This is a genomic window from uncultured Clostridium sp. (genome assembly GCF_900547735.1).
Lineage (GTDB): Bacteria > Bacillota > Clostridia > Lachnospirales > Lachnospiraceae > Otoolea.
In genome coordinates, this window is sequence record NZ_URHZ01000039.1 from 1 (window position 1) to 50297 (window position 50297).

Below are 50297 nucleotides of genomic sequence, written 5' to 3' on the forward strand. Positions count from 1 at the left end.
CCATCCCGAACCCCGACCGTCCCGGCGGCGTTCTCATTCCTCAATTAAATCCCTTATTTTCCAGGAATACAGGTTGATCAATCCGGAAAAATGGTGTATAAATAATATCAGGACAATGGAGTCTGCCCCGAATTCAGGAAAATCAGTTTCCGGAACCGGTTCAGGCTCTTTTTACGTATCAGCGGAAACGTACATGCAGGCAGAAAAATATATTTTGACAGATACAAGGGAGGATACCGCAATGGAAAAGAAACCATTTGTCACACTGGAGCAGCTTCAGGAGATTATAAAGACATATCCCACTCCGTTCCATCTCTATGATGAGAAAGGAATTAGGGAGAATTCAGAGCGTTTGAACAAGGCATTTGCATGGAATAAGGGATTCAGGGAGTATTTTGCGGTGAAAGCAACCCCGAACCCGTTTATCATCGATATTCTTAAAAAGACGGGAAGCGGAGTGGACTGTTCTTCCCTGACCGAACTTATGATGGCTCAGGCCATGAATTTTGAAGGGGAGAAAATCATGTTCTCTTCCAACGACACTCCTCCGGAAGAATTTAAACTGGCCAGTGAGCTGGGGGCCGTCATTAACCTGGATGATTTTACCCATATCGATTTTCTGGAGAAGACCATCGGAGCGATTCCGGAGGCCATAAGCTGCCGTTATAATCCGGGCGGCCTGTTCAAGATCAGCAATGATATTATGGATAACCCGGGAGACTCCAAATACGGTATGACCACGGAACAGCTTTTTGAGGCGTTTAAGGTATTAAAGGCAAAAGGGGCAAAGCATTTTGGAATCCATGCATTCCTCGCCAGCAACACGGTGACCAATGAATACTATCCTATGCTTGCAAAAATCCTGTTTGAGGTAGCGGTAAAGCTGAAAGAGGAGACGGGAGCCGATATCCGTTTCATCAACCTGTCGGGAGGCGTGGGAATTCCTTACCGTCCCGGCCAGGAGGCGAATGATATTTTTGCCATCGGCGAAGGTGTGAGAAAGGTGTACGAGGAAGTTCTCGTACCGGCCGGGATGGGCGATGTGGCCCTTTATACGGAGCTGGGACGTTTCATGCTGGCGCCTTACGGCTGCCTTGTGACAACTGCCATCCATGAAAAACATACACACAAAGAATATATCGGAGTAGACGCCTGTGCCGTGAACCTGATGCGTCCGGCCATGTACGGCGCTTATCATCATATTACCGTGATGGGAAAAGAAGATCAACCGTGTGATCACAAATACGATGTGGTTGGTTCCCTCTGCGAAAATAACGATAAGTTTGCGATTGACAGAATGCTCCCTGAAATCCAGCCGGGAGATATGCTGGTCATCCACGATACGGGAGCCCATGGATTCTCCATGGGATACAATTACAATGGAAAGCTGAGATCGGCAGAGCTGCTGCTCAAAGAGGACGGCTCCGTGCAGATGATCAGACGGGAAGAAACACCGGAAGATTATTTTGCAACCTTCGATTTCTGCGATATGTTTAAAAAGGGTTGAGCCTGAAAATGAATTTATTTTCTGCTATAATGCAGAAAAAGGCATTTTTATTGCAGTCGAAAGTGCAATATTAAGAAAGTCTTCATAATTTATTCAAAGAGAATACAAACATTTTCCTGAGAAGGGTGCTATACTATAAACATAATAAATGCACGATACAAACGAATTAAATCCTTTAACCTTTTTGAAATCCGAATTCCTAATTGATTTAGCCCTGTGCCAAACGGCACAGGGCTTTTTCATATCATAGGAAAGCGTTCCTATGATATAAAAAGCCCTCCGGGCAGGACACTTACTTGTTCTACCGGGTCAGGAGTTCAAATAGCTGCCTGTAATCGATCGGTTTTGCCACATGGTCGTTCATTCCCGCGGTCAGGGCCTTGGTGATATCTTCGGCAAAGGCGTTGGCCGTCAGTGCGATAATGAGAATATCGGCGGCCTGTGGGTGTGAGCTGGCTCTGATTTTGCGGGTGGCCGTATAACCGTCCATGACGGGCATCTGAAGATCCATAAGGATTGCATCGTAGGTGCCGGGTTCGGAGTCCAGGAATTGCCGGAGCGCTTCCTCACCGTTGAATGCGCCGTCTACCTTGAAACCGGCGTCCGTAAGGATGGTCTGGGCAATCTCCATGTTTAACGGATTATCCTCCGCCAGCAGCAGGTGTTTTCCGGCGGCGATTTTCCTGATTTCCGATAAATCGGAAGAGGAGGAAAGAGCGGGGGTAAATTCGGGACCGGCCTGCTTTACGGAGAGCGGTTCGGCAATCTTTAAGTTGAGCGTGACAATAAAACGGCTCCCTTTTCCCGGCATGCTTTCCACCTGGATATTGCCCTGCATGGCGGTAACAATCCCGAGGGCAATGGGCATTCCAAGTCCGGTGCCCTGGATATGGCAGGATTTGGCCTCCTCCGCCCTGGAAAAGGGAACGAATATGTAATTTAAAAAGTCTTTTGACATGCCGATTCCATTGTCTTCCACGGTGAAAACAAAAGAGCCGTATCCAGGAAGACGCGGGGACACCTCCTGTGCGGTGACAATAATCGTCCCATCCTCCGGCGTGTATTTGACCGAATTTGTGAGAAGATTGATCAGAACCTGCCTGATTCGGCCGGCATCCCCCAGCAGATGATCGTGGGCCAGCTCCGCCGTATGGAAAATAATCCCCTGGTTTTTAGCGGAGGCCTGGGAAGAGAGGATGGAGTTCACGTTCTCCATCAGTTCCCGCAGGGAGAACGGTTCTTCCGAGAGTTCCAGCTTTCCTTTTTCTATTTTAGACATATCCAGCACGTCGTTAATCAGTTCCAGCAGATGGTAGCTGGAAAGGGAAATTTTCTGCAGGCAGTCTTTTGTTTTTTCCGGGTTTCCGGCCTGGGACATGGCGATGGACGTCATTCCCGTGATGGCATTTAACGGTGTCCTGATATCGTGGGACATCTGGGCAAGGAAATTGCTTTTGGCTTCGTTGGCCTGTTTGGCCGTCTCATAGGCGGCAATCAGGGCTTTGCGGTTCTGCTCTTCCAGCTCCTTTTCCTCATCCACGCTGTGGGAGGCCAGAACTGCTTTGATCGGCATGCCTGCGCGGCTTTCGGCCAGGATGACATGCATGCGCATCCAGCCGCAGGAATCACCGTATTTTCTGCGGTATTCAAAGGAATAAATCGTCTCGCCGCCCGATATTCTTCTGCGGATCTCATCGAGCGAAAACTTTTTGGCAAAAAGTTCCCGGTCCTCTTCGTGGACAAAGTCGCATAAAACGGCTTTCAGGCTGTCAAAACCGGTATCGCCGTTAAGCCGGGACGCTATGTCGTCCATGATATTGAAATGCTGGAAGGTTTCCTCGGACAGATCGACGTAAAACACGGACTGGTAGAATGCGGAAAGTCCCTGGATAATATTCTGCAGTTCAAAATACAGCTTTTTCTGCTGTTCCTCCTCCAGTTCCTTGAGCTTCTGATCCTGTATCTGCATATTCGCAAAAATCACCTTGCTCACCCGTCCGTCCGTCATCTCCGCAATACTGAAACGGGAGCGGACCCAGAAGAGGCCTTCCGGGTAAATACGCCTGAAGTCCACATCGTAGACAGGCTGCTGCGGGGACAGAGTCTTCCTGAGAAATTCAGGGCTGCCGGCGCGGAACATTTTTTCCTGATCCTCTTCACATACAAAGTTCCGGACAAATTTATCATAATAGACGCTGAGACTTCCCTTTGGAAAATCATTGCTTTCACGGATGAAATCTTCCTGCCAGATGGCCTCTTCGATGTTGTTGTCGAGATCGAACAGATAAATGGAATAGTAGCATTGGCAGAGCGTGGAAAGTACGTCCTCCCGCATCTGGGCCTCCTGTTTATCGTCCTGTTCATCGAAGGCGGCGATCACCCAGGGATGCTGTTCGGAAAAATCCGTTACAGGAAGTATCTTAATGCGTCTCCATCCTCCGGCCACATTCCTGAAAAGCAGTTCAAACTGTTTTTCACCGTGGGAGAGCCTGCGGGCAATATACTCTGGATTAGCCAAATCGGTAATCAGCGGCCGGTATGGAATGGCGACGTCTTCCATGGCGTACAGGCGGAACAGCTTTCCGAAATTTGCAGCGTCCCGTGCCATTTCTTTCAGGCGGTCTGAGATTTTAATTGTTTTAAAAGTCTGATCATTTAAATTACACAGGAAAATGCCGGTGTAACTTTCGCCGAGAGTCTGGACGATGATGTCGTATTCTTTTTTCATCATAACCGTGTTGGTGATGTTCTGATGATAGCCGCGCAGACAGACGCCGTCCGTATAGCTCCAGTCCCGCATGCCGCCGCATCTTATAAAAATCTCGCCCCATTCCGGGTGCTTCCAGGGATACTGTACCTCGGCCCGCTCATCAAAAATCATTTTTTCCACGGCGGCCTGGACATAGTCATAATAATCGCTGTCAATGCGTTCATACCAGGCGCGGTAACATTCCTCGGGGGACGGTGTCTCATGAAAGCCCAGCAGGTAAAGCATTGCATTGTCGGCGTACATTCTGGGCGCCCTGCCCTCATCCAGTTCGATAGCCCAGAGTCCGGTCTGGGCCGCGTGCAGGAGTTCCTGTATTTTCTGTATATCTTTAAAATGCTCCAACATAAAGTTGCATCCTTTCTTTTGCAGGAGTGGTTCGTGACAGTTGATGTAACATGTTTTACCAATAATAGATAGATTTTACCATATTAGTTCTATTCTATGGTATAAGTACTTTCTATGCAACAATAAAATAGCAATAAAATGGCCGCTGCCTATATAAAATAGAGGCAGCGGCCGGAACAGACAGTTCCATTTCTGAATACGCGGGTAAGTTGTTATTTTTTAGCTGAGAATTTGTATCCGAGGCCCCATACCGTTTTCAGATATCTGGGATTTTTTGGATCTTCCTCAATCTTGTTCCGAAGATGGCTTATGTAGACCATAATGGTATTTTTATCTACGACAGAACTGTTCCAGACCTGTTCATAGAGCTGTTCTTTTGTAAAAACGCGGCCTGCATTGCAGAGGAACAGTTTCATCAGGACATTTTCCCTGGAGGAGAGCGGGATACGGCGGTCCTCCTTAAACAGTTCCATTGACATGCTGTTATACCGGAATGGTCCGGCGGTGATGAAGTCCGGAACGGAGCGGGAGGCTTTCTGATCCCTCCTGATAAGGGCCTTCATCTTCGCACCCAGCACGACAGGGTTAAAGGGCTTGCCGATATAATCGTCGGCGCCGATATCCAGGCCGTACAGCGTATCGAAGTCTTCTGTGCGTCCGCTCAGGACGATAATGGGAATCTCGTTGCCGGCAGCCCTCAGGCGGCGGATTACCTCAAACCCCTCATCATTTCCATTCATCATAATATCCAGAAGGATCAGGTTTACTTTGCTGTCGCGGCTCATGATGATCGCCTCATGGCCGTTTGATGCGGTGACAGCGTCATAGCCGCAGTTTGAAGCCACTCTCGAAAGCAGCTTGCGTATCGCAGGTTCGTCGTCTACTATCAATACGGTTCCGTCCGACATAAATTTCCACCTTTCCTTTCATTTACTTATTCTTATTATAAGAAAAATAGCAGAAACGTCCCGTTAATTTTCCGCTAAGAGTGGCCAATCCGACTAAAATGTGAATGTTTATTAAGACTTTTTCACGAGATATTAAGAAGCGCGGAATAGAATGGCAGTAAAGGAACAAAAGAAGCAAATGAATAAAAGGAGGAGTATGTTATGTCTTTAGCTTTTCTGGGGTTAGCCATGATCGTTGTCTTTATGGCGTTAATTATGGCCAAAAAATTGAGTCCGTTCACGTCTTTAATACTGGTGCCGATTGTCTTCGGCCTGCTGGCGGGGTATGGATGGGATACGCTTAAGTATGCCATGGACGGAATCAAGAGCGTTGCGTCTACATTTGCAATGATGACATTTGCTATTCTGTATTTTGGGGTTATGCTCACCGCCGGTATGTTTGATCCAATGGTTGACCGGGTGGTCGCCTGGTGTAAGGGAGACCCGCTTAAGGTTCTCGTCGGAACGGCCGTTCTCGCCGCTTTTGTATCTCTTGACGGCGACGGAACGACAACGGTAATGATTTGCTGTACCGCGATGATACCGATTTACAACAGGCTGAAAATCAAAAAGATTTATCTTGCCAACCTGATTATTCTTCAGAACTGTATCATGAACCTGATTCCGTGGGGAGGCCCGACCGCCCGCGTGATGTCGGTTATGAACCTGGATGCCGGAGAGATTCTTGCTCCGCTTGTGCCGGGTATGGCTCTGTCGGCAATCTATGTAATCGGAGTTTCATATTATCTGGGATTAAAAGAACGCAAAAGACTGGGCATTGCAAATGTCACCAACTCGGTAAATACGGTTGAGATTTCCGGTGAAGAGCGTGAATGGAAACGTCCGAAACTGATTCTGTTTAACGTAATCCTGACGGCAGCCATTATCGCATCCCTGATTATGGGGCTCGCGTCTTCGGCCATTCTCTTCGGTGTGGGCACCGCGATTGCGCTGGTGGTAAACTATCCGGTCCAGAAAACGCAGAGAAAGGTCATCAGTTCTCTGGCGCCCGATATGATCAGCGTTGTTATGATGGTTCTGGGAGCAGGCGTACTGATGGGAGTTTTAAACGGACCGGAAGACGCAGGCATGTCCAATGCCATTGCGCAGCTCCTTGTATCGGTAATTCCGGAATCACTGGGACGTTATTTTGCAGTTATCATTGCCGTAGTCAGCGCACCCGGTACATATCTTCTTAACAATGACGCATTTTATTACGGCGTATTACCGCCTCTGGCCGCTACCGCACAGGCATACGGCTTCACCGATCTCCAGATTGGCTTTGCAGCCCTGATGGGGCAGGCGTTCCATTTCCTGAGTCCGCTGGTGCCGTTTATTTATCTGCTGATGGATATGACGGAAATCTCACTGGCCGAGTACCAGGGATATATTTTCAAATGGTGTATCGGTATCTTTGTGATATTCATGGGTGCAGGTCTTCTGCTGGGATATCTGCCGATTTTATAAACGGCTACATATCGTTTAATGTAAATGCCATATTGCAGACTGGCGGCAGAACTGCAATATGGCATATTTTATTGTTTGTCAATGAAAAGTCCGCAGAACATGCTTTTCATTGTTTCATAGCGGTGGTGAAAGGACTTTTTGTCTGCTTTCTATATTAACAGGGTAAAATGTGTGGCGTACGTCTTACCCGCTCAGTGTCTGGTAATAAAAAATTTCGGAGAGTGTTTTACATATTGATTACGGTGAGCTGTGCGCGAAGCGTGCAGGTTATAGCCCGGGATTACTGCGCATCTGCGTAACACAGATTTCCAAGTCTTATGACGGTAAGCGCAGAATCGGAGAAAGTAAATCCGGCGTTATCAACAATAACTTCCAGGTAGGCAATCGGATTGTTAACCGGGAATGCTACGTCGAAAGATATGGTGGCAACTTCGTTTGTAGAAGTAATGGTGCGCCGTGCTGAGGCACCGGGTATCGGATAACCGTTGAGATAGAGCCGTACCAGGGCAGAAGCAGGAATTGGAGTGCAGGAATCAACCGAGATCGTGCTGTGGAAGAAGGCCTGATAGATGCCGGATTCCGTGATTTCCACTACAGAGCTGCCCGGCTGATGGTAGATTCCGCTGCCCGAAACAATAGGCGTATCGGTAAATACAAGGGCGCCCTGATCTGCCGGTGACTGAGAGTCGGTATCAACCGCAGCCAGCATACTCGGGCAACAGCAGCAGCATCCCGTCGCGCCGCGTGGGATTACAAAGTTAAAGATGGCATTCTGGTCCGTGCCGGAGTTGGTAACCTGCGCGTCTGTACCAGGTTCGCCTGTGGTTACGGTTCCGATGGTGATGGTAGCAGCGGCACCGGTAGCACCCGTAGCGCCTGTGGCACCGGTTGCGCCTGTGGCACCCGTAGGTCCTGTAGGTCCGGTAGCACCGTTTAAGCCGTTTGCGCCTGTTGCGCCTGTAGCACCTATGGCACCGGTAGCACCCGTAGCGCCTGTAGCACCTCTGGCACCTGTGGCACCCGTAGCGCCTGCAGCGCCGTTGGCACCTGTAGCACCGGTAGGCCCTGTCGGTCCAACAGCACCATTGGCACCATTAGCACCGGTAGCGCCCGTAGCACCTGTAGGTCCTGCAGCGCCGTTTGCGCCGTTGGCACCCGTGGCACCGGTAGGTCCTGTAGGCCCGGTAGCGCCGTTCGCGCCGGTAGGTCCTGTTGGTCCTGTAACACCGTTAGCACCGGTTGGTCCCGTGGCGCCCATAGCGCCGTTGGCACCCGTGGCACCGGTAGGTCCTGTTGGCCCTGCAGCACCGTTGGCACCGGTAGCACCCGTGGCACCGGTAGCGCCCGTAGCACCGTTAGCACCATTGGCACCGGCAGCGCCCGTAGCACCTGTAGCACCTGTAGCGCCTGTAGCACCGTTGGCACCGGCAGCGCCTGTAGCACCGGTAGGTCCTGCGGGGCCCTGAGCGCCGTTGGCACCATTTGCGCCCGTAGCGCCGGTAGGTCCTGCGGGGCCCTGAGCACCGGTAGCGCCCGTAGCACCATTAGCACCATTGGCACCGGCAGCGCCCGTAGCACCGGCAGCGCCCGTAGCACCGGTAGCGCCCGTGGCACCCGTAGCACCTGTAGCACCCGTACGTCCTGCAGGTCCCTGAGCGCCGGTAGCGCCGGTAGCGCCATTAGCACCATTGGCGCCGGCAGCGCCTGTAGCACCGGTTGGTCCGGTCGGTCCCATAGCGCCGTTCATACCGGCAGCACCAGTCGGTCCGGTCGGTCCCATAGCGCCGTTCATACCGTTAGCACCCGTAGCGCCGGTAGCGCCAGTGGCTCCCGTTACTCCGGTCGGTCCCATAGGTCCCCGTGGTCCGGTCGGTCCGACATAGCCCTGAGGTCCCATGGCGCCTGTCGGTCCTACCATACCCTGAGGTCCCTGGAATCCTCTTGGTCCCTGAGGTCCCTGCGGCCCTCTCGGCCCCTGAGGTCCCTGCGGTCCTCTTGGTCCCTGAGGTCCCTGTGGTCCTGGGCACCCACGCGGTCCCCTTGGTCCGGTCGGTCCACGGCCGCAACAATTGCATCCGCAGCCGCCACAGCCGCATCTATAGTCAGCCGTGTCCGGTTCCGGACAGCGGCGTCCTTCAAATGAATCTCCGTCCGAATTATAATCGGAGTAGTTGGAATGATTCATTCCGTTTGAATTATTTAAATACATAGTGTTATCTCCTTACTTTAAATTTTAGTCAGGAATAAGAAGCTCTCACTTGGATGGCTTTTTTTCTGTTCAATATACTATATGAAAATTGAACAAGTTTTGTGAGTGGCTGAATAAAAATGTCCGCCGGTTTAAAGATAGGGGTTGACAGGCATCGATAAGACGGATAAAATTAAACTATCAGTTTAATTAATGGAGGCTTTGATGGGACGGAGAAAAAAAGAACCGGGAAGTGTTCACCGCGAGGCAATTGCTTCCGCAGCCGGAGCGCTGTTTGCCGGAAAGGGCATTGAGGCGACGTCAATGGATGAAATTGCAGAAAAATCGGGATACAGTAAGGCAACACTGTATGTGTATTTCAAAAATAAGGAAGAGATTGCAGGCATACTTGCCCTTGAGAGTATGCAAAAACTGCACGGCTGTATAAATTCTGCCCTCAGGAAAGAGAAAAGCACACGGCGCAGATACGATTTAATCTGCCGGGCGCTGCAGCAGTACCAGGAAGAATTTCCATTCTATTTTAAGATGGCTTTAGATACGATCAATATTGATTTTGACGGCCGGGATTTTTTGCCGGAAGAACTGGAGACGTACCGCGTCGGAGAACTGCTGAATGAAGAACTGAAAGAATTTATAAATGATGGAATCCGGGAGGGGGAGCTGAGGGAGGAAATAGAGGTCATGGCAACTATATTTTCTTTCTGGGGGATGCTCTCCGGCCTGATACAGACGGCTGCGAATAAAGAAGCTTACATCAGCCGAAACCTTCAGCTTTCCAAACAGGAATTTTTAGATTACGGTTATGATACGCTTTACCGGTCCATTTTGAAAACAGGCTGATGAGCAGGGAGGAGAGCGGATGAACGACAGGAGAGTGCTGGCCATTGCAGGGAGTCCACGCAGAAACGGGATAACGTCGAAGATGCTGGAGTGCGCGGTAAATGCCGCAGAACGCAATGGCTGGAAAGTGGATAAGATAAATCTGTACGAGAAACATATTGAATTTTGCAGCGGCTGCCGTTCCTGTCTTACCTCAGGAATGTGTGTCCGGAACGATGATATTCGGGAGATAGCAGCCCTTCTGCAGGAGTGTGACACGGTTATTCTTGCGGCTCCCGTTTACTGGGCGAATGTCCCTGCCGCGGTAAAAAATATGTTTGACCGCCTTCTGGGCGTTGCGATGGAAGAGACCTGCACCTTTCCGAAGCCGCGGCTGTCGGGAGAACAGAAGTATATCCTCATGACGGCCTGCAACACCCCGTTTCCTTTCTCCGTGTTATGCGGCCAAAGCAGCGGGGCACTGCGGGCGATGAAGGAATTTTTCAAAACATCAGGAATGAAATGCGGCGGAAAATTTGTCTGTACGAATACTTCGGTGAGAAAAGAGCCGCCGGACAGGATTCTTAGGAAAATTGAGAAGTATTGGGAGCGTTGATATGATGCTCCGGCTGCCTTATGCGATAGGAATCCAGTATTGGATTTCATTTTCCCCGCGTTCGTCGGTTTCCTCTCCGTACCGGACAAAATCATAGGGGTTATTTTCACTAAACCGGCAGGTTGAATGGGGAAACCATTCCTGATAGACATACTCCGCAACCGGCTGCAGACTATCTTCATTTTTGCCTCTCCAGTGGAATACGGCATATCTGCCGGTTGGCAGCCGAAAGACTTCCATTCCTCTGGGAAGGTATTCGGTGGAGGATACCTGCGCTCCCGCAATATATCTGAAGGCCGGATTTTCGTCCCCGTTTTCAAATTCCGAGTAATCGTTGACACCGATTAAAAAGGAAAAGTCCGCTCTGTTTTTTATCCTGAACTTGTTTTTGTGAAGCTTGTGCCAGCATCTTCCAATGGCCTGAAATCCCTTTCCGGTGACGGTGCTGTAGCCAATGAGAGTCAGCGCATCCAATTCTGCGATTTTAATTTCCCGTATCATATCACCTTTGATTTTCTTTCGGCTGGTAATATCATATTTCAGTTGAAGGGGGAGAAAATCGCCGTGTTTTCTATAATATTGAGGACTGCATTGATACATGGCTCGGAAGCTTCTGGAAAAAGAGCGTTGTGCATCATAGCCGGCGCACAGTGCAATTTCCTGGATGGATAAATCGGTAGACAAAAGCATTCGTGCGCACTCCGTCATTCTGCGTCTTTTAATGTAATTATGGAGTGTGAGGCCGACGACAGAGGAAAACATTCTGTGTAAATGATACTTCGAATAGCCGATTTCCCTTGCAACAGATTCTAAATCCAGAGTTTCTTCCAGTAAATGCGTTTCAATATATTCTATCACCCGTGCTGTTTCCAGTAAATTGTTATCCATATCTGAATTCCTCCTGATTTCAGAATAGCAGATTATGGAGGAAAATACTTCACATATCTTGCTGAAAAGGAGGAAATGAATCGAGCAGCGGAAGGCTGGTCTGTGAATTTGCCGCTGCCGCCAATTTTCCATGGCATGAATAAAGTCCGCCCCGGCCCGTAACCGGAGCGGACTTTATTCATTGTCTGTAATAGACAGTGAAAGAAAGCGCGGGGGAGCAGAGAAGTTTACTGCTTTCTAACTTTCTAAATAAGAGCGCTCACTGCGTTTGCACCCGAAGCAGCCCGGTTGAGCTTGAGAATGGCTATCGTTGCGGTGCCCTCACTGCTGGAGACGTTACTGTTATAGGTCAGTGTAAAGAACGTTTCCTGCAAAACTTCAATGATGATTGAGTTGGAGCCATAGGCGCTTGTATAGTCGGTGCCTGTCTTAAAATAGATTCCGTATTCAATGTGCGGACTTCCGTTATAGGCAGGCGTAATCTGCATATATCCGGGAGTTGCAAGAATCGCGGAAACGTGGTACGAAATCAGATAATATCCCGGTGCAAGTGCAATCCTGGTAAGATCCGTTAATACAATCTGGCCGCTCGGATCCGCAATTGAAGTTCCCATCTGGATTTGGGTGGCATTTACAAATTGCAGAGCAAAAGTTGCAAAAGATGCGAAAACATCTTCGGGAGCTGCGCCGGTAGCGCCAGTCGGTCCGGTAGCGCCGTTGCTTCCGGCTGCACCTGTAGCACCAGTCGGCCCAGTAGCGCCGTTGCTTCCGGCCGCCCCGGTAGCCCCGGTGCTGCCCCTTGGAATTTCAAAATTGAGAACTGCATTACAGGGAGTACCTGAATTGGTGACTCTGGCGTTTGTTCCGGGGGCGCCGGTCAGAGTCGTGCCAACGGTGACGGTGGAACAGCACTTTTGGCACGGCGGACAAAGGGGCCGGTCGGAACAGGCGGGCCGTTTCGAACATTGAGATAAAACCTCTTGATTTTCATAATCTTTATTGTAATAGTCATTAATATGCATAGAAGATACCTGGTATAAATTAAAGTCTTATTGTAGAATATGAAAATATGGACAAAAAGTACCCCGAGCCCGGCGTTTCGGGAAAAATCCATATTAAACCATAAAAAAATTGAAACTTTTCTGCAGTTTTGGCCGTCTAACGGTCAAGAAAGGAGAATAGAGAAGTGAGAAAAGAGACAATGCGGGATAAACTTGAAGAAGTAATTCTGGCTTCCTACGAATCCATGTACCGCATGGCATTTGTATATATGAAAAATGAAGCGGATGCACTGGATGTGGTACAGGACAGCGTAGTTAAAGCTATCAAAAATTCCGGACAGCTTAATGAAGAATCATACATGAAAACGTGGCTGTTCAGGATCGTAATCAATACGGCTATCGATGAGCTTGAGAAGAGGAAAAAAGTACTTCCCTTGTTCTCGGAAAACGAAGACGCAAAAGAAGATAAATACTGTGATTTTGATACGATAAATTCTCTGGCACAACTGGAGCAGACAGAAAAAACAATTATTTTACTCCGATACTGTGAGGAGTGGAAGTTAGAGGAGATAGCCGCGTATATGGAGCTCAACCTGAACACCGTTAAGAGCATCCTGTACAGGAGCCTGAAGAAATTGAAAACAGAGTTGATGAAAGGAGAGGCAGTTTCATGAAAAAAACGGGGAAAAACCAAAGAGAAATCACGGAAAATGAAAACCAGGAACTGGAATCCCTGATGGCGGATCCACAATTAAATAACAGAATGGAGCAGATGGAACGCGAATATAAAGAAATCAAAGTCCCAACGGAACTGAAAGGCAGAGTGCTCCAGGCAATGCAGGAAGGAAAAGACGCCCTGGGCGCGGAACAGGAGAAGGAGACAGAGCGAGTGACAGAAAAGAAAGAAGTTTCAAAACAGGTTCAGGATAACGGGAAACAGGGCAGAAAGAAAACCGCCTCCCATTATTTCCTCAGAACCGCACAGACTGCGGCCGCAGCCCTTCTGGTGGTTACGGTTCTGGCAAATACCAGCGCCGAAACGGCATATGCAATGAGCCGTATCCCGGTGCTCGGCGCCATCACAAAAGTAGTTACATTCCGTACCTATGAGCAGCAGAATGAGAATTCGGAAGCCAAGGTTGAGGTCCCGAAGATTGAGGCCGGTGAAGGCTCCGGTATTACCGGTGCTGCCGAGCAGGTAAATAAGTCGGTGGAAGACTACACCAACCAGATCATCGCCCAGTTTGAAGAAGATGTAAAGAGGGACGGAGAAGAGGCCCACATAGGACTTTATACCGAATATAAGGTGCTGGCGGACAACAACCGGTTCTTCACCCTGAAAATCCAGACCGACGAGGTTATGGCCAGCGGATACCAGAGCGCAATCATATACAATATAGACAAGAAAACAGACACAATACTGGAACTGAAAGATATGTTCCCGGCGGGGACGGACTACGTAACCCTGCTGTCCGACGCGGCTAAGAAGGTAATGCAAAAGAACATGCAGGAAGATGAAAACAAATCCTACTTCCTGGACGACGGTATGGGCAGTGATTTTGAAAAAATCAACGAGAACCAGACTTTCTATATCAACGATGCGGGACGCATGGTGCTTGTTTTTAACGAATACGACGTGGCTCCCGGTTATATGGGACTTGTAGAAATTGAACTTCCCGATTCGGTATTTCACGCGGACGGCTTATAAACAAATGGGAAATAAAGAAGAATAATCAGAACAGGAAGAAAGAAAGTCTGCCGCGCAGAAACGGCTGGCTTTCTTTTCTATCATAGGAGATTCTTTCTAAATAAGTTCTTCCTGAATAAGATAAAATCCCACCGGATAGGGCGGAATTTTAAGAATATCGGCGGATATCTGTCAATAAATATTCATATTCTCATGTTTTTAATATGGTATAATAAAACAAATAAAAAATAACCCAGACGTTAAACTACATCTGCGGGATTACAGAACAGGAACCAGGGAGGTTTTTAACATGAGAGAGGCCGTAATCAGCATAATTACTTTTTCCGTATTTTACTTTTCCAACTTTGTCATTTTATCGGGACTGGGAGCTTTGATGAAACCGGAAGGAGATTCGTTTATTAATTCCTACCTAAATCCTGTTTACAGCGGCATGGCAGCCCTGGCAGCCATTATTATCGTTTGTACCTGCATTATTGTGAAGAAATTGGATGAGGTGCTGAAAGAACTCAAAAATGAGAATAAGACAGATGAGATTAAAACAGATGAGATTAAAACAGATGGAATTAAAACAGTTGGGAGTAAGACAGATAAGATTAAAACAGACGAAAAACAGATTAATAAGCCCTGACGGTGCAGTACCGGCAGGGCCTTGTAAATTCTACAGTTTCAGTTTTAAATAGCTACTGGTTTAGCCTCTTACAGGCTGTCGGCCATCTCATAAAGAAGACGCTCGGAATCATCCCAGCCCAGACATGGATCAGTGATGGATTTGCCGTAGCAGTGCTCGCCGACCTTCTGGCAGCCCGGTTCGATGTAGCTCTCAATCATGACGCCTTTGACGAAATTGCGGATATCATCCGAATGGCGGCGGCTGTGGAGCACCTCTTTTACAATACGGATCTGCTCCTGATAGAGCTTATTGGAGTTGGAGTGGTTGGCATCCACAATGCAGGCCGGGTACTGTAAATCGCGTTCCATGTAAAGCTCAAGAAGCAGTTTTAAGTCCTCATAATGATAGTTCGGCTGGCACTGGCCGTGTTTGTTGACGGAGCCTCTGAGGATGGTATGAGTCAGAGGATTGCCCTGTGTCATGACTTCCCAGCTTCGGTAGATAAATTCATGGCCGTGCTGTGCGGCGTGAACCGCGTTGAGCATGACGGACAGTCCGCCGCTGGTTGGGTTCTTCATGCCGACAGGTACGTCGATGCCGCTGGATACGAGGCGGTGCTGCTGGTTTTCAACAGAACGGGCGCCGACGGCTATGTAGGACATTACATCATTTAAATAAGTAAGGTTTTCCGGGTAGAGCATCTCATCCGCCGTTGAGAATCCCGTTTCCCTGATAACGCGCATATGAAGCTTCCTGATGGCCAGCAGGCCCTCAAAAAGATCCGGTTTCTTCTCCGGGTTCGGCTGATGGAGCAGACCCTTGTAACCGTCGCCGGTGGTTCTCGGCTTGTTGGTGTAAATACGGGGAACCAGTATCAGTTTGTCTCCTACTTTATCCTGTACCTTGGCAAGGCGGTTTACGTAATCACATACGGAATCCTCCCTGTCGGCCGAGCAGGGACCGATAATAACTAGAAATTTATCGCTCTTCCCTGTAAAAACATCACGGATCTCCGCGTCCTTTACAGCCTTGACTGCGGCCAGTTCGGGCGCCAGCGGAAACTGTTCCTTAATCTCATCCGGTGTCGGCAGTTTGCTGACATATTCAAATCCCATGGGTATCGTCCTCCTGTAAATCGTAAACTATTCGTAACTAAAATTCAATTGATATTTCTATGTGCGTCCATTATAATATAGAAATTCCGATTCGGCAATAGCCCGGAGGCCATTAACAGGCCCGGAATGCATAAAAATGCTGTAGTCCGGCCAGGATAGCCCTCAGGGCGTGTTATCCTACATAGAGTGGGCGGCAGCATAAAAAACTAGACAAGGGAGACTTATTATGAAAAAAAGAACGATGATTTTTGCAGCGGCGGCGCTGGCGGCAGGCCTTACAGCCTGTGCACCGAAAACGGAGGCAACAGCACCGGAAACTACGATAGAGGAAACGCAGGAAACTGCACAGGAGACTGTTACGGCGGAGAGCGAAGAGAATGATGAGACGGCAGGAGAAACCGGGACAGAGGCAAACGCAGAGATTTCAGATGAACTTCTGGGCAAAGTCTATGCGGCGGTAAAAGAAGCATACGGCGAAAAGTACGTACCCAGTATGATGTTTGACGAGACAATGATGGAAGGCACTTTCGGCATCACGAAGGACCAGTATGATTCCTACGTGGCGGAAGGCCCGATGATTTCCGCACATGTGGAGATGTTTGTCGGCGTTAAAGCCAAAGAAGGAAAGGCAGCCGATGTGGCAAAGGCGCTTGAGGACTACAGGAAGAGCCAGCTTGACGGAGCGCTTCAGTATCCGATGAATATGCCTAAGATCGAAGCGTCTGAAGTAGTTACACACGGCGACTATGTATTCTTCATTATGCTTGGTTCACCTGAAATGGAAGCGGAAGAGCAGGGCGAGGAAGCGGCGCTTGAGTCTGCAAAGGAGAATAACCGTATCGCGGTTGACACGATTGCCGGATTTTTTGAATCATAGACAGTAAAATAAATGTAAGGAGAGCTGGAAATGGTATTTTCAAGTCTTTTGTTTCTGTTCCGTTTCCTTCCTGTGGCGCTGCTTGCCTACTATGCAGCGCCCCGCAGGTACAGGAACGGGATACTGTTTGTAGCAAGCCTGATTTTTTATGGATGGGGGGAGCCGGTTTATATTCTGCTCCTCCTTTTTTCCACGGTTGTTGACTTTATTCACGGGAAACTTGTTTACCGGTTAAAAGGCGAGGGGAATACTAGAGGCGCGAAGCTTGCCGTAGCATCCTCGGTACTGATTAATCTTTCGCTTCTCTGTATCTTCAAATATACGGATTTTCTGATTGGCGCATGGAACGCCGCGACGGGGGCGGGAGTACCGCTTCTTAACCTGGCGCTTCCCATCGGCATTTCTTTTTACACGTTCCAGACCATGTCCTACACGATAGACGTATACAGGGGAAAGGCCGGAGTCCAGACGAGTATTGTGGCCTTCGGCGCCTATGTGGCGATGTTTCCGCAGTTAATTGCCGGCCCGATCGTGCGCTACAGCACAATCGCCAAGGAACTGACGGAGAGGAAGGAGACGCTTGCCTGCTTTCCGGAGGGCATTGTCCTGTTTGCCGCGGGACTGGGGAAGAAAGTACTGTTTGCAAACCAGCTTGGGCAGATTTGGGATGAGATTATTCATATTGCTCCCGATGAGAGAAGCGTCCTGATGGCGTGGATTGGCGTCTTTGCATTCGGAATGCAGATTTACTTTGATTTTTCCGGTTACTCCGATATGGCCATGGGGCTGGGCCGGATGTTCGGGTTCCATTTTCCGGAGAATTTCCACTATCCGTATGAATCGAAGAGCATTACGGAGTTCTGGCGCCGCTGGCATATTTCGCTGGGAACCTGGTTTAAGGAGTACGTCTATTTTCCGCTCGGCGGAAGCCGGTGCGGCCGGGCGCTTCAGTTTCGGAATATCCTGATTGTCTGGCTGCTCACGGGAATCTGGCATGGAGCCGGGTGGAACTTTCTGCTGTGGGGGCTTTATTTTGCCGTTCTTTTGTTGGCGGAGAAATTTTTCCTGCACAGCCTGCTGGAAAAATGCCCGTCCTTTATCAGGTGGTTTTACGCGATGTTTGCCGTCTACATGGGCTGGGTGCTCTTTGCCTTCGATGATATGGGGCAGGGGATTTTATACTTCAGGCAGCTTTTTGGAGCGGCCGGAATAAGCGCGGTCAATACGAGGACCTTTTATCTCTTTTTTACAAACCTGCTTCTGATGGCTGCTGCGGCAGTCGGAGCCACCTCCCTGCCCGCGTCCTTCTGCAGGGAACATGTGCAGGAGAAAACGCTTTTTATCCTGGAGCCGCTCTTTGTCTGCACCGTGCTTCTGCTGTCGACGGCTTACCTGGTGAACGCAGGATATAACCCGTTTCTGTATTTCAGATTTTAGAAACAGCGGAAAGCAGAACAGTAAAAAGCAGAACAGTAAAAAGAATATCAGTAACATCGGTAAAGAGGACACAGACGGGAGGCGGTGAGGCGTTTTGAAAAGAAAAGTAATTACAACAGCGGCATTTTTAATTCCGCTCACATGTTTGTCGGTTCTGAGCGCGGCGCTGCCCGCAAAAACCTTTTCGGAGGAGGAGAACCGGTATCTGGCGGGAAAACCGTCATTTACGCCCGAATCTTTTATGGACGGAAGTTTTGGAAAAAAATATGAGACATGGCTGTCCGACCAGTTTCCGTTCAGGGGAACTTTTGTGGCGGCTAAAACCAACGCGGACCGGCTGATTCTAAGGGAAGACGTGAACGGAGTTTATTTTGGAAAAGATCACTATTATATAGAAAAAACGGATACCGAGGATTTAATGACGGAGCAGCTGTCACAGAATCTGGATTATCTGGCAGCTGCTGCGGCCGGGTTTACCGCCATGGCCGGGAAAGAGCATGTGAAAATCATGCTGGTTCCATCCGCATCCCAGGTTCTGACCGGGAAACTTCCGCCCTTTGCGGCTCCCGCCGATCAGGCCGCGGTGACAAAGCTGGCCCGGGAAAAGATCAGGGAAACGACGGGAGTGGATGACATTCTCCTGGATGTTGAAGGAACACTCAAAAAAGCAGCGGACGAACCGGTTTATTACAGAACGGATCATCACTGGACGACACTCGGCGCCTATTATGCCTACCGGCTGTACGGGCAGGCAGCCGGGTTTAAACCGTGGGAGCCGGAAGATTTTGTGGAAACGGTGGTGTCCTCTGGTTTCCTGGGGACCATCCAGTCAAAACTGGGCATTCATCTGGTTCCGGACGAGATTGCACTGTTCCTCCCGGCAGCCCCTGTGAAATATAAAGTATTCTATGACGGACTTCCGGAGGCGCATGATTCGCTTTATAATGAAAAGGCGCTGGAGAAAAAAGATCAGTATTCCGTTTTTCTGGACGGAAACCACGGATGGACAAAAATTGTAAATGAAAAAGCAGGGGAGGAGGCAAAGGGAAAAAAGCTTTTGATTATAAAAGATTCCTATGCCCACTCATTTGCTCCCTTTGTCATCAATCATTTTGAGGAAGTTCATATGATAGATCTCAGATATTTTAATATGAAACCGTCTGATTTTGCGAAGAGTCAGGCAATTACCGACATTCTTGTGCTTTATCAGATACCAGGATTTGCAAAAGACGGGAATCTCTTCAAGATAGTGCGCTAAAACTTGACGGATCGCCATTTTCATACTAAAATAGACTATATCAAAAAAAAATAATTTTTTTTGGTATACGTGCAATAAAATGCGCATGTGGTGCATTAACTTATTGAACGGATGAAAATCATTTCTGTTCGGGAGACCAAAACGGATGAAGAACAAACCAAATATCAAGTTACTCGAAATTCCTTGATGCATTACACTCCGTTACGATTCCGCGAAGGCAGTACCCTACAGAAAATCATTTCAGCAGCAGGTTGACGACAACCAGGGCCTGCAGCTGAGTAAAAAAGAACCGGACTGAAAATTTCAGTACCGGTCTTTTTTATATCATACGAAGTGCCCATATAAAAACCTCTTGACTTTCCCACTAAAACACGGTATAAACGAGTGGCGCCCATAGAGTGCGGAATTTGGAAAGCACACTTTGCGGAGTTTTTATTGCCAATCAATGAGGGAGAATTAAGAGAAGTATGAAGATAGAAAATGACCTTGGAAAAGACGACATAAAGAAACTTGTAATCAGAATTGCGATTCCGTCCATGCTGGCCCAGTTTGTAAATGTGCTTTACAGCGTGGTGGACAGAATGTATATAGGAAATATTGCGGGGATTGGAGAGGTTGCGCTCGCCGGAGTGGGCATCTGCGGACCGATCGTGACGATGATATCGGCGTTTGCCTCCCTGGTAGGAATCGGCGGTTCGCCGCTTATGAGTATCAGAATGGGCGAGGGCAATGAGAAAGAGGCAAAAAAGATACTGGCCAACAGTTTTCTGATGCTGGCCGTTATCTCGGTCATCACAACGGCAGCGGCGCTGCTTTTGAAAAACAGGCTGCTGATGTGGTTTGGCGCGAGTGAAACGATTTTTCCCTATGCCAACGAATACATAACGATTTACCTGATGGGAACCATCTTTGCCCTGATGGCGGTGGGAATGAACCAGTTTATCATTTGTCAGGGATTTGCCAAAGTGGGAATGAAATCGGTGACTCTGGGAGCCGTTATCAATATTATCCTGGATCCTATTTTTATTTTTGGACTTCACATGGGGGTTGCGGGAGCCGCCCTGGCAACGGTTCTGTCGCAGATGGCATCCTGTATTTTTGTGCTTTTGTTCCTGTTTGGGAAGAAGGTGCCGATTCGGATTGGTTTTGGCGGCTACGAATGGAGAATTATCAGAAAGATTACCGTGCTGGGAATGACGCCGTTTTTGATTATTGCTTTTGACAATGTGCTGATTATTGCCCTTAATGCGGCCCTGCAGCATTACGGTGGGGCGGAAGGAGACAAACTCTTAACCTGCGCTACAATTGTCCAGAGTTTTATGCTGATGGTGACGATGCCCCTCGGAGGCATCACAGGCGGCACGGAGCCGATCCTCGGATATAATTTCGGAGCAAGACGTTCCGACAGGGTGTTAAGCGCGCAGAAATACATTGTAAGCCTGGCACTTGTTTTTACAACGGTTATGTTTGTGGTTTCACAGACTCTGCCCTATTATTTTGCCAGGATTTTTACACAGAACGAAGAATACATTTCCCTGACCGTGTGGGCTATCCGAATCTATACGCTGGGAATCATCCCTCTGGCTCTGCAGTATACGGTGGTCGACGGCTTTACAGGAATGGGAGTCGCCTCCGTGGCCATCTTCCTGTCCATGTTCCGAAAGGTGCTGTATCTGGGCGGAGTGTTCGGACTTCCCATCCTTTTCGGAGTAACCTCCATCTTCTATACGGAGATGATTTCCGATTTCGGAGGAACGGTGGTGAGCGTTGCCGTCTATCTGCTTGTGATACGAAAGGTTTTGAAAAGGCGCGAGGAAGGCACATTTTAATAATAAGATAAATGAGACAGAAGCATTACCGGTTATAGTCTGCGGCGGCGCCCTGAGAGGGGTCCCCGCAGACTATATTTAGGTTACTTCTGTTTTGTCTTAAAGGAATGATACGGTTTGCCGTTTTCAGCGCATATCTTCCACAAGGAGGATTTGGATTGTGTCCGGAGACGGGTTCCAGTTCAGGACATATAAGGTGTATACCCTGTTTGGATTGAGGTTGATGAAGGTAGAGAGCAGGTTTACTGCCGGACGTGCGGATCTTGCCACGGAGACAGGATAACTTCCCGGGCGGAGCCTGCTGAAGCTTCCGGCTGTGCCTGGGCGGGTGTTGGTAAAGCTCATTAATCCGTTAGACAGTATTACGTTGACGGCGCCGCTTGCATAAGCCAGGTTGCAGACACGGAAGCAGGAGTTGCTGAAGCTGGCGCTGCATCCGCCGTCCGTAATAGTGGTCAGGTTCATTCTGTTATTGGAGCTTACAATTGCGATCGTAGAATTATTGCCGATGAAAACATTCTGCTGCAGGAAGACAAATCCGTTGGCAGCCATAACCGTTACCCTGTGGAATCCTCTGGAATACCTTCTGTAGCGGCTGACTTCCGCAAAGTCCATGCCGGTCAGGATAACCCGGTTGTCAACTTCCACCGTGAGGCCGGAGAATTCCGGGGAAGCGTTGATAAATCTGGCGTTGACGTTCTGTGTCGGGAACGGGAAGCAGTTCGGGCAGGGGATGACGGGACCGGGGCCGATTGGGAACCAGTTCGGATTGACGGAGAAATCGGGATCGATGACGTCGTAATCAGGCATAACGGAGAAATCAGGATCAATTACGTCGTAATCAGGCATAACGGAAAAATCAGGATCGATGACATCGTCCTCCGGCATTACGGAAAAGTCGGGATCAATCATGCGGTTATCCTGCATAGCGGAAAGTCCGGAGTCAAAGTTTCCGTTATCAGCCGGGGTGGCAATACCGGAAACATTAGAGTCATTCATTTCAAAAATATCTGAGTCCGGCGATAGATTCATTTCATGTAACATACCATACCTCGTTTTATAAGTGTTTATATTAAAAGTGTATTCATATAACGATAAAATGAGCATGGACGGCCAAAAACAAAAAGTGACAAAATGCAATAAAATTCAGTCTGTTTTACCTGTAAATTACATAAATTTTACATATTTTACAAAAAGCTTGAAATAGCTATTTTCCCTGTGATATGATAGAAAAGATCGGCTTTTACCCGGCAGTGCTCCTGCCAAAAAAGCGGACACAGGAGGAGAATTTTTATGTCGATAAATGACGTAAGCAATCTGTTTACATTTGCCGGAGGCCTTGGCATGTTCCTATATGGTATGCGCATTATGGGTGACGGCATGCAGAAGACGGCCGGAAGCAAGATGAACCACTTTCTCGGCATGGTAACAAATAACAGGCTTTTGGGGGTAGTCCTGGGAGCATTAATAACGGCAATTCTTCACAGCAGTGCGGCGACGACGGTTATGGTGGTCGGTTTCGTCAATGCTGGAATTCTGAATCTGACACAGGCGGTGGGTGTTATCATGGGTGCCAATATCGGTACGACAATCACGGCCTGGATGGTATCTTTAAATCAGTTAGGAGACGCGTTTACCGTACTTCAGCCGGCCTTTTTCGCGCCGCTGTGCATCGGCATCGGTACGTTCCTGATCGTATTTTCCAAAAAGCAGAGGAATAACCTGATCGGTGAGATCGTAATAGGCGTCGGCCTTCTCTTTGTGGGCCTCGAATTTATGAGCGGTGCGATCAACCCCTATACGGATGCCCCGATCTTTGCAAAGGCATTTGCCGTTATGGGACGGAACCCGATTCTCGGCATTTTAACAGGAGCCCTGGTGACCGCGCTTCTGCAAAGCTCCACGGCTTCCGTCGGAATTCTTCAGACACTGGCGATGAACGGCGTCGTGACGACGGGGGCGGCCATTTATATCACCCTCGGACAGAATATCGGAACGTGTCTTACGGCCATGCTTTCCAGTGCCGGAGCCAACAGGACGGCCAAGAGGGCTGCGGCCATCCATCTGACGTTTAATACGCTGGGAGCCGTTATTTTCGGTATCGGAATGTATGCGCTGTCCCTGCTTCGGCCGATGATGGCCGGTTCGGGGATTAGTTCCGTCCAGATTTCGATGTTCCATACTATTTTCAATGTGACGAATACCCTTCTTTTATATCCGTTTGCCAACCAGCTCGTGAAGATTTCGGGACTGCTTGTAAAGGACGGGGAGCCGGAAGAGGAGAGCAAGGAAGACAGCCGCGAGATCGAGACGGCGTTCCGCCATCTGGATCAACGTATTTTCGAATCGCCTGTCTTTGCCATTGAGGTGGCTCAGATGGAGACCGTACATATGGGGCAGATAGCCCTCAATAATATCCGTCTTGCCACAAGCGCCATTTTGAACAGGGATAAGGAGAAGACAAAAGAAGTTTACAGGAATGAGAAGGATATCGACAGGATGGAAGAGCTTCTGACGGGATATCTTATCAAAGTCAACAACCTGTCCCTGACCGAACACCAGAAGCTCCTGGTCAACAACCTCTTTTACAGCATCAGCGATATTGAAAGAGTTGGCGACCACTGTGAGAACCTGGCGGAGCAGGCCGATTACATGGAAGAACATAAGGTGGCCTTCTCAGAGACGGGAAGCGCGGATTTGAGCGCGATCAGCGAGAAGGTGGTAAAATCCTTCACCCACGCCATTGCGGCCAGACAAACGGGCGATATGGACGATGTGAGGAAGGTGAGCCAGTATGAGGATGATGTGGATATGCTGGAAGAAGAATTGAGGGATAAACATATTGAACGTCTTTCAAGCGGCCAGTGCGATCCGTCCTCCGGTGTCGTTTTCCTGGATATTATCAGTAATCTGGAGAGAATATCAGACCATGCTTATAATCTGGCGGGATATGTGAAAGATGAGATGTAAGAAGATTTATATGGGAAGATGAGTGCAGGAGCTTTACAATAAAGAAATTTTATAATAAAAAAATTATAATAAAGGAATTTTATAATAGAAGATTTTATAAATAAGAAACCTTATAACAGGAAACGGCCGGTGGAAATACAAAAGTATTTACCACCGGCCGTTTCCTATTATTGAGCGGCAATGAAAAGTTCGTGAAGCGTAATTTTTGTTGTTTAAGACGCAAACTGCTCAAGGAGTGTGCTATCGTTATGTAATAAAAGTTATTCTTCTTCCAGATAGTTCTTTTCCATATAGTACCGTTCAGAACCCTTATGCAGCGGTATTGCCAGATCGTTGCAGATAAACCCTTTCTGCGTCAGTGAGGCAAGGGAATCGTGGCTGGCGGCCAGCTGTGGGATAGATTCATCCAGAATTTTTGTAATCTGGTAGACGAGATCATCATCCATTCTCTCATCGACGCAAAGGAGGCATTTAATACCGAAAGATTCAACGTCTTCGTCCTGGCCCGGATACGTTCCGGCCGGGATCACCATTTTATAATAGAAGGAATTCTTTGATAGAATCGTCTTCAGTTCTTCGGGCGTGTACTTCAGTAGACGGCAGGGGATGGTATCTGCAAGTTCGGTCAGACCGGTGATGGGAATCCCCGCGAAACCGTGTACCGCATCGAGTCCTCCGTCCTCTACGGCAACGGAGCCGGAGCCAAGTCCGGAGTTGACAAGCGTGGTATTTTTGGAAGTCAGGCCTGCCGCGTCAATAGCAATGCGAGCCGAGAGATCCGTTGTGGACCCCTGGGGACCAATCGCCGCGCTCTTGCCTGCCAGATCGTGGACGTAAATAAGTCCTGCCGATTCCGGCGCCATCCAGTTGGAAACACTGACATAAATGGCTCCAATAGTGCGGAGGCTTTCAACAGGCCTGTTCTCAAATTCATGTGTTCCGGTATATGCGGCCAGCGCAACATCCCCGCTCACAAGCCCCATATCAATCTGACCGTCCTCAATCCATTCCACATTGGTAAAGGAACCGTTGGAGGCGCTGATATTAATCTTGATATTGGAATCATGCTCACTGATCACCTGGGCAATGGCGTTTCCGACCGGGAACATGGTACCGCCGCTGTCCGCTGTTCCAATCGTCAAAACCTGAAGTCCGCTTTTCACCTCCTGAGATGTTTCAGAATCGGCGGTGAACGGGGAAATGTCGGAGCTGGCGGAGGAACAACTACATAAAGCGGCGGAAAAACCCAGAAGGGCGGTAAAGACTAAAAATTTTGAAAATAAATTTTTCATTTATATATCACCTGTTTGTATTTTATGGTTCAACACGGTTGTCTGATGCAGAAGATGAAGAAAAAAATAAGCGAAATCTTTACATCCGTCTATACTATAACACAGGTGGGGGAATTCGTCCAATGAAACAACGAAAAGCACGCTTCGCGCACTTTTCATTGCCACTCAACGATAAACAGCCCGGCTGTTTTGGGGGGCCGGACTGTCTATGTAAAATTACTATATTAAGTTAGCGATGAACGTGCTTTTATTTTACAAAGCTTCCAAATACGGAAAGGAAGATTGGATTGTAAATATCGTCGATGATAACGGCGAAGGAAGGGTAAAGAACCCATGCTATATTATGCCATCCATACTCATCCATAACAGCTTTCTCATTTGCAACGGCGTTAGGGCCGGAACCGCATCCCCATCCGCAGTTACCTGCAGCCATTACAGCAGCGCCGTAGTCGCGGCCGAACATGTTGTAAGATACGAAGATTGCAAATACTGCCATTAAAACTGCCTGGCAAAGAAGGATGATACCCATCTGGCCGGCTACCGGAGCCAGTTTCGTGATATCGGTTGTCATGAGCACCAGGGCCAGATAAAGTTCCAGGAACATATGCTCAATGGCGTCGACTTCAGGAACATAGAATTTGATATTGCATGTTTCCATAACATTACGTGCGATTGCGCCTGCGAACAGACAGCCGATGAATTTAGGCATTTCAATCATTGGGATGTTGTCAAGGATGCAGTAAATCGGCATACCGAGAGCAGCGATAAGCAGTGTCATGGCAAACATGGAAATCATTCTGCTGTTGTCAAGTGTTGCAACAGTGCCGGTTTTTGCTGATTCCGGTTTGTCGTTCGGGTCGGATTTAAGACCGTGACGGGAAATCAGGAATGCAGCTACAGGGCCGCCAATCAGGGAACCCATGATATTACCCATGGTACCGGCAGCAACACCGATTGTGGTGGCATCCGCTGCGCCCCAGCTTTCAAAGATAGGACCAAATGCGGAAGCCGTACCAACGCCGCCCGACATTGCGGAAGAAGAACACTGCAGAGCCAGAAGCGGATGGAGGCCAATCATGTTGCCTACGAATACGCCCAGAAGATCCTGAAGAGTAATCAGGACACAGGCTGCGATGGCAATCATGGCACAGAGCTTGCCGCCTGCATGGCGGAGCATCTTTAAGCTGAAGCCGAAACCTACGCAGAGGAAGAACAGGTTCTGACATAAGTCTTTCATAATGGCTGCATCGAAGGAAAGGCCGATGATGCCGGAGCCTTTGATGATGGCGACAACAATTGAGAAAATGATACCGGACACAACCGGTGCCGGAATTGCGTATTTACGCAGTAATTTTGAGTGGTTTACAATCGCACGGCCAAGAAAGATTACAATGGCGGCGAAGCCCAGTGTGGTGAGATACTCGAACTTGAAATTTGCAACAGCCCCATCTGCTGCCGGTGTGTAAGTGCCGAAATAGCCCATAATAGTTTCCATAGAAACAATACCCTCCATTTCTTTTAATAAAGTTTATATTTTTTTTATAAATTTAGTGTAAAAGATTCATTAATCGAAGTCAATTTATGTAATTAAGTAAAGAGTTTAGTAACTATAGTAAGTGAATAAGGGGGAATTGATGAGAAATTCGGACAGGCAGTGGGAGATTGGGGTGGTGAGAGGGAGGTTGTGAGTCTTCAGTCCCGGGGGGAGGTTGTCGCGGGTGGGAATCCGGGAAGGTTATGGCCCGGGACTGAAGACGCGAAGGTTTCCGCCATCCAGGTGCCCGGTCTGCAGCCGTTAAGTGGTTCCTGTTCACACCGCATTGCGCTGTAAACAATAACACGCTTCGCGATGCACAGAAATGGCAAGAACGCCATTTCTCGACGCAGAACTCGGGACTTTCACGAAAGACACGTGAAAACACCTCGCGGAATATATCGTGAGTGAACAGTAACGTTAAGTGTGCTTGTTTCTCAAATATAAATATGCATTTCTATACTTCCGGCCTGCAGTATTGTATAATAGAATAAACAAGAATTGACCGGGCAGAGCAAGGGAAACTTCTTTACCGTCAGGCCAAGAAGATGGACTATACAACAATTAGGATTTTTCAAGCTGAAGTCAAGGAAGTTTGCGTTCATTGGGCTTAATGAAAGAACTATTTTGAAAGGGTGGAAAATGATGACAGAAAGTTCAGATAAAACAAAAGTTAAAAGAGAAGAAAGACGCATTTTCAGATATACCCTTGCTGACGCATGGAAAGATATTATCTCGCAAGTTGAGGTACTAGACGGGATTGAAGATAAAAATATAAGATGCTTATATTTTGACAGACCACGCAGCCTGACCCATGAGGGCAATACCAAGGTTGATTCTTTCTTTACTACAATCAGTCAGAAAGATATTAATGCAATAAAGAATGCAATGCATAGTCACATAGACATTTTTCAATATAAAGAAATTGAGTTTCCAACGGTGCTTGATGGGGTTATCAACACATTTGAATTTACACTGGACGAAAATTTTGCAAACGCAATTACCGCATATAATATTTGGGCATTTAGAGGAAATGTTGATGTTGGAATCATTGGAATTCCGCCATATAAAGGAGGCGCTGTTTTACAGTTATTTGATGAAATTTCAAAAATACTGTTAGATAATGGAGTAGATCCAAAATACCTTAGGACTGATTGAGAGAAGATAGATTTGAAGTAAACAATTCAAGTCTGTTGCGCCGAATAATTTGAAGTGGTATGTGGCAGTTTTTATGTGGAAAGGAACACGAAATAGAAGAGGCAAGGCTGGTTTCTCTAAAATATGTATTTGATATGGATAACTCAGTTGGTATGTTAGCAGATATGCCCTGCGGTTACTATGCAATAAGAAAAACCAGGGAGGATAACCGGATGGTTGGAAAGCGTTAAATCTCAGTTTCACAAAATTCTGAATGGAGAAGAAAATCAAATTCGGAGGAATTGTATGACGATACCTATAATGATCCCTGGAAGGACATTAAAGAAATCGATCTTGATTTAAACGGCGGTTTAATTATTCGTAATAAGGACACCAGATAGCTTGAGTTATCTGGTGTCCTGCATTTTTATACACAATTTGAATTAAAAAATTATAGAAACTAAGTCTGTCTTCTGTTTGAAGGACATGCTTTTAAGGCACGTTCTTGCAGACTGAGATCGACTGTGGAGTGGAGCGGTGAACGGGGCCGCTTTTTTTATCGGGTTCCTGTCTTAATAAATAAAAAGCTGTGTCCAGTAATCTGTTCCGCTGGCGTCTTTGTAATGTCCTACGCCGATAGAGGTGTAGTCTTTATTAAGGATATTTGCTCTGTGTCCTGAACTGTTCATCCAGCCCTGCATTACTGCCTCCGGTGAATTCTGGCCATAGGCGATGTTTTCGCCGGTTCCTCTGTAGCTGACTCCGGCCTGGCTCAGAGCGGTGCTGAAACTGCTGCCGTCCGGTCTGGTATGGGAAAATGTTTTTTTGATTTCCTGGGCGCGGAGCTGGGCTGCTTCCGCCACGCGTGTATCGACAGTCAGAGGACTTAAACCGGCTTTTGCACGCTCTGCATTTACCAGGGCGACAACTGCATTGCCGTATGCATCCTGTCCTTCTTCCTGTTCCGGTTTATCGGGAGTCTCATCGTCCGGAACCTCCGGTGTCACACCTGGATTTTCAGGCTGATCCGGAATCATATCTCCGGGCTGATCCGGGAGCATATCCCCGGGCTGATCCGGAATCATATCTCCGGGCTGGTCCGGGAGCATGTCACCAGGCTGGTCCGGCAGTTCCGGTCCCGGCAGCTCCGGCGTCGGGAAAATAAAATCAGGAGGAGTTATTTCCGGCAGAACCGGCCTTGTACCCCAGTTACCATTCTGATTCCAGTTTCCGCCCTGGTTCCAGTTACCGTTCTGTCCCCAATTTCCGCTGCCCGGAAGGCAATCCTTTCCTCCTATTCCAATTACATAAGCGCTTCCGCCTGAAAAAGGAATCTGATAGGTAGATACCGCAGCCAGGGATGTCATTGGCATTGCAGCCGTTGCAAACATAACCGCAGCAGCAGATAAAGTGTTAACTAATATTCGTCTCATGGTTTTCCTCCTTAGTTGTTACGTAATTATTGCATATTTGTTACAAAACTATATTAACACATAATAACTGGAAAACCATTAGGGAAAAACTGGAATTACCACGGAATCAGCGCCCGGGCAATAAAAAAATTATTTCATGTTCCAATTTCGATACCAGGCAATAAACATCATTAACCCGGCCATACATAGGAAAGCCCCAAAAAGGAAGGCGCCGCTCAGGCTGGAATCGGCTAAGGTTCCAAATACAAGATTCGTGCCCGCACCGGCTGTGTCGGTAATCATAGCGTTAATGCTCAGGGCCGTAGCACGGTTTTCTGTATGAACCTGCCTGTTTTGGAGTTCCATCTGGAAAGGCTGAAACAGACTGTTTGAGATACGCAGAATCAAAACACATCCAATGGAAAACCATGCCTTTTCTGTAAAAGCCAGCGCCGAACAGGAGAGCACTGCCATGGAATAGAGTAGAATTCCGGCATGTTTTGTCCCAAAACGCCGGGAAAAACACGATGAAGCGGCGCCGACCAGCCCTGTCAGCGTAACTGCAATATAGACATATCCGATTTGCTGCACAGACAGTCCGCACTTCATATATTGAAGCTGAATAAGAAATACCGTGATTGTCTGGTGAGTTTCCGTCAGGAAAGCCGCAGCAGCCAGAAAGAGCAGCAGATGCCGGTCTTTCAGTGTATGGCTCAATATTTTTCCGAACCCGTCCATACAAAACGCATGAGTTTCTTCCTTTTTTACTTCCACCAGCCATAATGAGGCCAACGCCGCAAGACCATAGCTTACAACGGTAAGGAATCCTGCCAGTCTGTAGTTGTTCCCTGCAAAAACGGAAAAAACGGCAGCGGCGCCCAATAACCCGGCCGTCTGCAGGCTGTTATAAACACCAAAAACCTTCTGGCTGTTTTTTCCTTCACATGAAAGATAAAGAATACTGGCGTCAACACCAGAGAGTCCCGCAATGACAACACTGAGCATAATGCGTTCCGCCAGAAACCACAAAAACCTATCTGCCCGCCAGAACACAATCTTTGATAAAAAATAGAGAAAACAGCAGAATACCATTGTACGCTTATACCCAATTTTATCGGCAAGGATTCCCCATGGAATCTCGCATAGAAGACATAAAACCAGAGAAATACTTTCGATAAGAGAGATTTGGAAAATGGTAACACCCTGCGACTGGCGGTAAAGAGCCGCAATAGGACCGTAAAAGATCATGCCGTGCAAAAGTGCGATGACATACATAAGACAAATATTTTTTTTCATAAAGTCATTTCCTTTCCGATTTTAAACACAACAACGAAAAGCACGCTTCGCGAACTTTTCATTGCCACTCAACAAAAAGCGCTGATAAAACCAGCGCTATAATCCTATGCCGTTCTATTTAAATCGGATTTCCGGAAATGATTCTGAACTTCATTTTTCTTCCCCCTGAAACCGGGATACCAAACGCATCGGGCTCGGTATGCGGCGGCCGGTATCCTCTGGAATTCTAATCTTTTACATACCGGTACCGGATTGACGGTCTTCCCCCGGTCTGATAATCAATTGTGCTGATAAGCTCCCCTGTTTCCACCATGTAATTCATATACCTGCGGATTGTAATCCGTGACAGATGAATCTGTTCGGCAATCTGCTCACTGGAATACGTGTCATCCCTGTTTTCTTTCAGAAACGCGCGTATCAGCCCGAGTGTCGTTTCGTTCAGCCCCTTTGCCAGGTTAGCCGCAGCGGTTCCGGTGCTTTCCTGGCGGGTCAGCAGCTTATCGATTTCACCCTGCTCCATGTTGCTTTTAGCCTGACTTAAATACTCCTTCATCTGGCTGTATTTATCCAGGGCCACTTTAAAACGGGTATACTCAAACGGTTTGACAAGATAGTCGATTACGCCCCGGGAGAGCAGCTGGAGGACGATATCCGTGTCGCTGGCCGAGGTTACCATGATGATTGAGGGCGCTTTGCCCATAGCATGGAGCTGATCGATAAATTCGGTGCCGTTCATAAGCGGGGTATAGTAATCCAGGATAATCAAATCCGCATCGTTTTCTTTCAGATACTCAAGTGCCTCGATTCCGCTTTTAAATACATTAATCACCCGGAAAGAAGGGGTCAGCTCCACATATTGTTTGTTGATGGACGCCACCATGGGATCGTCTTCTATGATAATGACCTGATACATTACAGGTCCTCCTTTCTTGTAAAGGTAAGGGTAAAACAGGAACCCTCGCCTTTTTCCGTATCAATGGCGATATCGCCGTTATACTCTTCTGCAATCTGGCGAAGCAGATAGAGGCCGGTTCCACGGGTCTCGCCCTTGGAAGAAATGCCTTTTTCGAAAATATGCTCCAGCAGTTCCCGGTTGATTCCGCCTCCGGTGTCCTCGCATGTAATGATGTTGCAGTCAGGGCGGCAGTAGATGCCTAGCGTGATCTCTTTCAGCTCATTGTCCCGGTTTTGGCAGCTGTTCAGTTCCTCTATGGCGTTTTCCAGCAGGTTGCCGATGATGGTGATAAAGGCGTCCTGAGGGAGAATCAGCTCACTTTCGATGCAGCTGCTGTCGTGAGTCAGGGAAAGACGGATACCCAGCTCTGCGGCATGCATCATTTTCCCGATAATCAGCGCGCAGATTCTGGATACGCGGATGCAGTCGGCCGTCTCACGGATGGACTGGCTGGAAACCAGATTGCTGTTGATGATAAACTGTATGGCCTGCTCGATTTCTCCGATCTGGAGATATCCCAGGATGACATGGAGCTTATTTAAAAATTCATGGTTAAAAGCCCGCAGAGTGTCAAGCATGCTCCTGGTGCCGGACAGTTCATCGGACATGGCGAGCATATCCGTGCGATCCACCATGATTACGAGCATGCCTTGAATCGGTTTTTTGCCTTTTCCCTGGATCGGAATTTCATTCATCAGGATCGAACGGCCGCCGATCATACAGGACTGGCGGTGGACGGATTTGCCCGTACTTACAACCGAGTCAAAATTTGTGGCGGGGTAAAGCTCGCGGAAATATTTTCCCATCAACGGAGGCCCTTCCTCAGGTCCGTCGTGAAAAAGATTTCTGGCGACAATGTTGGAAAACAGGATCTTACCCTCGGTGTCCGTGGCGATCAGGCCTTCCTCAATGGCGTTCATCACCTCGTCCTGCCGTATGTACATGTTGAGAAGCTCATGGGGGTTAAAGCCCATCAGGGATTTTCTTAAAAACCGGATAAAAGCGTGGGTCAGCGGAATGCTGACAAGCATCATCAGGAAGAAAATCGCTATATGCACAAGCAGTATATTCCGGTGCCTTGCCGAAATATGTGCGGTAAAGACGGATGCCATGACAAAACCGATGATTTTTCCGTCCGTCCTTTTTACGGCATGGAAAGCACGCCTCTGGGCGCCTTTTGTCCCGTATCCCGTTGTGATATAGGGTTCGCTCCCCTGTAAGATCATGGTTTCATCCCCGTCCACAAAGGTTTCACCCGTCTTAAGGCGGTCCGTGTGGTAGAAACGCAGTCCATTGTTGTCATAGATGACGACGACGCTGATATCGGGTATATTGGCGCTGAGAGAGTCGATATCCTCCTTGGCCGCATTGCTGGGATACCCGTCCTCAAGCATGGAAATTACTTCCGGCATGGAGGCAATATAAGAAGCGGTGCCGCTTATGATGGCGTCCATATCCCGGCGCTGCCTCGTAATATCAAAATACAGGGTAATTGCCAGTGAAAATACGATAACGAATGCGGATAACAGTGTGAAAGAGCGGTACAGCTCTTTTTCAAGCGCATTCCGGGAATCCGTCTGATCCACGGCGCACCTCCTTTGCAAATGGCGCTGCATGGCTTATGAAGCGGCCTTACAGTGCTGATACTGGTAAAAAAACGTGAAGTAAAATAATGAGATTTCTTATCACGGCGTGAAAAAACAGTCCGCATGCGGGGTGGAAACACGGAGTTTATTCTATATAGATCTGTTTCCCGAACTGATAGGCATCCTGAAGATGGCATGTCTTTTCAATCTGCGGTTTCCCGTTTGTATCACCGCAGCCGCCGGCCAGTATCATTCCCTTATCATGAAAACCGATGTAATTGATGAGGGTGAATTTATAATAGGAAACGGCCTGCTCATAGGTCCAGAATAAATTGTCCGCGGATGTCATGAGAAGCGCGGCATCCTTCACAGGATATTTCTCATAACGGCCCAGCGGCGGATTGGCGTCCTCCTCGGCAAGACAGTAAAAACGTTCAATAAACGCTTTCAGTTTGGAAGAAAACGTCCAGAACAGAAGCGGGGATGCAAATACAATCAAATCAGCGGATTTGATTTTGGGATTAAGACTGTTAAATGCGTCCTTCTGAATACAGGGTTTTCCAAACCTGCAGGCATTGCAGCCCAGACATCCTTTTACCTCATTTTTCAGCAGAGAAACTATCTCCACCTGATGGCCTGCCTCAGAGGCTCCTTTTGAAAAAGCGTCCACAAGCCGGCTGGTGTTACCATGCGGGCGGCCGCCGCCCTGAATGATTAATATCTGCTTCATTTTTATTCTCCGGAAATTTATATTTTTGTCTGTTTCAATTCTACTATGATGGTATTTTACCATGTTGTTTCATGTTTTGGTAGTTTATTTGCTCCGATGCGTGCAATTGGGCCGCGGCTTCCGTTCCGGCGTCCGCTGCGAAATAAAATTACAAAATTTTGCACAAGCAGGCAAATACCGCGGATGAAATGCGAATGAGGGGGAATAATATTTATGAAATTTCAAAAAAACCCTTGCTATTTTGGGATTAATTGGTTACAATACAAGGTAGGTTGATTATTATTTAACAATCATGAATTTAATATATTCTTAGGAGGAATGAAATCATGGCAGTAAAAGTTGCAATCAATGGTTTTGGCCGTATTGGCCGTCTGGCATTCAGACAGATGTTTGGCGCTGAAGGTTACGAGGTAGTAGCAATCAACGACTTAACAAATCCAACAATGTTAGCTCATCTTTTAAAGTATGATTCTGCACAGGGCAGATACGAAGGACATACCGTAGAAGCAGGCGAAGATTACATCGTTGTAGACGGCAAGAAGATCACAATCTACGCTAAAGCTAACGCTGCTGAACTTCCTTGGGGAGAGATCGGTGTAGACGTAGTATTAGAATGTACCGGTTTTTATACATCAAAAGCAAAAGCACAGGCTCATATCGATGCAGGCGCTAAGAAAGTAGTTATCTCCGCTCCGGCAGGAAATGACCTTCCTACAGTCGTTTTCAACGTAAACCACGACATACTGACAAAAGAAGATACCATTATCTCCGCAGCATCCTGTACAACAAACTGTCTGGCTCCTATGGCTAAGGCATTAAACGACTATGCTCCGATTCAGTCCGGTATCATGTCTACAATCCATGCATACACAGGCGATCAGATGATCCTCGACGGACCGCACAGAAAAGGCGATTTAAGAAGAGCAAGAGCAGGCGCTGTTAATATCGTTCCGAACTCCACAGGCGCTGCAAAAGCAATCGGCCTTGTAATTCCTGAATTACAAGGAAAATTAATCGGTTCCGCACAGCGTGTTCCGGTACCGACAGGTTCCACAACAATCCTTGTAGCAGTAGTTAAAAAAGCCGGTGTTACAAAAGAAGAAATCAATGCAGCTATGAAAGCAGCTTCCACTGAGTCCTTTGGTTACACAGAGGATGAGATCGTTTCCTCCGATATCGTTGGCGTAAGATATGGTTCTTTATTCGATGCAACACAGACCATGGTTTCCCCTATCGGCGAAGACTTATATCAGGTGCAGGTTGTTTCCTGGTATGACAACGAAAACTCCTATACAAGCCAGATGGTTCGTACAATCAAATACTTCGCGGAATTATCATAATCGGAGAGACAGCAGAACGTATTTGCAGTGATTGGATCCCCGCTCCTTTGTGAACGGAGAGAGCGAACAAGCATATAAGGATTCAACATGGGTCCGGTCCTCGGGACCGGACCCTTTTTAATATCATAGGAAAGTGCTCCTATGATATTAAACAGCCCTCCGGGCAGGATGCGCACTCGCGCGAAGATGTAATATGCCGCTATGCGGCCGCGCTCGGCGCGAGAGTCCGGTGTACCGGACTCTTTTTAATATCATAGGAAAGTGCTCCTATGATATTAAACAGCCCTCCGGGCGGGATGCGCACTCGCGCGAAGATGTAATATGCCGCTATGCGGCCGCGCTCGGCGCGAGAGTCCGGTGTACCGGACTCTTTCTTAAACAGGACAGTCAAGAAAGGAGCATTTTGCATGCTGAATAAGAAATCAGTTGATGATATCAATGTTAAAGGCAAAAAAGTTCTGGTGCGTTGTGACTTCAACGTACCGTTAAAGGAAGGTAAAATCACCGACGAGAACCGTCTGGTGGCAGCTCTTCCGACTATTAAGAAATTAATCGGAGACGGCGGAAAAGTAATTCTCTGTTCTCACCTCGGCAAACCGAAGGGCGAACCGAAACCGGAACTTTCCTTAGCGCCGGTAGCCGTACGTCTTTCCGAATTACTCGGACAGGAAGTAAAGTTTGCAGCGGATCCCGAGGTAGTGGGGCCAAATGCAAAGGCAGCCGTAGCCGCCATGAAGGACGGAGACGTGGTCTTACTGGAGAATACGCGTTACAGAGTGGAAGAGACTAAGAACGGAGAGGCGTTCAGCAAAGAACTGGCATCTCTGTGCGAGGTTTATGTGGACGACGCATTCGGCACGGCCCACAGGGCGCACTGTTCCAACGTAGGCGTAACCCAGTATGTTTCAGAGGCCGCTGTCGGTTACTTAATGCAGAAAGAGATCGATTTCCTCGGCAATGCCGTTGACAGTCCGGTACGTCCTTTTGTTGCAATCCTGGGCGGAGCTAAGGTAGCAGACAAACTGAATGTTATTTCAAACCTGCTTGAAAAATGCGATACCCTGATTATCGGCGGAGGCATGGCATTTACCTTCTTAAAGGCACAGGGACTTGAGATTGGAAAATCTCTTGTAGATGATACGAAATTAGATTACTGCAGAGAGATGGTGGAGAAGGCTGAGAAACTCGGCAAGAAACTGCTCCTTCCCGTAGATGCCGCCGTAGCTGAATCCTTCCCGAACCCAATCGATGCGCCGATCGAGGTCCGCTATGTAGCGGTAGACGCGATCCCGGCAGATACGATGGGACTCGATATCGGAACCGAGACGGCAAAACTTTATGCAGAGGCCGTAAAATCCGCAAAAACGGTCGTATGGAACGGACCGATGGGCGTATTTGAAAACCCTGTTCTTGCAAAGGGAACAATCGCCGTGGCTGAAGCGCTGGCTGAGACGGAGGCAACTACCATCATCGGCGGAGGCGATTCTGCGGCCGCAGTGAACCAGCTTGGTTTTGGCGATAAGATGAGCCATATTTCCACGGGCGGCGGAGCTTCCCTGGAATTCCTGGAAGGCAAAGAGCTTCCCGGTGTGGCGGCAGCCAACGATCGATAAGACGAAACGGAGTGTAGGAGGATAAAAAGATGGCAAGAAGAAAGATTGTTGCAGGCAACTGGAAGATGAACATGACCCCAACGGAGGCGGTTGCCCTTGTAAATACATTAAAACCACTGGTAGCTTCAGAAGAGACTGACGTTGTTTTCTGTGTTCCGGCTATCGATATCATCCCTGTCGCAGAAGCCTGCAAGGGAAGCAATATCGCAGTGGGCGCCGAGAACATGTACTTTGAAGAAAAAGGCGCTTACACCGGAGAAATCGCACCGAACATGCTCACGGACGCGGGCGTGAAATACGTGATTATCGGTCATTCCGAGAGAAGAGAGTACTTTGCGGAGACAAATGAGACCGTAAATAAAAAAGTCCTTAAGGCATTTGAACACGGCCTTACACCAATCGTATGCTGCGGCGAAACTCTGACACAGAGAGAGCAGGGCATCACGATCGACTGGATCCGCCAGCAGATCAAGATTGCTTTCTTAGACGTAACCGCAGAGCAGGCCAAAACTGCCGTGATCGCTTATGAGCCAATCTGGGCTATCGGAACAGGCAAGACGGCCACAACGGAGCAGGCGGAAGAAGTATGTGCGGCAATCCGCGTATGCATCGGCGAGATCTACGATGAGGCAACGGCAGAGGCAATCCGTATCCAGTACGGCGGTTCTGTAAACGGCGGCAACGCTGCGGAACTGTTTGCTCAGCCGGATATCGACGGCGGTCTGGTAGGCGGCGCTTCCCTGAAAGAAGAATTTGGGAAAATCGTCAATTACAAATAAATCTTTTTAGTAATAAGGTGTTTTAACAATGCAGGAGCCGAATGACAGAGAGTCAGGCGGCTCCTTTTTAATATCATAGGAAAGTGTTCCTGTGATATTAAAAGCCCTCCGGCAGGATACGCACCCGCACGAAGACGGAATATGCCGCCGTACCCGGAACATGGGTTTCGGCCGGGTTGACTTTTTTGAAAAAAATTACCGAAATTGCATTTTTCCAATCATAACCGGAACGGCAGAGACGTTGAAACACCTGTTTCGCTGTGATATAATAAATTATTATACTGATAAAGCAAGTTTTACAACGACTGAAAGGGGACGGAAAATATGGACAGACCGGTCAGAAGGTTTCGGCTGGAGCACGGACTTAATATAAGAGACATGGGAGGATTTGAGACGGCCGACGGCAGGATGACTGCCTTTGGGAAACTCCTGAGGGCAGGAGCCCTTCACAACCTGACGGAGGAGGAGTGGAAAAGGCTGACTGAATACGGAGTTGCGACGGTCCTGGACCTGCGCAGCCAGTCGGAGATTGAGACAGCCGCGGATGCGGCGCCGGAGGGAGTGGAGTGGTTTCACTGCCCGATACAGACAGAACAGATTGATACAAAGGATATATCGGAGTCTGCGGAGAAAGCATTTGCCGGGAGCCTGACGGAAGGATACCTGAATATTGTTAAGAACCACGGCGTTCTTCTGGCCGAGGCGGTAAAGAAGCTGATTGCCGGCCTGGAGCGGGGAGCCGTTCTTTTCCACTGTACGGCAGGGAAAGACAGAACCGGAATTCTGGCATCCTGCATTTATTATCTCTGCGGTATCGCGGAGGAAGACATTATTGCAGATTATGAAGTGACATATACATATAACAAAAAAGGCATGGACAAACTGCTGGGTATGCTGGATGAGGAGACAAGAGGCAGGATGGAGCCTTTTATGAGATCGGATGCACAGAGCATGGAGCGTCTTCTGGAGTTCTACAGAGAGATATCACTTCCCGAATACCTGGGTCAGTATGGCGTGACGGAGACGGAGCTTGAAACGCTGCGGAACTGTTTCCTTAAGTGAGGCCGATAACGGGCCGGAGTTCCGGGAACACCGAAAGCAGGCGCGGCGGCTGCCGTGTCTGCCGCGGGATGCAAAAGGACAAGACGGAAGAAAACGTGATTCTTTTTTACAAAGGAGGGTGGGGCCGGTATGAAAAATAACAGGCTTTTTAAGACGAATGTATTGGTCAGCCTGATTCTGGTAATCGGCTTTGCCCTTACGGCAATGCTCAGCTACCGGGCCAATTATCAGGCCTCACTCGACAGTATTGAGCAGGTGTCGTCCCTGACGGCAGAAGGAATTTACTATCAGTTGTCGACGAAATTTACAAAGCCGGTCAACATCTCGCTGACGATGGCTCATGACAGCCTGCTTAAGAACCATCTTTTGGAGGAAGCTTCCTGCCTGGAGGATGAGGAGTATATCAAGACAACAAAAACATATCTTGACACATACCGGGAAAAATACGGTTTCGATTCTGTATTTCTTGTTTCTGCCGCCACGTCGCGCTATTACAATTTCAATGGAGTTGACCGTATACTGACTGAGGACAGTCCGGAGAATACCTGGTACTACAAACTGCTTCAAAGTGATGAGGAATATTCCCTGAACGTGGATAATGATGAAGCAGACGGGGCCGACAATGTGATTACCGTGTTTGTGAACTGCAAGGTGAAGGCGGACGATGGTTCCACACTGGGGATTGTCGGCGTCGGAATCCACATTGAATACCTGAAAGAACTGCTTCAGAGCTATGAAGATAAATTCGATGTGACGGCCAGCCTGCTGAACCAGGATGGAATCATCGAGGTATCGACGTCATATAACGGATACGAGCAGACGGACTGGTTTAAAATCAACGGCTGCCAAACCATCAGGGGCCAGGTGCTGGACTGGAAGTCATCGGATACGAATCTGGAGATTTGGGCATCCCAGGGGACGAAAGGGACGGAGAAAAGCTATGTGGTCGCCCGTTTTATACCGGAACTTTCCTGGTATCTGACCGTGGAACAGGATACGGGACAGATACTCAGTGACATCAGGACTCAGCTTTACATGACCGCGATATTGCTTTTGTTCATTATTGTGACGGTTCTGCTTGTCATTACAGCCGTAATCCGCAATTTTAACAAACAGATTACCGAGCTGATGGAAGAGAGACAGGGCAGCTTTAAGAGGGCTACGGAGCAGCTCTACGATAATATCTATGAGCTGAACATCACGAAAAACTGCACCGTGGGAAAGAGGACGGAAGAGTATTTCGAGAGCCTTGGCGCCGGGGATCTGCCATACAGTGAAGGACTGCATGTTATCGCTGAGAAACAGATTAAGGAAGAATTCCGGGAAGGCTATGTCAGTACCTTTGAACCCTCCAATGTGATAAAAGAATATGAGAACGGCAATAATCATCTGCGCTATGATTTCCAGATTACACAGGACGGCTCAGACTATTTCTGGATGAGGATAGACGCCTATATTTTCTATTCCGCGGAGGATAACTCGGTTCATATGTTCACCTACAGGAAGAATATTGAGGAGGAGAAGGAAAAGGAAATGCAGGCCGTGATGGATGAGATGACCCAGTTCTATACCAAGACGGAAACGGAACGCCTGATAGAGGCAGTCCTGGCTGAACACAGGCCGGGGATGTATGCTTTCTTCATCTTTGACATCGATAACTTTAAGAAAGTCAACGATCAACTGGGCCACGTGTTCGGGGATTACTGTATCAGGGAATTTACCGGAATTATCAGGAGCCATTTTGAAGACAGGGATATTCTGGGACGGATAGGAGGCGATGAGTTTGCAGCCTTTGCAGCGGCGCCCGATATGGACTCGGTACGGAAAAAGGCCGAAGAGCTTACCCATTCCCTTGATACGATGATCGATTATCAGGATATGGAATGGAATATTTCCGCCAGTATCGGTGTGGCGGTTTATCCTTCGGGAGGCCGGCAGTTCGTAGAACTTTACAGGAATGCCGACAGAGCTCTTTATCAGACGAAGGAGAAGGGAAAGAACGGTTTTACGATCCATGAGCCCGTCATTCGGGCGGAATAAACAGGAAAACCTGGGAAAATTCGTCAAAAATTTATCATACAGCCATTGAAAGTTACTGTGAAATCATGTAAAATAAGAAATTGGCAAGAATAATATAAATGCCTTTTGTTTTACCCGTGATATCCGGCATTTCAGTGGCTTTTTTTCGGGCATCAGACCCGGTTTAAGAATGCGCTCCGGGTGAAACAGGAGAAGAAGATAAAGGAGATAGATTATGAGCAAAAAACCAACTGTATTAATGATACTTGATGGTTACGGCCTGAACAGCAATTGTGAGCACAATGCGGTTTGTGAGGCGAAGACACCGGTTATGGATCAGTTGATGAGCCAGTGTCCTTACGTGAGAGGCAATGCCAGCGGTCTTGCCGTCGGTCTTCCCGACGGGCAGATGGGCAACTCTGAGGTAGGCCACCTGAATATGGGAGCCGGCCGTATCGTATATCAGGAACTTACAAGAATCACAAAATCTATCGAAGACGGAGATTTCTTCACCATTCCGGAATTTTTGAAGGCAGTGGAGAACTGCAAAAAAAATAATTCGGCTCTTCATCTGTTTGGACTTGTTTCCGACGGAGGCGTCCACAGCCACAATACCCACATTTACGGACTTCTTAAACTGGCAAAGAAAAACGGACTCGAAAAAGTATTTGTACACTGCTTCCTGGACGGCCGTGACACACCGCCTGCATCGGGCAGGGGTTTTGTTGCGGAGCTGGAAGAGAAGATGAAAGAGATTGGCGTCGGCCGCGTCGCTTCCGTAATGGGACGTTACTATGTAATGGACCGTGACAAAAACTGGGACCGTGTGGAGCGGGCATACAAGGTGCTGGTGGACGGCGAAGGAGAGAAGGCGGACAGTGCGACCGGCGGCATCCAGGCGTCCTATGATAAGGAAGTCAATGATGAGTTTGTGGTTCCCTTCAATGTAGAGGAGAACGGTAAACCTGCAGCCCTGATTCAGGATGGGGATTCCGTTATTTTCTATAACTTCCGTCCCGACCGCGCAAGGGAGATTACAAGAGCATTCTGTGATGATGAGTTTGCCGGTTTTGAGAGAAAGAAACGTCTGGACCTGGTATTTGTATGCTTTACGGATTATGACGAGACAATCGGCAATAAACTGGTTGCTTTCAGAAAAGAGGAGATTACCAATACATTCGGTGAATTTCTGGCGGCGCATGGAAAGACGCAGGCAAGAATTGCCGAGACGGAGAAATATGCCCATGTGACATTCTTCTTCAACGGAGGAATCGAGGAGCCGAACAAGGGCGAGGACCGTATTCTGGTTCCGTCGCCGAAGGAGGTTCCAACCTACGATCTGAAACCGGAGATGAGTGCACCGCAGGTATGCGATAAACTGGTGGAGGCAATTAAGTCCGGCAAATACGATGTGATCATCATCAATTTTGCAAACCCTGATATGGTGGGCCATACGGGAGTTGAACCGGCTGCCATCAAGGCAATTGAGACGGTGGATGCCTGCGTGGGAAGAACCGTGGACGCCATCAAAGAGACAGACGGCGTGCTCTTCATCTGCGCCGACCACGGCAATGCAGAGCAGCTTGTGGATTATGAGACAGGCGAACCCTGGACCGCCCATACGACGAACCAGGTTCCTTTCATCCTTGTAAACGCAGATCCTTCCTATAAACTGAGGGAAGGCGGATGCCTGGCCGATATTGCTCCAACCTTAATCGAACTGATGGGAATGGAACAGCCGAAAGAAATGACGGGAAAATCACTTCTTGTGAAGTAGAAATAACGAAAAGCACGCTTCGCGAACTTTTCATTGCCACTCAATAAGAAACACCCCGGCCGACCGGAAACTCCTGAAGGGAGAACCGGTAAACCGGGGTGTTTTTGCATTATTGAAAAGGCATCGGCGTATTGTTATCCATTGGTGTGCCGGTGTGTAAATCAGGAGTCAGGTTTCCGGACGTTGAATTACTCGTAGAGCTTGTGATAGATTTCTTCGCTGAGGGCGTCGACGTAGGCCTGGTTCGGAAGATCCTGTCCTGTGACCAGACGATCCTGAATTAAATCAAACCGCTTCAGCTCCAGTTCTTCCCCGGTCAGTCCGGGTTCTTCTTTTTTCAGTTCCTCATCCAGTTGTGTTCCGGTCCAGGTGGAGGTAAACCATGCAATCAGTTCCTCCGTGCGTTTTTCTTCCGCTTCGGCCTGTTTTAAGGCTGTGGCCAGTGAACTCCGGGTCTTGAATGAGACGACGAGGCAGGAAAGACCGATGAGCGTGATGACCGACTGAAAGAAAATTTTGGATCCCCCGGCCATTGGAAGATTGATAATTCCGGCCCAGCAGACAACGGCAAACACGACCGCAGCGCCTCCCACCATCAGAAAAGCGGAGCTGGAAGAACGGAGATCCTCGCAGCGCTGGCGGCCGCTGACATAGACTCCGGCCGAGGCGGCTCTGGTCCGGCTTTCCTGCGTTCCGGCCGAGCCGGAACCTTCTGCGGCGTCCTCCGGTTCACTGTCGCGGCTTAAAAGCGTCTCAAAATTCTCCAGGTTTTCCAGGTTGTCAAAGTCAATCAGGTTATCCATAATCTGGGAGGCGTCAAATCCCTCCATGTCATGGTAACGGTCCGTGGCAGCTTCTATTTTCTGCTGCTTCTCCTTTGCGCGTTTTGCGGCTTCATAAGCTTCCTGTGATTCCACTAGCTCACCGCCGCAGTCACTGCATGTAGTGATTCCATCGACAAATTCCATGTCGCATTTCGGGCAATATGGCATAATCAGTTCTCCTTGGTATTTTATATAGGTTTATTATAAGATAGAAAAGGGGATACGTCCAGAGGGAGTTGAGAAATGAGGACGCCTGTTTTTTTTAATTTGACGGCAACTTTTTTCCTTCTTTGGCAGTCTAATGTTTGAAAAGACAATTAAAACGATAAAAATCAAAAAGGAGAAAAAATGATGAAATTAAACAAGGTAAAAAAATATGCTGCTGTTGCAATGTGTGCTCTGGCTATGGTGAATGCGGTTCCCGCTATGCCTGCTTATGCGGCGCGGCGGAACCATGCTGCGGCCTCTACCGGGAAAGATACGGCTAAGATGCAGGATATTGCGGAAAAAGTGCAGAACGCATTTAAAAAACAGGATCTTGGAAAGGTGGCGGACCTTTGCGCGTATCCGGTGGTCATTTCCTATGCGGACGGCGAATTGGAGGAAATTCCAGATAAAGCCGGTTTTATGGCCCTGGGAAACTCGGCGGTTTTTACGCAGAAGCTTCTTGATTCAATCGAATCCACAAATATTGCCAAACTGAGCAGCACCGGCAACGGGGCCGTACAGATGGGAGAGGATTACGGACTGGCGCTCTGCAAAATTAACGGGAAATGGAAAATCAACAATTTTATTTTAGACAGCGCTAAAGGCACGGTATCCGATTCCGTCAACGTCAAAGATGCGGCCCAGATGGCGGAGCTGATTCAGAAAACATTCTCCTACCGTGACCTGGAGACACTTTCTAAAATGTGCAACTATCCGGTCATCATCACCTATGCCGACGGCAGCTCCGTAGAATACAGCACGCCCCAGCAGCTCATGAAACTGGGAGAGGATAAAGTCTTCACGAAAAAACTGTCTACAGCGATAGACCAGACCGATATCAGAAAGCTCCAGGAAATCGGCAACTCCGGCGTCCAGATGGGCAACAGCTCCGGACTCAACATGTACAAATTCAACGGCTACTGGAAAATCAACCAGATTTATCAGTAACAAATACCCAAGGGGTACCGTGCAATCACTTCACTGAAGTATTTGCGCGGTACCCTTTTTTCAATCGTTACTGTTCACACCCCGGCTGAAATCATCTGTGCTGCGAACAGTAACTCTCAATCCCTATCCAGGAAAGAAATTTCTTTATCCACTTCCATTTACCATCAAAATAAGATAGAATAAAAAGAGCGTTCAAAAGAAGGGAAGAGATACTGATGAACCGAATGAAGACGAGTGAACTGATGAAACGCTTTGCACCGTATTATCTGAGATATTGGAAGGTGCTGCTGTTTGATTTATTCTGTGCTGCGCTGACGACGCTGTGTGAGATCGTGCTCCCGCTTATTTTGCGGTATATTACCAACGAGGGTATGTATAATCTGGCAAACCTCACGGTAAAGACGATTGTCACCATCGGTCTTATGTACTTTGGGCTCAGAATCGTGGATGGGCTGGCCAGCTTTTACATGGCCTACACGGGCCACATAATGGGAGCCAGGATTGAGACGGATATGAGGAAGGACGCATTCTGCCACCTGCAGAAGCTGTCGGACAGTTTTTACAGCAACACGAAGGTGGGACAGATTATGTCCCGTATTACAAGTGATTTGTTTGACGTGACGGAATTTGCCCATCACTGTCCCGAAGAATTTTTTATTGCATTCCTGAAAATCATAATCTCATTTTTCATACTGGCCAGGATTAATCTGCTGCTGACCGTAGTGATCTTTATCTTTATTCCTGTCATGGCGGTATCCTGTACTTACTTTAACCTGAAGGTGCGCGCAGCCTTTAAGATGCAGCGCAACCATGTCGGGGAACTGAACGCCCGAATCGAGGACAGCCTTCTGGGAAACAGAGTGGTCAGGGCCTTTGGCAATGAAAAACTGGAAATTGAAAAGTTCCAGCAGGATAACCTCAAATTCCTCGATATCAAAAAGCAGACTTATTTTTACATGGCGGCATTCCAGGACACGGTCAGAATGTTTGACGGTGTGATGTATGTGGTTGTCATCATTGCCGGAGGAACATTTCTGGTGAGGGGGATTATAAGCCCCGGAGATTTGGTGGCCTATACGATGTATGTGACGACGCTTTTATCCACGATCCGCAGAATTATTGAATTTGCCGAGCAGTTCCAGCGCGGAATGACAGGAATTGAAAGATTCTGTGAAATTATGGATGCCGACATTGATATCTTTAATGAGGATGATGCGGTGGAGCTTAAAGATTCCCGCGGAGAGATTACATTTGAAAATGTTTCGTTTGAATATCCGGATGATCACACACTGGTGTTATCCGGAATCAATCTGACCATCCGTCCGGGGGAGAAGATTGCCCTGGTGGGACCTTCCGGCGGCGGTAAGACGACGCTCTGCAACCTGATACCGAGGTTTTATGACCCGACCGAGGGAAGGATCTGTGTTGACGGGAAAGATCTGCGGGGAATTACGCTGGAGAGCCTGAGAAGCCAGGTGGGTATGGTGCAGCAGGATGTGTACCTGTTCTCCGGTACGATCTATGATAACATTGTATACGGAAGGCCGGGAGCGTCCAGAGAGGAAGTCATCGAGGCGGCTAAGATGGCCGGAGCCGATGAATTTATCGACGGGATGTCAGGAGGCTACGATACCTATGTGGGAGAGCGCGGCGTGAAGCTGTCGGGAGGACAGAAACAGCGCATCAGCATTGCCAGGGTATTTTTAAAAAATCCGCCGATTCTGATTCTGGATGAGGCGACATCGGCTCTCGACAATGAGAGTGAAAAGATGGTGTCACAGTCTCTCGATAAGCTGGCTGTGGGAAGGACAACACTTACGATTGCCCACAGGCTCAGCACCATCCGCGGCGCGGACCGGATTCTTGTATTGTCCGGCAACGGCATACAGGAAGAGGGAAGTCACGACGAGCTGATGGAAAAACAGGGAATCTACTATCATTTATATACATCTGCCAATGGCTTTGAAGACGACGGGGCAGAACGATTGGAGGAAACAAAATGAAAATTGCAGTTGTGACAGACAGCAACAGCGGTATTACGCAGGCGCAGGGCAAGGAACTTGGAATTAAGGTTCTTCCCATGCCTTTTATGATTGATGGAAAAGAATATATGGAGGATATCAGCCTGACACAGCGCGAATTTTATGAGAAGATGGCCGAGGATTTGGACATTTCCACTTCCCAGCCGTCGCCGGATTCAATTGTGGAGCTGTGGGACGGGCTCCTTGAAGAATATGATGAGATTGTCCATATTCCGATGTCCAGCGGCCTGTCGGGTTCCTGTCAGACGGCTCTGATGCTGGCCGAGGATTATGACGGCCGCGTCCAGGTGGTAAATAACCACCAGATATCCGTAACCCAGAGACAGTCGGCCCTGGATGCCCTCACGATGGCTGAGAGGGGAATGAGCGCCCTGGAAATCAGGGAGGAGCTTGAGCGGACCAGCCATAATTCCACGATCTATATAACGGTGGATACCCTGAAATACCTTAAAAAGGGCGGCAGGATCACGCCGGCCGCCGCTGCTCTCGGAACACTTCTCAGACTGAAACCGGTCCTTACAATACAGGGAGAGAAGCTGGACGCCTTTGCCAAGGCCAGGACGATGAAGCAGGCCAAAGCGATGATGATTTCCGCCATCCAGCACGATTTGGAGACAAGATGGAACGACAGGGAGGGAAAGAATACCCACCTTGAAATCGCCCACAGCAACAGTGAGGAAGCTGCTTTACAGCTGAAAGAGGAGCTGCAGGAGATTTTCCCGGATACAGACATTTATATGGATCCCCTGTCACTGAGCGTTGCGTGCCATATCGGCCCGGGAGGGCTGGCAATCGCGGCAGTGAAGAAAATCGAGAGCTAAATGAGAGAGATGAAGAGACTGAGAAGGAAATTAAAGCGTTCCGTAAGCATGAAGGTGCCGCTGCTTTTCTGTTTCCTGCTGGTGACTCTGATGCCGCTTCTCATTCAGGCCAGGTTTCTGGCCGGATTTTTCCGTCAGAGCCAGATTGAGGAGAGCATGATAGAGGCGCAAAGCAAATGCCTGATGCTTGCCAACAAGATGGTGACCCTGGATTATATCAACAATCCGTCCAACAATCCCGGCCTGGATGCCGAGATGAATGTGACGGCGGATTTGTTTAACGGGCGTATCATCGTCATTGACAGCAGCTTTAAGATAATCAAAGACACGTTTGATCTGACCAAGGGAAAGACAAGTGTAGTGGAGGAAGTTCTGCGCTCATTTGAGGGAGAAACCATAAACCGGCGCAACAAAAAGAAGGATTATTTCTATCTGACCCTTCCGGTCTATTCCAAGGCGGATGCCAAGAAGGTGGAGGGAGTTCTGCTGATGACGGCCTCCACGGAGAGTATGGCCCTTCTGGAAAGCCAGGTTATGCATAAGGCGGGATTTCTGCAGTTTGTGCTTCTGTGCTTTGTGATTGCGGTGGATTTTCTGGCGGCATCGTTCCTTATGAAACCGTTCAGAAAGCTTCAGGAGAGACTGAACCTCGTCTCGGAGGGGAATCTCGACCAGGATATCCAGGTGGAAGATTACAAAGAGACAAAGGGCATATCCGACGCGGTCAGCCAGACACTGAAAAAGTTAAAGGCCGTGGATCAGTCCAGGCAGGAGTTTGTATCCAATGTTTCCCATGAACTTAAGACGCCTATCACCTCAATCCGGGTGCTGGCGGATTCGCTGATGGGGATGGAAGACGCTCCGGTAGAACTGTATAAGGAATTCATGGCGGATATCTCGGATGAGATCGACCGCGAGGGCAAGATTATCGACGATCTTCTTTCGCTTGTTAAGATGGATAAATCCTCACCGGATATGAATATTGCATCCATTTCCATCAACGCGCTGATGGAACAGATTTTAAAGCGCCTGAGGCCGATTGCCAAGAGGCGCAATATTGAGCTGGTATTTGAGAGCCAGAGAGAGGTTACGGCCGATATCGACGAGGTAAAACTGTCGCTGGCCTTAAGCAACCTGGTGGAGAATGCGGTCAAGTACAACCGTGAGGACGGCTGGGTCCATGTGGTTCTGGATGCGGATCATAAATTCTTTTATGTAAAGGTAATTGACAACGGAATCGGGATTCCTCAGGAGTTCCAGGAGCACGTGTTTGAGCGTTTCTACAGGGTGGATAAGGCGCGTTCAAGGGAGACGGGCGGAACCGGCCTGGGCCTGGCGATTACAAAAAATATTGTAATTCTGCACCAGGGGGCGATTAAGCTCCAGAGTAAAGAAGGGGAGGGAACCACATTTACGGTCCGTATTCCTCTTAATTACATTCCGTAATATTCCGCGGCGGCTGTATTCTGGCTACTGTCCACGGGCAGTATTTTGCGCCGGACCCCTTAGATGTGAAAGGATGGAAGTATATTTGAAACGATTATTTTGCCTTATGGCGGCTCTTCTGCTGTGTCTTGGAATTTCAGGATGCGGGCGGGAGGAAAAGATTGCCGAGCCGGAAAAAGGCAGTTACAGGATTTATTATCTGAATCCCTCCAGGACAAAGCTTGCCAGCGTGGAGTATAAAACGGAAACAACCGATCAGGAGACATTGATCGGAGAACTGGCGGGACAGCTTTTAGAGGCTCCGGATAACCCCGATTACCAGGCTGCGCTGGGGGAAAAGGTAATACTTCTGGATATGAGAAAAGAGGACAATGTCCTCTACCTGAATTTTAATAAAGATTATACGGCGATGAAGGCGACAAGGGAGATCCTGTGCCGGGCGGCGATGGCAAAGACCTTTACCCAGGTGGACGGAATCGATTATATCAGCATCAACTGCGACGGACAGCCGCTTCTCGATCACCAGGGCAACCCGGTGGGGGCATTTTCAGCCTCCGACTTCGCGGAGAGCATCTCCGACGTGAACTCCTTCGAGAGAGTGGAGCTGAAGCTCTATTTTGCCAACGAAAAGAAAGATATGCTGGTGGAAGAGTCAAGGGAAGTCGTCCACAATGTCAACACCTCCCTGGAGAGACTCGTGGTAGAACAGCTGATAGCCGGTTCACAGGCGGGAAATTCGCCCGTGCTGCCCAAGGACACCAGAATTCTGAACGTGTCTTTGACGGATAATACCTGCTATGTAAATCTCGACAGTACTTTTATAAACGGCGAGGTGGAGGCGGCAGATTATATTCCGGTCTACGCGCTGGTCAATTCGCTGACGGAACTGCAGACGGTCAATAAGGTCCAGATTACGGTGAACGGGTCGGCCAATGTGATGTACCGCAATGCGATTTCTCTTTCGACGCCTTTGGAGAGGGAGAAGAAGTATATTGCGGCTGAGAAATGAGAACGCCGCCGCAGGCTGGGGGGCGGGATGGAGAGGAAGATGTGAGTCTTCAGTCCCGGTTTGCAGAGTGTGGTGAGGGGGAATCCAGGAGAAAA

The 50297-nt window shown here is 48.4% G+C and carries 39 protein-coding genes; 24 read left to right on the plus strand and 15 right to left on the minus strand.

Features of this window, described 5'->3' with window-relative positions; translation table 11 throughout:
- Nucleotides 1–241 precede the first annotated feature (241 nt).
- Nucleotides 242–1507 (plus strand): diaminopimelate decarboxylase, encoded by a 1266-nt coding sequence (locus QZT18_RS13255; RefSeq protein WP_294148475.1) that lies wholly within the window; start codon nucleotides 242–244, stop codon nucleotides 1505–1507.
- 301 nt (nucleotides 1508–1808) lie between these two features.
- Here QZT18_RS13255 and QZT18_RS13260 read toward each other — a convergent pair whose 3' ends face one another.
- Together QZT18_RS13260 and QZT18_RS13265 are read right to left on the minus strand one after the other, a co-directional pair.
- Complete coding sequence (locus QZT18_RS13260) at nucleotides 1809–4622, minus strand: ATP-binding protein (RefSeq protein ID WP_294148476.1); 2814 nt, start codon at nucleotides 4620–4622, stop codon at nucleotides 1809–1811.
- A 212-nt stretch (nucleotides 4623–4834) separates the two neighbouring features.
- A complete protein-coding gene (locus tag QZT18_RS13265) occupies nucleotides 4835–5530 on the minus strand; it encodes a response regulator transcription factor (RefSeq protein WP_294148477.1) in 696 nt (231 codons plus the stop codon).
- Between the two features lie 201 nt (nucleotides 5531–5731).
- On the opposite strand from QZT18_RS13265, the gene QZT18_RS13270 reads away from it, so the two are divergent.
- A complete protein-coding gene (locus QZT18_RS13270; protein ID WP_294148478.1) occupies nucleotides 5732–7036 on the plus strand; it encodes a CitMHS family transporter in 1305 nt (434 codons plus the stop codon).
- A 280-nt stretch (nucleotides 7037–7316) separates the two neighbouring features.
- Here the strand turns inward: QZT18_RS13270 and QZT18_RS13275 are convergent, their stop codons facing one another.
- Nucleotides 7317–9245 (minus strand): collagen-like protein, encoded by a 1929-nt coding sequence (locus tag QZT18_RS13275; protein WP_294148479.1) that lies wholly within the window; start codon nucleotides 9243–9245, stop codon nucleotides 7317–7319.
- Between the two features lie 204 nt (nucleotides 9246–9449).
- On the opposite strand from QZT18_RS13275, the gene QZT18_RS13280 reads away from it, so the two are divergent.
- Both QZT18_RS13280 and QZT18_RS13285 read left to right on the plus strand, forming a co-directional pair.
- Nucleotides 9450–10085, plus strand: a complete 636-nt coding sequence (locus QZT18_RS13280) for a TetR/AcrR family transcriptional regulator (RefSeq protein WP_294148480.1) — start codon at nucleotides 9450–9452, stop codon at nucleotides 10083–10085.
- A 19-nt stretch (nucleotides 10086–10104) separates the two neighbouring features.
- Nucleotides 10105–10680 (plus strand): flavodoxin family protein, encoded by a 576-nt coding sequence (locus tag QZT18_RS13285; protein ID WP_294148481.1) that lies wholly within the window; start codon nucleotides 10105–10107, stop codon nucleotides 10678–10680.
- A gap of 18 nt (nucleotides 10681–10698) precedes the next feature.
- Here the strand turns inward: QZT18_RS13285 and QZT18_RS13290 are convergent, their stop codons facing one another.
- Together QZT18_RS13290 and QZT18_RS13295 are read right to left on the minus strand one after the other, a co-directional pair.
- Entirely contained in the window at nucleotides 10699–11568 is an 870-nt protein-coding gene (locus tag QZT18_RS13290; RefSeq protein ID WP_294148482.1) for an AraC family transcriptional regulator, read from the minus strand.
- A gap of 245 nt (nucleotides 11569–11813) precedes the next feature.
- Nucleotides 11814–12590, minus strand: a complete 777-nt coding sequence (locus QZT18_RS13295) for a collagen-like protein (protein ID WP_294148483.1) — start codon at nucleotides 12588–12590, stop codon at nucleotides 11814–11816.
- A gap of 164 nt (nucleotides 12591–12754) precedes the next feature.
- Here QZT18_RS13295 and QZT18_RS13300 point away from each other — a divergent pair, with 164 nt between their 5' ends.
- The 3 genes from QZT18_RS13300 to QZT18_RS13310 all read left to right on the plus strand — a co-directional run bounded on the left by QZT18_RS13300 (nucleotide 12755) and on the right by QZT18_RS13310 (nucleotide 14905).
- Nucleotides 12755–13243 carry a sigma-70 family RNA polymerase sigma factor gene (locus QZT18_RS13300; RefSeq protein ID WP_294148484.1) on the plus strand — a complete coding sequence of 163 codons (489 nt, stop codon included), beginning with the start codon at nucleotides 12755–12757 and terminating at the stop codon, nucleotides 13241–13243.
- Nucleotides 13240–14277, plus strand: a complete 1038-nt coding sequence (locus QZT18_RS13305) for an RsiV family protein (protein ID WP_294148485.1) — start codon at nucleotides 13240–13242, stop codon at nucleotides 14275–14277. The genes QZT18_RS13300 and QZT18_RS13305 overlap by 4 nt, the downstream gene beginning before the upstream one ends.
- 289 nt (nucleotides 14278–14566) lie before the next feature.
- Nucleotides 14567–14905 (plus strand): hypothetical protein, encoded by a 339-nt coding sequence (locus QZT18_RS13310; protein WP_294148486.1) that lies wholly within the window; start codon nucleotides 14567–14569, stop codon nucleotides 14903–14905.
- A gap of 68 nt (nucleotides 14906–14973) precedes the next feature.
- Here the strand turns inward: QZT18_RS13310 and QZT18_RS13315 are convergent, their stop codons facing one another.
- Nucleotides 14974–16002, minus strand: coding sequence for a 3-deoxy-7-phosphoheptulonate synthase (locus QZT18_RS13315; protein ID WP_294148487.1), 1029 nt, complete (start codon nucleotides 16000–16002; stop codon nucleotides 14974–14976).
- 226 nt (nucleotides 16003–16228) lie between these two features.
- On the opposite strand from QZT18_RS13315, the gene QZT18_RS13320 reads away from it, so the two are divergent.
- The 4 genes from QZT18_RS13320 (at nucleotide 16229) to QZT18_RS13335 (ending at nucleotide 21403) form a co-directional block, all read left to right on the plus strand.
- Nucleotides 16229–16879, plus strand: a complete 651-nt coding sequence (locus QZT18_RS13320; protein ID WP_294148488.1) for a DUF4358 domain-containing protein — start codon at nucleotides 16229–16231, stop codon at nucleotides 16877–16879.
- Between the two features lie 30 nt (nucleotides 16880–16909).
- Entirely contained in the window at nucleotides 16910–18316 is a 1407-nt protein-coding gene (locus QZT18_RS13325; protein ID WP_294148489.1) for an MBOAT family protein, read from the plus strand.
- A gap of 94 nt (nucleotides 18317–18410) precedes the next feature.
- On the plus strand, nucleotides 18411–19574 hold the full coding sequence (locus tag QZT18_RS13330; protein WP_294148490.1) for a DHHW family protein: 1164 nt from the start codon (nucleotides 18411–18413) through the stop codon (nucleotides 19572–19574).
- 467 nt (nucleotides 19575–20041) lie between these two features.
- Nucleotides 20042–21403 carry an MATE family efflux transporter gene (locus QZT18_RS13335; RefSeq protein ID WP_294148491.1) on the plus strand — a complete coding sequence of 454 codons (1362 nt, stop codon included), beginning with the start codon at nucleotides 20042–20044 and terminating at the stop codon, nucleotides 21401–21403.
- Between the two features lie 126 nt (nucleotides 21404–21529).
- Here QZT18_RS13335 and QZT18_RS13340 read toward each other — a convergent pair whose 3' ends face one another.
- The gene (locus tag QZT18_RS13340) at nucleotides 21530–22447 is read right to left on the minus strand and encodes a DUF4397 domain-containing protein (RefSeq protein ID WP_294148492.1); all 918 of its coding nucleotides are present in this window, start codon (nucleotides 22445–22447) and stop codon (nucleotides 21530–21532) included.
- A gap of 249 nt (nucleotides 22448–22696) precedes the next feature.
- Between QZT18_RS13340 and QZT18_RS13345 the strand changes: the two genes are divergently transcribed.
- Complete coding sequence (locus QZT18_RS13345; RefSeq protein WP_294148493.1) at nucleotides 22697–24373, plus strand: Na/Pi cotransporter family protein; 1677 nt, start codon at nucleotides 22697–22699, stop codon at nucleotides 24371–24373.
- A gap of 260 nt (nucleotides 24374–24633) precedes the next feature.
- Here the strand turns inward: QZT18_RS13345 and QZT18_RS13350 are convergent, their stop codons facing one another.
- Together QZT18_RS13350 and QZT18_RS13355 are read right to left on the minus strand one after the other, a co-directional pair.
- Nucleotides 24634–25665, minus strand: coding sequence for a TAXI family TRAP transporter solute-binding subunit (locus QZT18_RS13350; RefSeq protein ID WP_294148494.1), 1032 nt, complete (start codon nucleotides 25663–25665; stop codon nucleotides 24634–24636).
- A gap of 247 nt (nucleotides 25666–25912) precedes the next feature.
- Nucleotides 25913–27160: a sodium/glutamate symporter gene (locus QZT18_RS13355; protein WP_294148495.1), complete on the minus strand. Its 1248-nt coding sequence runs from the start codon at nucleotides 27158–27160 to the stop codon at nucleotides 25913–25915.
- Nucleotides 27161–27700: 540 nt separating this feature from the next.
- Between QZT18_RS13355 and QZT18_RS13360 the strand changes: the two genes are divergently transcribed.
- Complete coding sequence (locus tag QZT18_RS13360; protein ID WP_294148496.1) at nucleotides 27701–28357, plus strand: hypothetical protein; 657 nt, start codon at nucleotides 27701–27703, stop codon at nucleotides 28355–28357.
- Between the two features lie 551 nt (nucleotides 28358–28908).
- On the opposite strand, the gene QZT18_RS13365 is transcribed toward QZT18_RS13360, so the two are convergent.
- From QZT18_RS13365 to QZT18_RS13385, 5 genes are all read right to left on the minus strand, one after another.
- Nucleotides 28909–29769 (minus strand): CAP domain-containing protein, encoded by an 861-nt coding sequence (locus QZT18_RS13365; RefSeq protein ID WP_294148497.1) that lies wholly within the window; start codon nucleotides 29767–29769, stop codon nucleotides 28909–28911.
- 129 nt (nucleotides 29770–29898) lie between these two features.
- Nucleotides 29899–31044 carry an MFS transporter gene (locus QZT18_RS13370; protein WP_294148498.1) on the minus strand — a complete coding sequence of 382 codons (1146 nt, stop codon included), beginning with the start codon at nucleotides 31042–31044 and terminating at the stop codon, nucleotides 29899–29901.
- Nucleotides 31045–31270: 226 nt separating this feature from the next.
- The gene (locus QZT18_RS13375) at nucleotides 31271–31957 is read right to left on the minus strand and encodes a response regulator (RefSeq protein WP_294148499.1); all 687 of its coding nucleotides are present in this window, start codon (nucleotides 31955–31957) and stop codon (nucleotides 31271–31273) included.
- Nucleotides 31957–33585, minus strand: coding sequence for a sensor histidine kinase (locus QZT18_RS13380; RefSeq protein WP_294148500.1), 1629 nt, complete (start codon nucleotides 33583–33585; stop codon nucleotides 31957–31959). Before QZT18_RS13380 ends, QZT18_RS13375 begins: the two co-directional genes overlap by 1 nt.
- A 145-nt stretch (nucleotides 33586–33730) precedes the next feature.
- Nucleotides 33731–34315 (minus strand): flavodoxin family protein, encoded by a 585-nt coding sequence (locus tag QZT18_RS13385; protein ID WP_294148501.1) that lies wholly within the window; start codon nucleotides 34313–34315, stop codon nucleotides 33731–33733.
- A gap of 326 nt (nucleotides 34316–34641) precedes the next feature.
- Here QZT18_RS13385 and gap point away from each other — a divergent pair, with 326 nt between their 5' ends.
- From gap to gpmI, 6 genes are all read left to right on the plus strand, one after another.
- Nucleotides 34642–35655, plus strand: coding sequence for a type I glyceraldehyde-3-phosphate dehydrogenase (gene gap / locus QZT18_RS13390; protein ID WP_294148502.1), 1014 nt, complete (start codon nucleotides 34642–34644; stop codon nucleotides 35653–35655).
- A gap of 407 nt (nucleotides 35656–36062) precedes the next feature.
- Nucleotides 36063–37268, plus strand: coding sequence for a phosphoglycerate kinase (locus QZT18_RS13395; protein WP_294148503.1), 1206 nt, complete (start codon nucleotides 36063–36065; stop codon nucleotides 37266–37268).
- A 29-nt stretch (nucleotides 37269–37297) separates the two neighbouring features.
- Nucleotides 37298–38047, plus strand: a complete 750-nt coding sequence (tpiA, locus tag QZT18_RS13400) for a triose-phosphate isomerase (RefSeq protein WP_294148504.1) — start codon at nucleotides 37298–37300, stop codon at nucleotides 38045–38047.
- A 324-nt stretch (nucleotides 38048–38371) separates the two neighbouring features.
- The gene (locus tag QZT18_RS13405; RefSeq protein WP_294148505.1) at nucleotides 38372–39109 is read left to right on the plus strand and encodes a tyrosine-protein phosphatase; all 738 of its coding nucleotides are present in this window, start codon (nucleotides 38372–38374) and stop codon (nucleotides 39107–39109) included.
- 129 nt (nucleotides 39110–39238) lie between these two features.
- Entirely contained in the window at nucleotides 39239–41149 is a 1911-nt protein-coding gene (locus QZT18_RS13410; protein WP_294148506.1) for a sensor domain-containing diguanylate cyclase, read from the plus strand.
- A 214-nt stretch (nucleotides 41150–41363) separates the two neighbouring features.
- Entirely contained in the window at nucleotides 41364–42905 is a 1542-nt protein-coding gene (gene gpmI / locus QZT18_RS13415; protein ID WP_294148507.1) for a 2,3-bisphosphoglycerate-independent phosphoglycerate mutase, read from the plus strand.
- 188 nt (nucleotides 42906–43093) lie between these two features.
- Here gpmI and QZT18_RS13420 read toward each other — a convergent pair whose 3' ends face one another.
- The gene (locus QZT18_RS13420) at nucleotides 43094–43897 is read right to left on the minus strand and encodes a hypothetical protein (RefSeq protein WP_294148508.1); all 804 of its coding nucleotides are present in this window, start codon (nucleotides 43895–43897) and stop codon (nucleotides 43094–43096) included.
- A 180-nt stretch (nucleotides 43898–44077) separates the two neighbouring features.
- Here QZT18_RS13420 and QZT18_RS13425 point away from each other — a divergent pair, with 180 nt between their 5' ends.
- The 5 genes from QZT18_RS13425 (at nucleotide 44078) to QZT18_RS13445 (ending at nucleotide 50202) form a co-directional block, all read left to right on the plus strand.
- Complete coding sequence (locus tag QZT18_RS13425) at nucleotides 44078–44884, plus strand: hypothetical protein (protein ID WP_294148510.1); 807 nt, start codon at nucleotides 44078–44080, stop codon at nucleotides 44882–44884.
- 215 nt (nucleotides 44885–45099) lie between these two features.
- The gene (locus QZT18_RS13430) at nucleotides 45100–46887 is read left to right on the plus strand and encodes an ABC transporter ATP-binding protein (RefSeq protein ID WP_294148512.1); all 1788 of its coding nucleotides are present in this window, start codon (nucleotides 45100–45102) and stop codon (nucleotides 46885–46887) included.
- Nucleotides 46884–47747, plus strand: coding sequence for a DegV family protein (locus QZT18_RS13435; protein ID WP_294148513.1), 864 nt, complete (start codon nucleotides 46884–46886; stop codon nucleotides 47745–47747). Before QZT18_RS13430 ends, QZT18_RS13435 begins: the two co-directional genes overlap by 4 nt.
- Complete coding sequence (locus tag QZT18_RS13440; RefSeq protein WP_294148514.1) at nucleotides 47748–49193, plus strand: cell wall metabolism sensor histidine kinase WalK; 1446 nt, start codon at nucleotides 47748–47750, stop codon at nucleotides 49191–49193.
- Nucleotides 49194–49278: 85 nt separating this feature from the next.
- Nucleotides 49279–50202, plus strand: a complete 924-nt coding sequence (locus QZT18_RS13445; protein WP_294148515.1) for a GerMN domain-containing protein — start codon at nucleotides 49279–49281, stop codon at nucleotides 50200–50202.
- Nucleotides 50203–50297 lie beyond the last annotated feature (95 nt).

Bases quoted from the DNA above. Each gene is read 5' to 3' on its own strand.
- QZT18_RS13255 (WP_294148475.1), top strand. From the start codon at position 242: ATGGAAAAGAAACCATTTGTCACACTGGAGCAGCTTCAGGAGATTATA.
- QZT18_RS13260 (WP_294148476.1), bottom strand. From the start codon at position 4,622: ATGTTGGAGCATTTTAAAGATATACAGAAAATACAGGAACTCCTGCAC.
- QZT18_RS13265 (WP_294148477.1), bottom strand. From the start codon at position 5,530: ATGTCGGACGGAACCGTATTGATAGTAGACGACGAACCTGCGATACGC.
- QZT18_RS13270 (WP_294148478.1), top strand. From the start codon at position 5,732: ATGTCTTTAGCTTTTCTGGGGTTAGCCATGATCGTTGTCTTTATGGCG.
- QZT18_RS13275 (WP_294148479.1), bottom strand. From the start codon at position 9,245: ATGTATTTAAATAATTCAAACGGAATGAATCATTCCAACTACTCCGAT.
- QZT18_RS13280 (WP_294148480.1), top strand. From the start codon at position 9,450: ATGGGACGGAGAAAAAAAGAACCGGGAAGTGTTCACCGCGAGGCAATT.
- QZT18_RS13285 (WP_294148481.1), top strand. From the start codon at position 10,105: ATGAACGACAGGAGAGTGCTGGCCATTGCAGGGAGTCCACGCAGAAAC.
- QZT18_RS13290 (WP_294148482.1), bottom strand. From the start codon at position 11,568: ATGGATAACAATTTACTGGAAACAGCACGGGTGATAGAATATATTGAA.
- QZT18_RS13295 (WP_294148483.1), bottom strand. From the start codon at position 12,590: ATGCATATTAATGACTATTACAATAAAGATTATGAAAATCAAGAGGTT.
- QZT18_RS13305 (WP_294148485.1), top strand. From the start codon at position 13,240: ATGAAAAAAACGGGGAAAAACCAAAGAGAAATCACGGAAAATGAAAAC.
- QZT18_RS13310 (WP_294148486.1), top strand. From the start codon at position 14,567: ATGAGAGAGGCCGTAATCAGCATAATTACTTTTTCCGTATTTTACTTT.
- QZT18_RS13315 (WP_294148487.1), bottom strand. From the start codon at position 16,002: ATGGGATTTGAATATGTCAGCAAACTGCCGACACCGGATGAGATTAAG.
- QZT18_RS13320 (WP_294148488.1), top strand. From the start codon at position 16,229: ATGAAAAAAAGAACGATGATTTTTGCAGCGGCGGCGCTGGCGGCAGGC.
- QZT18_RS13325 (WP_294148489.1), top strand. From the start codon at position 16,910: ATGGTATTTTCAAGTCTTTTGTTTCTGTTCCGTTTCCTTCCTGTGGCG.
- QZT18_RS13335 (WP_294148491.1), top strand. From the start codon at position 20,042: ATGAAGATAGAAAATGACCTTGGAAAAGACGACATAAAGAAACTTGTA.
- QZT18_RS13340 (WP_294148492.1), bottom strand. From the start codon at position 22,447: ATGTTACATGAAATGAATCTATCGCCGGACTCAGATATTTTTGAAATG.
- QZT18_RS13345 (WP_294148493.1), top strand. From the start codon at position 22,697: ATGTCGATAAATGACGTAAGCAATCTGTTTACATTTGCCGGAGGCCTT.
- QZT18_RS13350 (WP_294148494.1), bottom strand. From the start codon at position 25,665: ATGAAAAATTTATTTTCAAAATTTTTAGTCTTTACCGCCCTTCTGGGT.
- QZT18_RS13355 (WP_294148495.1), bottom strand. From the start codon at position 27,160: ATGGAAACTATTATGGGCTATTTCGGCACTTACACACCGGCAGCAGAT.
- QZT18_RS13365 (WP_294148497.1), bottom strand. From the start codon at position 29,769: ATGAGACGAATATTAGTTAACACTTTATCTGCTGCTGCGGTTATGTTT.
- QZT18_RS13370 (WP_294148498.1), bottom strand. From the start codon at position 31,044: ATGAAAAAAAATATTTGTCTTATGTATGTCATCGCACTTTTGCACGGC.
- QZT18_RS13375 (WP_294148499.1), bottom strand. From the start codon at position 31,957: ATGTATCAGGTCATTATCATAGAAGACGATCCCATGGTGGCGTCCATC.
- QZT18_RS13385 (WP_294148501.1), bottom strand. From the start codon at position 34,315: ATGAAGCAGATATTAATCATTCAGGGCGGCGGCCGCCCGCATGGTAAC.
- gap (WP_294148502.1), top strand. From the start codon at position 34,642: ATGGCAGTAAAAGTTGCAATCAATGGTTTTGGCCGTATTGGCCGTCTG.
- QZT18_RS13395 (WP_294148503.1), top strand. From the start codon at position 36,063: ATGCTGAATAAGAAATCAGTTGATGATATCAATGTTAAAGGCAAAAAA.
- tpiA (WP_294148504.1), top strand. From the start codon at position 37,298: ATGGCAAGAAGAAAGATTGTTGCAGGCAACTGGAAGATGAACATGACC.
- QZT18_RS13405 (WP_294148505.1), top strand. From the start codon at position 38,372: ATGGACAGACCGGTCAGAAGGTTTCGGCTGGAGCACGGACTTAATATA.
- QZT18_RS13410 (WP_294148506.1), top strand. From the start codon at position 39,239: ATGAAAAATAACAGGCTTTTTAAGACGAATGTATTGGTCAGCCTGATT.
- gpmI (WP_294148507.1), top strand. From the start codon at position 41,364: ATGAGCAAAAAACCAACTGTATTAATGATACTTGATGGTTACGGCCTG.
- QZT18_RS13420 (WP_294148508.1), bottom strand. From the start codon at position 43,897: ATGCCATATTGCCCGAAATGCGACATGGAATTTGTCGATGGAATCACT.
- QZT18_RS13425 (WP_294148510.1), top strand. From the start codon at position 44,078: ATGATGAAATTAAACAAGGTAAAAAAATATGCTGCTGTTGCAATGTGT.
- QZT18_RS13430 (WP_294148512.1), top strand. From the start codon at position 45,100: ATGAACCGAATGAAGACGAGTGAACTGATGAAACGCTTTGCACCGTAT.
- QZT18_RS13435 (WP_294148513.1), top strand. From the start codon at position 46,884: ATGAAAATTGCAGTTGTGACAGACAGCAACAGCGGTATTACGCAGGCG.
- QZT18_RS13440 (WP_294148514.1), top strand. From the start codon at position 47,748: ATGAGAGAGATGAAGAGACTGAGAAGGAAATTAAAGCGTTCCGTAAGC.